Raw genomic sequence first — 44,776 nt, forward strand, 5'->3', positions numbered from 1 at the left:
CTGACGGCCAGTTCGCGGAAGATGTAGTCCAGGATCGAGGTGGCGGACTTGATGGAGTCGTTGCCGGTCACGCGGCCCGCCGGCTCGAAGCGGGTGAAGACAAAGGCGTCCACGAACTCGTCCAGCGGCACGCCGTATTGCAGGCCGATGGAGATGGCGATGGCGAAATTGTTCATCAGGCTGCGGAAGGCGGCACCTTCCTTGTGCATGTCGATGAAGATTTCGCCCAGTTCGCCGTCGTCGTATTCGCCGGTGTGGATGTAGACCTTGTGGCCGCCCACGGCGGCCTTCTGGATGTAGCCCTTGCGGCGGTCGGGCAGCTTGCGCCGGGTGCGATCGCGTTCGACTACCTTTTCCACCACGCGCTCGGATACGGGGCGCTCTGCGGTTTCCGACGAGAGTGTTCGTCCGGATGTTTCGACCGGGGGCAGATCCAGCAGGTCTCCCGGGGGAGCAGGGGACGCCATGAGCCGGATGGCGCGCGCCCCGGCCAGCGCCCGGCGGGACACGGCGCGCATGGCCTGCTCGCTGGTGGCGTCCCAGTCCAGACGCTCGGGTACAAGGTCAGGCACATCGCTGAACCGAGACATGGCGGCGGCCACCGCAGCCGGATCGATCCCCAGGACAGCGCGAAGCGCGGGCGACGCAGCGTCCCAGTCGCTCAGATCAGGGCGGCCGAAAGCGTAGGCCGCGGCGCGGGCCCGGTCGTCGTCGCTCACGCCCAGATGGACGAACAGATCGAAGCCGGGTGTTTCACGATCCTGCGCGGTGACGCCCAGAACGTCGTGCAGGAAGCCTGCGTCGAGAACCGGCAGAAAGGCGTCGTCCAGCCGCTGGACCGTCGCGAGGGCGGTTTCGACAGCCTGGAGTTCCACGTCCGTGAAGCCGAACGCCCTCAGGGCGGCGTGGTCCAGTCCCGGCGCCTCGACCAGGGTGCGGCGCCCCAGCAGGTGGCGCTCGGCCGCTTCCACGTCTTCCCCCAGCGCAACGATGGCTCTGGCCGCATGAGGGGACAGTGCGGGGGTCGTGTCGCCTTCGGCGGTCTCTATGAGAATACGGTGTGGCGCCGAGCCGTCCAGGCGCGCGCCGAGACGAAGCGCCAGTTCAGCATCGTCAGAGAAAAGGCCGATGAGCGCATGACGAAGACCATGCTTCCGCGCGGCCTTCAACGCCTGATCATACAGCGCCCCGGCGCGAACGCCTTCCGGGCCGAGCCCGGAGACGGCGTCGGCGCGAGCTGCCACAACGGCCAGCGTCTCCTCGGCGTGATCCGGCCAGTCGGGGCAGGCCCGCACCCGGGCCGCCATGTCCGCCGATGCGGCCGTGGCCGTGGCGTGAATCAAGGCAGCGCGTCCGGCGATCCAGGCCTGACCGGCATCGCTTTCGGCCGCCAGCCCCTGGGCCATGACAGCTTCGCCGACTCCCGTCAGGGCCAGGGTGATCTGGCGCACGCCGAAGCGCCAGGCGGCATCTGCGGCTGTGCGGGAATAGCCGCAGGCGGCCTCGATCTCCAGCGCCGTGGTGACGAGACGCGCGACAACCTCCAGATTCTTGATGTCGTCGATGGCCGCCAGATTCAGTGCGGCGGAGGGGGCCGCCGCTGCTCCGGCCAGCGCGGCGGCGTCGCGGGGGGCGAACGCCAGGGTTACCCCGCCCGTGGCCAGGGCTGCGTCCACCGCAGGGCGGGTGACGGGCGCCCCGGATGCGGCGAGGGCCCGTTCCGCCAGCGCGACCACCACACCATGACGCTTCGTCTGGAGACTGCCGATCTCCGGCGTACGTCCGCGAGCAGCCAGAAGAATGTCGGCGTCGCGTGCGCCTGCGGCCCGGGCGGCGTGAGCGGCCCGCGCCAGCGCAGGATTGCGTCGGGGGTCGGCGCAGTCGCTCTCGGGCCCTTCGCAGCGGTCGACGGCGGCCGATACCGCGAGCAACCTGTCGTGAAGGGCGCGTACGGCGTCTTCACCCAACCGACCGGCCTGCACCTGAGCCGCATACTGCTTCAGCCTCGCCGGGGCGGCGGGATCGGACAGGTCGATCACATCACGATCCGCCGGCTCCATGCCCCCATCGTCTGCGACGGGATGGACGCGATGCCCGCCGGCCGCGGTCGCGCCCGGCGCCGCGAGTCCGAGCAAGACGACGCTGATCAACTCCTCGGCGAAAGTCCGCGCGACCACCGCACTTTCGAACAAGCCAAGGGCGTGCCCCCACGCGGCCAGCCGAACAGCCCAGCGTCCGGGCCCGCCGCCGAGCAGTTCGGGCTGCAGGGGCGCGGTCAGGGCTTCAGGGGCGAGGTTGGGCAGGTCGCCCGGCAGATCATCAGCCCAGTCCAGCCAGGCTTCGATGCGGGCGGAGGGCCAGCCGGCGGGCGCGAGGACGGTCTGGATGCGGTCCGGCCGCTCCACGGCGCGCGGCTCAAGGGCCACGGCGGCGGCGGAATCGGTGAACCGGGATGAAAAGCGCATCGATGTCTCCGCGGTCATCGGGAAAGTTTAGGGGGAACAACACAAGGCGACAATAAATGTGGGCGCCCAGGCTCGCTTACCCACAAGATATTGCGAATTCGGGCGATGATCGGAATGCTGGACGCAGGGCGGCGCGGTTTCTATATTCGCGACCGTTCAAGGGCGCGTGGTCGCCCTGATTCTCATCACGAAAGCGTCCGAAGTGCTGAACCTGCTGGCCAAGATTTTCACCTGGTGGAACGGGGCGACCATCGGCACCCTTTTCACTGTCGCCAAACGCGGCGAGCTGGTGGGCACGGACGAGTTCGGCAACCGCTATTACCAGTCGCGGGACACCTCCAGCTACGATGGGCGCAAGCGCCGCTGGGTGATCTACGACGGTTATGCGGAGGCCACCAAGGTGGCGCCCGACTGGCACGGCTGGCTGCGCTACACCTTTGACGAGCCGCCGTCAGAGGGCGGCATGGCGCGCCGATCCTGGGAGCTGCCCCATCTGCCCAACCTGACCGGTACGCCCATGGCCTGGCGTCCCAAGGGCTCGCTGGCCGCCGAAGGCCGTCGTCCGGCCGCCACCGGCGACTATCAGGCCTGGACACCCGAGGGATGAGCCGTCGCGGCAGACTTCTGGCGGGCGTGGTGGCGGCGGGTGTGGTCGCCGCCGGAATGGTCGTCGCCCAGACCGAGCAGGAAGCGCAGGACGCCCAGCCCGCGCCGCAAGCACAGCCTGCTGATCCTGTTGCTGAAATTCTGAACCGTCAGGAGCAGCAGGACGCCGCCCGGCGCGCCACCGAGGCGTTGAACCGATCCCCGCCAGGAACCATGATCCAGGTACCGCCGAGACCTGAACCCGCCGAACCGGTTCAGGAAGAGCGCGAAGCTGTCGTTGAAGAGGTCGCGACGGCCGCGACAGAGACGCCTGCGACCCTGGAGGAGCCGGCCGAGCCGCCCGCCCGCGAGCGCCGCCCCGTCGCCATCATACAGGCCCTGGACAAGACCACGGCCGAGACCATGCGTTTTGAAGTGCGCGTGGGGGGGCCTCCTGTGCGCTTCCGCAACAGCCTGATTTTCACCGCCCGCGCCTGCGAGGTCAGCGCCTCGGATGATCCCCAGGAAGAAGCAGCGGCCTATCTGGAGATCCGCTCACAGCCCAGCGGCGCCAATCAGCCGACGCAGGCGCGTCAAGTGTTCCGGGGCTGGATGTTCGCCTCGGCCCCGGCGGTGAATCCGCTGGAGCACCCGAACTATGACGCCTGGGTGGTGGGCTGCCGCGCGTAAAGCGTTGCCTGGGCCCCGCTCATCGGAGCCATGAAAGCGGCGAGGTCGGGCGTGACGTTCAGGATACCCTTGAGGGCGCACAGATAGTCGGCCTGGGATGTCTCCAGAAATCCGAACTGCGACAGGTGGCCGGTCATGAACTGGGCGTCCAGCAACCGCCAGCCGCCTTTCCTCATCCGCGCGACCAGATGCACCAGGGAGACCTTTGAGGCGTCGGTCGCCCGGCTGAACATGCTTTCGCCGAAAAACGCCCCGCCCAGGGTCACGCCGTAAAGTCCCCCCACCAGCTCGCCGCCTTGGCGGCACTCTACGCTGTGGGCCGCTCCGCGCGCGTGCAGAGCCAGATAGAGCTCGCGGATCGCGGCGTTGATCCAGGTGTCCTCGCGACCCGGCGCGGCCGCGGCGCAGGCGTCCAGCACCCCCTCGAAATCGGTGCTGACGCTGACAGTGAAGCGGTCCTGCCGCACTGTGCGCGCCAGCCGCGACGACAGACGAAAACGGTCAGGCGGCAGGACGGCCCGCATCTGCGGTTCGACCAGATAGATCTCCGGGTCGTCGCGGCTGTCCGCCATGGGGAAGACGCCCGCAGCATAGGCACCCAGAAGTTCTTCCGGCCCGAACGGGGGCATGGCCCCGATCAGCCCTCGCCCTTCTGGCGCTTCGCCCAATTCTCCAGCCAGTGAATGTCGTAGTCGCCGGACAGGATGTCGGGCTCGTTCAACAGCTTCTGGAACAGGGGAATTGTGGTGTCGACGCCGCCAACGACCATCTCGTTCAGGCTGCGCTTGAGGCGGGCGACGCACTCGGCGCGGTCGCGTCCGTGAACGATCAGCTTGCCGATCAGGCTGTCGTAATAGGGCGGGATCGAATAGCCGGTGTAGATGGCGCTATCCAGCCGCACGCCCAGGCCGCCAGGGGCGTGGAAGTCGTTCACCAGACCCGGCGAGGGGGTGAAGGTCTCGGAATTCTCGGCGTTGATGCGGACCTCGATGGCGTGGCCTTTGAAGGTGACCTCGTCCTGGGTGAAGCTGAGCGGCTCGCCCGCCGCGATGCGGATCTGTTCGCGCACCAGATCGACGCCGGTGATCATCTCGGTGACCGGGTGCTCGACCTGCAGACGGGTGTTCATCTCGATGAAGAAGAACTCGCCGTCCTCCCACAGGAACTCGATGGTGCCGACGCCCAGGTAGCCGATCTTGCCGATGGCCTTGTTGACCGTCTCGCCGATGGCGGCGCGCTCCTTGGCGGTCAGGGCCGGGGAGGGGGCCTCCTCCAGCACCTTCTGGTGGCGGCGCTGCAGCGAGCAGTCGCGTTCGCCCAGATGGACCACGTTGCCGTGGCTGTCGGCGATGACCTGGATCTCGATGTGGCGGGGCTTCTGGAGATAGCGCTCCATGTAGACCGCGCCGTTGCCGAAGGCGGCCAAGGCCTCGGACTGGGCGGTCTGGACAGCCTCGACCAGATCGTCGGCGGTCAGGGCCACCTTCATGCCGCGTCCGCCGCCGCCCGCCGCCGCCTTGACGATCAGGGGGAAGCCGATGGCCTTTGACGCCTCGATGGCGGCTTCGACCGTCTCCACCTCGCCGTCCGAGCCGGGAACGCAGGGGATGCCCGCCTCCAGCACCGTCTGCTTGGCGGTGATCTTGTCGCCCATGATGCGGATGTGTTCGGGGCGTGGCCCGATGAAGGTCATGCCGTGGGCTTCGACGATCTCGGCGAAGCGGGCGTTTTCGGACAGAAAGCCATAGCCGGGGTGGATGGCCTGGGCTCCGGTGATCTCGGCCGCGGCGATGATCGAGGGGATGTTCAGATAGGATCTGGCCGCGGGGGCCGGCCCGATGCAGACGCTCTCGTCGGCCAGACGCACCCACATGGCGCCCCGGTCAGCCTCGGAGTGCACCGCCACGGTGGAGATTCCCATCTCCTTGCAGGCGCGATGGATGCGCAGGGCGATCTCGCCCCGGTTCGCGATCAGGACCTTGGTGAACATGACCTACTCCTCGAGCAGGACGAGGGCTTCGCCGAATTCCACCGGCTGGGCGTCGCCGACCATGATGTCGACCACCACGCCGTCGCGGGGCGCGGCGATGGGGTTCATGGTCTTCATGGCCTCGACGATCAGCAGGGTCTGGCCCTTCTTGACCTTGTCGCCCGCCTGCACGAAGGGCGGCGCTTCCGGCGAGGGCTTCAGATAGGCGGTGCCCACCATGGGCGACTTCACCTCTTCGCCCTTGCGCGAGACGATGGTGGCCGGGTCCGACGGCATGGAGGCGGGCGCAGCAGCCGGGGCCGCGGGCGGGGCGGCCTGAACCGGGGCGGCGGCGTACTGGACCGGGGCGGCGGCCACGGTCAGTTCGCGGGCCACGCGGATCTTCAGATCGCCGCGCTCAACCTCGATCTCGGTCAGCTCGGTGTCATTGAGGATGTCGGCCAGCTGGCGCACCAACGCCGTGTCGATTTCGCCCGCCGGGTCGTTCGGCAATTTCTTGTCGGTCTTGCTGTCAGCCATGAGGTCGATAAGCCTTCGTGTGAGTCTTTAAGAACGAGCCGAACCGCCGGCGCGTTCCTGCGCCAGCTGCAGGGCGGCCCTGACCGCCAGCTCGTAGCCGTGCGGGCCGAGGCCCGAAATGACGCCGGTCGCAGCCAGCGAGACATAGGAATGGCGCCGGAATTCCTCCCGCGCCGCCGGATTGCTCAGATGGCACTCAATGACCGGAATGTCCAAGGTCTTGAGCGCATCCAGCAGGGCAACGGAGGTATGGGTGAAGGCCGCAGGGTTGATGACGAGCGCCGAAGCCTGGTCGCGCGCCTCGTGAATCCAGTCCACCAGTTCGCCCTCGTGGTTGGACTGGCGGAAGACGATCTGGGCGTCCGGCGCGGCGGCCCGGCACAGGGTCTCGATGTCGGAAAGGGTCTGACGCCCATAGATTTCCGGCTCGCGCTGCCCAAGCAGGTTGAGGTTGGGCCCGTTCAGCACATAGATGATGTCAGATCGGGCCATGGGCTCCGCCGCTCGCGATTCCGGGCGGCCTTTTAGCTGAACGCGCGGGCGGGGCAAAGTCCGACCGCAGAAGAGGTTGACCTAGCGTCATGCGTATCGAAGTCAACGGCGAACCCCGCGAGGTTGAGGCCGGCACCATCCTCGACCTGGTCGAGACCCTGGGCCTGAACCCGAAGAAGGTGGCCGTGGAGCGCAATCTGGAGATCGTGCCCCGGTCCCTGCACGGGGAGACGCCGCTGGCGGACGGCGACCGGATCGAGATCGTGCAACTGGTCGGCGGGGGCTGACCCCCCGCCTTGTCAACCAAGAGTGATCATCAGAACCGGAAGCTCGCACGCAGCAGCAGGGCGTAGCGGACATAGTCATCCAGGAACTCGGCGTCCGCCTCGACGGCCAGCATGCCCAGGTCGTTGCCGATGTTCAGGCGCAGGCCGACGATGGGACCGCCGCCTTCAAGGCTGTCAGCCGCCAGGTCGAAGGGCGAACCGCCGCTGAGGAAGCGAGCCGTGGTGACGCCGCCGTCGTGGGAGATGATCTGACGCCAGCCGACCCGAATTTCGGGCCGTATCCACTGGTTCTCGCCGAAGCCCATGCCGAAGTTTACGGCGGCGGTGGACGAGAAGATGTGGCCCTCACGGTCCCCGATGGCGAGGTCGAAGCCGTCGCCGCCCCCGCTCTCCTCGAAGCCGTCCTCATTGAGACTGAAGTACTCGACGAGTAATTCGGGACGGAGGCTATAGCGACCGTAGCTGCGTTCGTAGGACGCGCCCGCGGCGGCCGCGATCGTATAGCCATTCCAGTCTGCGTCGGCGCGTCTCAGGATGCCTTCGCCGACGAACTGTCGCACGGATTCGAAGCTGGCGTAGCCGCCTGCGGCCCTGGCCCAGGTGGTCCAGTTGCCGCCCTGTGCGCGCCAGTAGAGGCCCAGTTCGATCAGGCTGGCGGAGAGGCGTTCTTCCGCCGCTGCGCCCGGTTCTTCAAGGTCAGAGGACGTGAAGGCCGTGGAGACGCCGATCGCTCCAAAGGCGGTGCCCCGCTCGACGCCGCCGGCGAAGCCGAAGCCCTCGGACTTGAAGCCGTAGGCGTCGCCCGTTTCCTTGTCGGCGTAGAAGTTGATCTCCTGCAGCCAGGCGCTGGTCTCGCCGCGCGCGGCGCTGTTGTTGCGGCCGGAAAGGGCGCGTGTCACGGCGTCCACGCCAGTGGCCAGGGAAATCAGGGAGCCTCCCGAATGGTCGGGCAGCATCTGTTCATAGGCGGCCAGCAGGCCTTCCCTGTCATTCTGGTTCAGGAAGGCGTTACGCAACTCTTCGTTGGCGTTCAGCGCATCGTAGACGGCGTTATAAGCCGCCGCCTCGGACCGGATCATGCCGATCTCCTCGGAGGTGCGCCGGCGCACATCCAGATAGACCTGGCCGGCAGCTTCATCCGCTCCGGCCTCGACCACAAAGAGGAACGGCGAATTCTCTTCAAGGGAGGTTTCGTCGATGGCTCCGAAATTCAGATCGCCAGCCTCGATCACCACATAACGGGCAGGATCGTCCACCAAAGAGGTGAAGCGCGCCCCCAACCCCGCCCCGTCCGCGAAACTGGCTGTCCCTGACACATTGAACCCGCCCGATGTGTTCGCCGCGGGATCGATGGTAATGATCAGATCCCCGTCGGCGCCGATAGACAGGCTGCTGATGTCGAGGGCTGTCGCCTGTCGGGCGTCCAGAAGACCGCCAGACACGTCGATCGAGAGGAGACCGCCTGTGGCCGACAAGGCGCCGCGAACCTCGGCGTCGCCACTGATCAGCAGCGTGTCGGCGCCGGACCCGAAGTCGATGTCGCCGAAGACGAATCCATCACGGATATCGACCCTGTCCGCCCCGGAACCGAGCAGAATGTCGCCGCTGATTACCGGAGACGTGATGCCGTTGGCCGGAGGGTTTTCCGGATCTGTAACCAGAACCAGCTGTGTCAGGTTTACACCGGTGGTGTTTGCCCTGACGTCGATAGCGATACGATCGCCGGTCGGTTGTTGAGCTTCCCCGTCCTCATTCGTGACACCGATCGTGAGGGCTTGAATGACCCCGATATTTTCGATGGTGCTGAGAGACCCGCTGAGATCGCGGATGCCGACGGCGTCGCCGGTCACGCCTGTCAGGCCAGCCTGGATACGACCGGAATTGTAGAGAGACGGCAACTGGGCGCCGGCCTCAATGAGCAACACCGTGGCTTCATGAGCGCCGTCGCTGATGCTCGTGCTGGTGAGGGTGCCAGAATTATAGAATTCAGGTGTCTGGGCCCCGTCGGCGAATCGGATCGCCGTTGAACTGGCCTCGCGGGATCGCGCCTCGACGCCCCCTTCATTGCGGAAGCCGCCCTCTATCGTGACGCCCTGTCCCCCGGCAACGCCGACCAGAACGCCGGTAGCTTCGAAACCATCGTAAACGCCATTGGCGACGATTCCACCACGATTGATGAAGCCGTATGCGCTGTCGTCTGCCCCGATCAGGCCCAAGGTTATGCCGCGCTCAGTTGAGCCGATTTCAAGCGCGGGCGACGATCCGAAACTGGTGATGGTGGCGGTCGTCTGCTCGGCGTCGGGAACGCCGTCCCCGTCGGTATCGGGGTTCTCGTCATCATCATCATCGTCATCTTCAACCGGCGGGGCGACAGTCGCCAGCAGAACCCCTCCAGCGATATCGCTGGCGATGCGAACCGCCGGTCCCCCAATCAAAAGATCATCAGCGTCCAGTGCGTCCAGAGCCGTCTGATTGGCTGACCGGGTTGTGTAACGGAAGCCGGTCGCCGCGATATTTCCATCAATGCGAAGGGCGCCGTCGACATCGCCCTCAACAGAAAGGCCGACGGAGTTCTCTCCCTGAACGGTGATACTGCCGCCGATCCACATATCGCCCGCAACGTCTCCGGTGCTACGGACGCCGTATGACCCGTCTCCCGTGACCGATATCGAGCCACGCGAAACCAGGTCTCCGGTCAGCCCGGTTTCGTTGGAAATTCCGTAGGAATTGTTTCCCTCCACGCGGATGGCGCCCTGGCGGCCGAGCGTGAGGTCGCCTGTAATTACCTCAGTTCCGGCGAGACGAATGCCGTAGCGATTCTCGCCGAGGGCGAAGGGACCATCAAGATCGCCGTCCTCGTCATCGTCCTTGGGCGTATAGTCTTCCGAAACTTCGATCAGCCCGTTGACAGTTATGGAGCCTGCGCGTCCCCCCTGGGCCAGGATCGCTGTCGCGCCGTTGGCGGCGTTTTCCATCACGATGGATCCACCCTGGTTGACCGTGATGTCGTGGTCAGAGTTCATCGTCGCCGCCACGCCGGACGAAACACGAATGGATCCGCCGTTCGCGATGATCACATTATCCGCTGCGCCATTGTTGGCGTTCGCAGTCAGGATCGGGGTCGTGCGCGAATTGGAGATGGTTGTGTCGGCGTGGGCGGCGCCGGCGGCGATGGCGAGAGGTGCGAGCGCGACGGCGGTCGCGAGCAATTTACGCATGGATTAAGAACCTCTTGGTGACGCGCGCCCGATACAGTCTGGCCCCGAGTACGGGACCGAACGGTATGCCCCAAGTTTCTCGAATTTGAGGCGATTGCAAGGCCGACATCCCTCATAGCGGTGATGAGGCTGACGTGCAAAGCGGCAGCGTCCAGAAAGCTTGACCATCGTCCGCGTCAGGCGCACGCATCCATCATTCACGCTTTGCGTTGAGCCTCGTCGTGAAGGCGGAGCAGGAAATGATCGACGTCCAGGAAAGCGAAGTCCAACTAATTCCCGGTCGGGACGAGAAGGTCGCGAATACCTTCAGCACGGTGAAGGGCGCCTCCTCCGATCCCGGAATCCGCATGGTCGACACCACCATGTTGTATGCGCCCCGTTCGGGAGGGGTGAAGCGGTATCTGCTGGCCAAAAAAAGCTGGCTTGAAGCGAATCGTCCCGAGGTGGCGCACACCTTGATTGTGCCAGGCGCCCGATACCACGCCAGGCCGGGCCTGCTCACATTGCAGGCGCCGAAACTGCCTTTCGGAGACGGCTATCGATGGCCCTCGTCCATCAAGCGCTGGAGCGCCTGGGTCGCGGCGACGCGGCCACATCTCATTGAGGCCGGAGATCCCTATACACCCGGTCAGGCGGCCCTGGAGGCCGGTCAAAGGGCGGGCTGCCCCGTGATCGGCTTCTGTCACTCGGATCCGGCGGCCCTTGCGGCGCTGCATTTCGGGGAGTGGGCGAAAAAGCCGGTGGAGAAGCGCTGGTCAAAGCTGTTCTCACAGTTCGATCGGGTGGTGTCGCCCAGCCGCTACATCGCCCGCCGGCTGGAAGAGGCGAAGGTGCCCAACATCGTGGTCCAGCCCCTGGGGGTGGAGGTCGACACCTTCCGTCCGGACCGGGCGGACCGGGCCGGGCTCCTGAAGCAACTGGGCCTGAAGTCCGATGCCCGGTTGCTGGTGTTCGCCGGTCGACCGGCGCGTGAGAAGAACATCGACGTCCTGATCGGGGCTGTGCAGAAGCTTGGCGCGCCCTATCATCTGGTGCTTGTGGGCGCGGGCATGGGCCTGCCTCGCGAGGATCGGGTGATCTCGCTCCCCTACGAATCCGATCCGAAGGCCGTGGCCCGGATCGTGGCCAGCTGTGACGCCTTCGTGCACGCCAACGACCGCGAGCCCTTCGGGCTGATCGTGCTGGAGGCCATGGCTTGCGGCAGGGCGGTCGTGGGGGTGAACTCCGGCGGCGTCGCGGAGACTGTTGACCGGGAGGTGGGGGAATTGGCTGACGCGGCCGAACCCGGCGCCTTTGCGGCCGCCGTTGAGGCCCTGTTCCAACGGGACGTGGAGGCCATCGGCCAGGCGGCCCGGGTGCGGGCGGTGGAGCGATTCGCCTGGGGCCGGGTCTTCGAGGACCTGTGCATGACCTACGGCGACGTCAGCGGCCAGGCCGCGTTCGTTCAGCCGGACGAAGGCTATCCGGTTCACTGACGGCTGCTGGACAATTGCCCTTGTCTTGCGGTGTCCACCCGTCGCCGCGCCGCAAGGCGGGGACTGATCCTGAAGGGAATTGAAAAGCGCCATTCCTTCGAAAGAAGGAATGGCGCGAGTGACGGGGCTCGAACCCGCGACCTCCGGCGTGACAGGCCGGCACTCTAACCAACTGAGCTACACCCGCGTATTCCTCCGCCGCGATGCGAAGCAGTGCGTCGCGGCGAGGGGCGTCGTTTAGGCGGCGCCCCTCGCGCCGTCAAGCGGCTGAGCGACGAAATTACCGCGCTTCGGACTCCGGCGCGGCCGGCCCCACCGGATTGACCACCTGGGAGGCCTCAGCCGGGGTGGGGATATCGTAGTGCACGCCGACTCCGGGGCCCAGCGGCAGGGCCATGGCGGCCCAGGCGCCGGTCATCAGGGTGCCGAAGATCATGAAGACGAGGGAGTAGGGGACCATCAGCGCCATCAGGCTGCCCAGACCGAAATCCTTGTCCCACCGCTGGCAGAAGGCCAGCACCAGCGGGAAATAGACCATCAGGGGCGTGACGATATTGGTGACCGAATCGCCCATGCGATAGGCGGCGGTGGTCATCTCCGGGCTGATTCCCAGCAGCATCAGCATGGGGACCAGCACCGGGGCGAGCATGGCCCACTTTGCGGCCGCCGAGCCCACGAACAGGTTGATGAAGCCGCTGACCAGAACCAGGGCTACCAGCAGGCCGAAGGTGTTCAGGCCGGACTGGCTGATGACCTCGGCGCCGCCGATGGCCATGATCGCCCCGAGGTTGGACCAGTTGAACATGGCCACGAAGTGGGCCGCCACGAAGGCCAACACCACATATGGGGCCATGTCGGCCATGGCCTGGGAGGTCATGCGGACGATGTCGCGGTGGGTCTTCACCGTGCCCGCGGCGACGCCGTAGGCCGCGCCGGTGGCGATGAACAGGGTGAAGAAGGCTGCGACGAGGGAATTGAAGAAGGGGGCCATGCGGGCGGCGGGATCCGCGCCTTCAGGGTCGTAAAGGGGCGCGCCAGGGGCCAGCAGCATGGCGGCCCAGGCGCCGATCACCAGAAGCAGGATCAGGCCCGCCCAGATCAGGCCCTTGCGCTCGCGCGGGCCCAGTTCGCCTTCCTCAAGCTTGATGGGTGCATCGGCGGAGGGCGTCCACTTGCCCAGACGGGGTTCGATGATCTTGTCCGTCACCCACCAGCCCAGCGGAACGAACATGAAGGTCATGGCGACGATGAAGAACCAGTTCCCGGCCGGGTTCATCTGCCAGGAGGGATCGATCAGGTGTGCGGCGGTCTCGGTGATACCCAGAAGCAGTACATCCAGCTGCCCGGGGACGATATTGGACGAGAACGCTGCGGAGACCCCGGCGAAGGCGGCGGAAATGCCGACGATGGGGTGACGGCCCGCTGCCGCGTAGAGAACACCGGCCAGTGGTACGAGGACCACATAGCCCGCATCCACCGCGTGGCTGCTGAGTATAGCGATGAAAATGACGATGGGGGTAAGAAGGGAGGTCGGCGCCCGGCGCACTCCCGCGCGCATGGCGGCGGAGAAGAGGCCGGTTCGTTCGGCCACGCCGGCGCCGAGCATGACGACCAGCACATAACCCAGAGGGGCGAAGCCGGTCAGGGTGCGCGGCATCTCCACCAGCAGCCGACGGAGATTTTCCGACGACAGCAAATTTTCAGCGATGATGGGTTCGGCGGTGATGGGGTTCACCGCAGCCCAACCGGACCAGGCGGCGAAGACGCTGACGCCCATAAGGATGGCGATCAGCCAGACGAAAATGAACACCGGGTCGGGCAGCTTGTTGCCCGCCTTCTCGATGCCGTTCAGCAGCCAGTTGCCAATGCCCATACGCCCGTTTTCCCGATCTTCGGCCATTGAAGCCTGTTCCGGCCAAAGGGAGAGGCGTTAAGGTGAAAAATCAACCCTCAAGGTTGCGAACCATTCTCAATGAATTCCTTGCGCGACATGGGTTTGAACCATTGGCGTCTTGGGTCTAGAAGACGCGCGAATCCGCCGCCTCCCCCGGCGAACCAGGCGTGGTCTCGATGAACGAATTTTTGCTGGAATATCTGCCGATCGTGGTCTTCTTCGGGATCGCGACGGTGCTTGGCCTCGGCTTCATGCTCGCCGCCTGGGTGCTGGCGCCCAAGAATCCCGACACCGAGAAGCTGTCCGCCTACGAATGCGGCTTCAACGCCTTCGACGATGCGCGGATGAAGTTCGATGTGCGGTTCTATCTGGTGTCGATCCTGTTCATCATCTTCGATCTGGAAATCGCCTTCCTGTTCCCTTGGGCGGTGGCGATGATGGGCATGCCGGGCGAGCACATGGTGTTCGCCTTCTGGTCGATGATGGTGTTCCTGGGCGTGCTGACCATCGGGTTCCTTTACGAATGGAAGAAGGGGGCTCTGGAATGGCAGTGACCGCCAAGACGGCCTCGGGTCTGGTTGTGCCGCCTGCATACGGCGCCGGCGCGCGCTCCACGGTCGAGGGATATGACCCCGCCAAGCACGACCGGTTCTTCGAACAGGTCAGCGACGAGCTGGACCAGCGCGGCTTCATCACCGCGCCGCTGGACGACGTCATCACCTGGGCCCGCACCGGCAGCCTGATGTGGATGACGTTCGGCCTGGCGTGCTGCGCCGTGGAGATGATGCAGGCGTCCATGCCGCGCTACGACATGGAGCGCTTCGGCATGGCTCCGCGCGCCAGTCCGCGTCAGTCGGACTTGATGATCGTGGCCGGCACCCTGACCAACAAGATGGCTCCGGCTTTGCGCAAGGTTTACGACCAGATGCCGGACCCGCGTTACGTGCTGTCCATGGGTTCCTGCGCCAACGGCGGCGGGTATTATCACTATAGTTACAGTGTTGTTCGCGGCTGTGACCGCGTTGTGCCTGTGGACGTCTATGTGCCGGGGTGCCCGCCGACGGCGGAGGCGCTGCTGTACGGGCTTCTGCAGCTGCAGAAGAAGATCCGCCGCACCGGGACGATCGACCGATGACCGATGTGATGACCAAGGCCGACAAGGCGCTCGGGACGCTGGGCCGCGCCATCGTCAAGGCGGGCGGCAAGGCCGTGACCGGCTGGAGCGTGGCGTTCGGTGAACTGACCATCGAAGCCCGCCGCGACGACATCGTGGCGCTGATGACGAAGCTGCGCGACCAGTTCGAGTTCCAGCAGCTGACCGATCTGGCGGGCGTGGATTATCCCGAGCGGGCCGAGCGGTTCGATGTGGTCTATCACCTGCTGTCGCTGACGAAGAACCTGCGCGTGCGCGTGCGGGTCATGACCGACGAGCGGGCGCCCGTGCCCAGCATCACCGGTGTCTATCCGGCGGCGGACTGGTTCGAGCGCGAGGCGTTCGACATGTACGGCATGCTGTTCTCGGGCCACCCGGACCTGCGCCGGCTGCTGACCGACTACGGCTTCCAGGGCTATCCCCTGCGCAAGGACTTCCCCATGACCGGCTATGTGGAAGTCCGCTACGACGAGGCGCAGAAGCGGGTGGTCTATGAACCCGTCAAGCTGGCCCAGGAATTCCGGAACTTCGATTTCCTCTCGCCGTGGGAAGGCGCCGAGTACGCCGCGCCGGTTCTGCCGGGCGACGAGAAGGCGATCGGCTCGGCCGGCAAGCCCAGCGGAGGCAAGGCGTGATGGCGGACGGTCACGACACCCAGGCTCTGAAGGTCGACGCCCGCGACGAAGCGGCGCTGGAGACCGGCGCCGTCGCGTTCGACACGCCGGTGAAAGCGGACATGGACGACCGCAAGTTCACCATCAATTTCGGGCCCCAGCACCCGGCGGCGCACGGGGTGCTGCGTCTGGTGCTGGATCTGGACGGCGAGGTCGTGACGCGGGTGGACCCGCACATCGGCCTGCTGCACCGGGGCACGGAAAAGCTGATGGAGGCGCGGACCTACCTTCAGAACATCCCGTATTTCGACCGCCTCGACTATGTGGCGCCGATGAACCAGGAGCACGCCTTCTGCCTGGCCATCGAGAAGCTGGTGGATATCGAGGTGCCGTACCGCGCCCAGCTGATCCGCGTGCTGTATTCGGAAATCGGCCGGATCCTGAGCCACCTGCTGAACATCACCACCCAGGCCATGGACGTGGGCGCCCTGACCCCGCCGCTGTGGGGCTTCGAGCAGCGCGAACAGCTGATGGTGTTCTATGAGCGGGCTTCGGGCTCGCGCCTGCACGCCAACTATTTCCGTCCCGGCGGCGTCCATCAGGACCTGCCCGACGACCTGATCAACGACATCTCGACCTGGTGCGAGGCCTTCCCGGCGGCCCTGAAGGACATCGAGAGCCTGGTCACCGAGAACCGCATCTTCAAGCAGCGCAACGTGGACATCGGCGTGGTGTCCAAGGACGAGGCCCTGGCCTGGGGCTTCTCGGGCGTGCTGCTGCGCGGCTCGGACATTCCGTGGGATCTGCGGAAATCACAGCCGTACGAATGCTACGCCGAGATGGAATTCGACATCGTCGTGGGCAAGAACGGCGACTGCTGGGACCGTTACCTCTGCCGCATCGAGGAGATGAAGCAGTCGGTGCGGATCATGGAACAATGCATCCACAAGCTGCGCAATTTCCGCGGCCCGGTGATGACCGAGAACAACAAGGTCGTGCCGCCGCGCCGGGGTGAGATGAAGCGCTCGATGGAAGCCCTGATCCATCACTTCAAGCTGTACACCGAGGGCTTCCATACGCCGGCCGGCGAGGTCTATGCGGCGGTCGAGGCGCCCAAGGGCGAGTTCGCCGTCTATCTGGTGTCCGACGGCACCAACAAGCCGTACCGCTGCAAGATCGTGGCGCCCGGCTTCAAGCACCTGCAGGCCATGGACTGGATGAACCGCGGCCACATGCTGGCCGACGTGTCCGCCATCCTCGGCTCGCTCGACATCGTGTTCGGAGAGGTGGACCGATGAGCGTCCGACGTCTGGCAAAAGAACAACCGGCCTCGTTCGCCTTTTCGAAGGGCACGAAAAAAAAGGCCGACTGGTGGATCGCCAAATATCCGGCGGAGCGGAAGGCTTCGGCGGTGATCCCGATCCTGTGGCTGGTTCAGAAGCAGGAAGGCTGGGTCTCCGAGCCCGCCATCCGCGCCATCGCCGAGATGCTGGCCATGCCCTACATCCGGGTGCTGGAGGTGGCGACCTTCTACACCATGTTCCAGCTGGAGCCCGTAGGCCGGACCGCCCTAATCCAGGTGTGCGGCACCACGCCGTGCATGCTGCGCGGGGCCAATGAGCTGATGGCGACCTGCCGCGAGAAGATCGGGGCCAAGGACCATCTGTCCGCCGACGGCCGGTTCACATGGCAGGAAGTGGAATGCCTGGGCGCCTGCGCCAATGCGCCCATGGCCCAGATCAACGACTACTATTTCGAAGACCTGACGCCCGAGACCCTGGCCCAGATCATCGACGATTTCGCCGCGGGCAAGTCGCCCAAGGCGGGCTCCTATGTGGGCCGTACGTCGTCTGAGCCCGAGGGCGGGGCCACGACCCTGAACGATCCGAAGCTGTATGACGGCTCGGCGGCCAGGCCGATCAAGAAGCTGCCCAACAGCGAACCGGCGAAGGAGCCGGCGTGATGGAAATTGGGAACGACCCGAAAGTCATCTCTGCTTACCTGGATGGGTTGAGTGGAAATGAACAGGCACAGGCGAGAGCCCAGTTCTGGGCCTGGGTTCGAGAGGGCGCCAAGGTCGGAGGCTCTTGGAAGACGTTAGGATCAAGCGCCATCATTGCAGGGCTTTTTGTAGCGTTTCTGACGGCCTTCCCGGACAGGGGCTTGGCGCCTTGGGGCTATGTTGGGGCGGTCATCCTTGCGGTTGCAGGGGCTTGGGTGTTCGCCAAAGGCGGCAGGCGTGAAAAAGAGTGGCGCGCGGCCAATCCTTTCAAGGTGGTCCTATGAGCGCCCCTGATCTGGACAACGCCGAGGGCCGCAAGGCCTATCGCAATGAGCTGAACGGGGTGGCGCGGCCGTATCGCTGGGCCGGGCTGGTGTTCATCGTCATCGGCGCCTTCGTGCTGTGGGGCTCCACGCGCGGCTGGGCCGGTCTGACCGAGAGCGCCCAGGTCTGGGGCTACGGCGCCCTGGCCATCGGCTGGGTTCTGTTTCTGACCGCGACGTTCCTTCGGACGCGCCACCACAAGCGCCGCATGGCGCAGGGACTGTAGGACATGGTCGGCATTCTCGAAGACAAGGACCGCATCTTCACCAATCTGTACGGCTTCCATGACTGGACGCTGGAGGGGGCGAAGAAACGCGGGGCGTGGAACGCGACGGCGGACATGCTGGCGCTGGGCCGCGACTGGGTCATCACCAACGTCAAGAACTCCGGCCTGCGCGGCCGGGGCGGCGCCGGTTTCCCGACCGGGCTGAAGTGGTCCTTCATGCCCAAGGAGGTGAAGGATCGGCCGCACTATCTGGTGGTCAACGCCGACGAATCCGAACCGGGCACCTGCAAGGACCGGGAGATCATGCGCCACGATCCGCATCTGCTGATCGAAGGGTGCCTGATCGCCAGCTTCGCCATGCAGGCGCACGCCTGCTACATCTATCTGCGCGGCGAATACGTGCTGGAGCGCGAGCGCATGGAGGCGGCGGTCAAGCAGGCCTATGACGCCCGCCTGATCGGCAAGAACAACATCCATGGTTGGGACTTCGACGTCTACATCCACCACGGCGCCGGCGCCTATATCTGCGGCGAGGAGACGGCTCTGCTGGAGTCGCTGGAGGGCAAGAAGGGCCAGCCGCGGCTGAAGCCGCCGTTCCCGGCGGGCGCGGGCCTGTATGGCTGCCCCACCACGGTGAACAATGTGGAATCCATCGCGGTCACGGGCACGATCCTGCGCCGCGGGGCCGAATGGTTCGCGGGCTTCGGCCGCCCGAACAACACCGGCACCAAGATCATGTCGATCTCGGGCCACGTGAACCGCCCGTGCAATGTGGAAGAGGCCATGTCCATTCCGCTGCGCCAGCTGATCGAGGATCACTGCGGCGGCGTGCGGGGCGGCTGGGACAATCTGAAGGCCATCATCCCCGGCGGATCGTCGGTGCCGATGATCACCCGCGAGATGGCGGAGTCCGCGCTGATGGACTTCGACTCCCTGCGCGACATGCGCTCGGGTCTGGGCACGGCGGCGGTCATCGTGATGGACCAGTCCACCGATCTGGTGAAGGCCATCGCCCGCATCAGCTATTTCTACAAGCATGAGAGCTGCGGCCAGTGCACGCCGTGCCGCGAGGGCACCGGCTGGATGTGGCGGGTGCTGGAGCGCATGGCCGTGGGCGATGCGGATCCGTCGGAAATTGACCTGCTGCTGGACGTGGCCGGTCAGGTGGAGGGGCACACCATCTGCGCCCTGGGCGACGCCGCGGCGTGGCCGGTGCAGGGCATGATCCGGCACTTCCGCCACGAGATCGAGGACCGCATCACCAGTTATCGCAACGCGCGCGGCGCCTTCGCCGGCCACGCGATCGCGGCGGAGTAGGGCGGATGAACAGCACCGATGGCGCGCTGGGCGGCGTTCAAACCCTGCTTTCGCTCGGGTTCCAGTTCGGCTGGCTGCATCTGATCGGCCTGGTCGCAGGGTGGGAACGTATGGGATCGAAGTACGACGGCGGGCAGGGGCTGGCTGCCTTCACATTCGTCGCTCAGATGGCGCCGGTTCTGATGATGGCCCTGTTCTTTCCCATTGCGCTATTCGAAGTCGCTTTCAATGAGCCTACACCCGGACCCATCGTGATGATTCTCGCGTGGGGAGCTTTGGGTGTGGGACCGGCGATGCTGTTGGCGCTCGTCCTGAACAAAGCCCCGTTGAAAGCCGTACCCGAGATGGCGCTATGAGAGTCAGTGTCTCGATCATTCTGGCGATGACGCTCTCCGCCTGTGGTCAGGCGGACGAGCCCGCCTCGGCGCCGGAGACGGCGGCCGAGCCCGCCGCGGTGACCCAGGCCTCGCCCGAGGCGCTGGATCAGGCGGGGCTACGCGACGTCTGCCGGGCGGCCATCGCCACGGTGAACGAACTGCCGGTGGCCCTGATCGATTTGGATGGCGTCGAGACGCTGGACGAAGGCGAGGCGGTGAACCTGTCCTGGCGCGCGCCGGTGGACGGGGGCCGCGCCCAGGCCCAGTGCCGCGTCGAGGGCGATGTGGTGGTGTGGCGTCTGACCGGCCTGCCGGACCCCGAGGCCCAGGTGTGGCGCACCGGCCCGACCGATCCGATCGTCCGCTACGTGCGCGAGACCGACCGGATCACGATTATCCAGACCCTCCCGGATGGGACGAGTTCGCAGACTCAAGTGTCTGTGAATGTTGAAGAAGAGGCCCGCTGATGCCCGTCGCCAAGGTCAACGGCGTAGAAGTCGAGTTCGAGCCCGGCATGACCGTGCTCCAGGTCGCCGAGAAGGCGGGGCAGGAGATTCCGCGCTTCTGCTATCACGAGCGGCTGTCCATCGCCGGCAACTGCCGCATGTGTCTGGTCGAGGTGAAGCCCGGGCCGCCCAAGCCCCAGGCCTCGTGCGCCCTGCCGGCCGCCGACGGGCAGGAGATCTTCACCAACACCCCCATGGTCGAGAAGGCCCGCAAGGGGGTGATGGAATTCCTGCTGATCAACCACCCTCTGGATTGCCCGATCTGCGATCAGGGCGGGGAATGCGACCTGCAGGACCAGTCGATGTATTTCGGCCGGGACGCCTCGCGCTATGCCGAGAACAAGCGCGCGGTCGAAGAAAAGCACATGGGCCCGACCATCAAGACCTTCATGACGCGCTGCATCCAGTGCACGCGCTGTGTGCGGTTCATCACCGAGGTGGCGGGGGTGCCGGACATCGGCATGATCTCGCGCGGCGAGAGCGCCGAGATCACCACCTATCTGGAAAAGTCGGTGGACTCCGAGCTGTCGGGCAACGTCAACGACCTGTGCCCGGTGGGCGCCCTGACGCACCGGCCGTGGCAGTATCATTACCGCCCTTGGGAGTTGAAGAAGACCGAGACCATCGACGTGATGGACGCGCTGGGCTCCAACATCCGCGCCGACAGCCGCGGCGCCGAGGTCATGCGCGTGCTGCCGCGGGTGCACGAGGGCATCAATGAGGAATGGCTGTCGGACCGCAGCCGCTATGTGGTGGACGGGCTGACGAAGCGCCGTCTGGACCGCCCGTGGGTGCGTGAGGGCGGCAAGCTGCGCCCCGCAACATGGGACGAGGCGCTGGGCGTCGTGGCCGGCAAGCTGAAGGCCGCGAAGCCGGAAAAGATCGGCGCCATCGCCGGCGACCTGCAGGACGCGGAGTCCATGAAGGCGACGCTTGACCTGTTCCGGGCGCTGGGATCGGCCAACACCGACTGCCGACAGGACGGCGCTGCGATCGGCGGGGCCGAGCGCGAGGGCTGGCTGTTCAACAGCGGTCTGGCGGGCATCGAGAACGCGGACGCCATCCTGATGGTGGGCGTCAATCCGCGCGTTGAGGCGCCGTTGCTGAACGCCCGCATCCGCAAGGGCTGGCTGGCGGGCCGCACCGAGGTGATGGTGATCGGCGAGCAGGCCGAGTTGACCTATGGCTACCAGTATCTGGGCTCCGGGACGAAGACGGTCGGCAAGCTGCCCAAGGCGGCCATGGACCTGCTGACCCGGGCCGAGCGTCCGGCGATCATCGTCGGCTCCGCCGCCCTGACCGGCGAGACCGGTCCGGCGGTTCTGGGCGCGCTGGGCAAGCTGGCGGCCAAGGTCGGCGTGGTTGGCGCCAAAGACTCTGGCGACTGGAACGGCTTCAACGTGCTGCACAATGCGGCGGCGCGGGTGGGCGGTCTGGATATGGGCTTCACGCCGGGGCAGGGCGGTCTGTCGGCGGTGGAGATGGTTCAGAAGGGCGCGCTGGATGTGCTGTTCCTGCTGGGCGCTGACGAGATCGATACGTCGAAGTCGAAGGCCTTCAAGATCTATCTGGGCAGCCACGGGGACGCGGGCGCCCACGGGGCGGACGTGATCCTGCCGGGCGCGGCCTATACCGAGAAGTCGGGCCTGTATGTGAACACCGAGGGCCGGGTGCAGATGACCGAGCGGGTCGTGTTCCCCAAGGGCGAGGCCAAGGAAGACTGGGCCATCCTGCGGGCCCTGTCGGAGCGCGTGGGCCACACCCTGCCGTACGACAGCCTGAACCAGCTGCGGGCTGTGCTGATGGCCGATCATCCGACCTTCGGCCGGGTGGACTATCTGGCCCCGGCGCGGGTGTTTGGCGTCGACAGGCTGGGCGCCAAGGGCGAGCTGGGCGACGTGGTGTTCGCCCCGGCCCTGAAGGACCCATATCTGACCAACCCGATCGCGCGCGCGTCCGAGACAATGGCCGAACTGTCGGCCCAGCGTTCGGCGCCCCAGCTGATGGCGGCGGAGTAAGTGATGGAAGCGACCACGACATCTTTCTGGAGCACGCCGGTGGGCTGGACCCTGATGACCGCGGGCGGAATCTTGCTGGTCACCGTCGGCATCCTGATCTCGCTGGCGTTCCTGCTGCTGGCCGACCGGAAGATCTGGGCGGGCGTGCAGATGCGCAAGGGCCCCAATGTGGTGGGGCCGTTCGGCCTGCTGCAGTCGTTCGCGGACTTCTTCAAATTCGTGCTGAAGGAGATCGTGGTCCCGGCGGGCGCGGACAAGATCGTGTTCCTGCTGGCGCCGCTGCTGACCTTCGTGCTGGCCTTCATCGCCTGGGCCGTGATCCCGTTCGCCCCCGGATGGGTGGTCTCGGACCTGAACGTGGGCGTGCTGTACCTGTTCGCCGTTTCGTCGCTGGGCGTCTACGGCATCATCATGGGCGGCTGGGCCTCCAACTCGAAATACCCGTTCCTCGGCTCGCTGCGGTCGGCGGCCCAGATGGTGAGCTATGAGGTGTCGCTGGGCCTGATCATCGTCACGGTGATCCTGCTGGCCGGCAGCATGAACCTGACCACCATCGTGGACAATCAGGCGGGCTGGATCTGGAACTGGCACGCCTTCGGCGGCGGCCTCGGCAATCTGCCGCTGCTGATCCTCATGTTCCCCATGTCGATCGTGTTCTTCATCTCGGCCCTGGCCGAGACGAACCGCCCGCCGTTCGACCTGCCCGAGGCGGAGTCCGAACTGGTGGCCGGGTATCAGGTGGAATACTCGTCCACGCCGTACCTGCTGTTCATGATCGGCGAGTACGCCAACATCGTTCTGATGTGCGCCATGATCACCCTGCTGTTCTTCGGCGGGTGGAACCCGGGCTTCCCGACGCCCTTCCTGGACGGCGCGCCGCAGTTCGTGGCCAACCTGTTCTATCTGGGCGTCTTCCTGTTCAAGACGGTGTTCTGGTTCGCCATGATCGCCATGGTGAAGGCCTTCGTGCCCCGCTACCGCTACGATCAGCTGATGCGTCTGGGCTGGAAGGTGTTCCTGCCCTATTCGCTGGCAGCCGTGGTGCTGGTGGCGGCGTGGCGGGTGTTCGGGGGCGCGATCTGATGCGGAGCGGTCTGCCCGTGACTGTCGTCTGCGCGGTGCTGTTGAGCGCTTGCGGGCCCGTGGTGTTTGGCCCCCTGTCGACGCCCGCGCCTGTCCCCGCCGAGGTCGCCCTGGAGCGTCAGGAAGCGCGCGCCGATGCCGAAGCGGAACGCCTGCGCCGCTGCCAGATGGGCGAGACCGGCGTGCGCCGGGACGACCGCCGCTGCCGTGAAGGGGTGCCGAAATGATCGCCGCGGCTTCAAAGACCGCCCTGTCCCTCGCAACCGTAGCCGGGCTGTGCGCCGCATGTGCTCGTGCGGAACCTGAAACGCTGATGCCCCAGCGACAGGAAGCGCTGGACCGGTACGAGGAATGTCAGCGGACCGCGATCGGCAATCCGGACCATGAGCGTGATTGCAGGGATGCGGTAGCGCTATGAAGACCATCGGAATCCTGAACTTTGCGGCCGTGATGCTGGCGTCCTGCGCCCCCTATGAGGCCGATCCGACGTCCGTCTACCAGTGGGAGCGCCGCCAGGAGGGCATCGAGCGCACCCACGCCCAGCGCGTGGAGCGTTGCCGCGCCATGAACCGAGACAGCGAGCGCTTCGCCCGTGAGTGCGCCGACCTGAGAGAGATCGACTGATGTTGAACCGTATCGGACAGGCCGTGAAGGGCGCGCTGCTGATCGACGTGATCGGCGCCGTCGGCCTGTCGCTCAAGTACATGATGAGGCCCAAGGCGACGGTGAACTATCCGTTCGAGCGCGGGCCGCAGTCGCCGCGCTTCCGGGGCGAGCACGCCCTGCGCCGCTATCCCAACGGCGAGGAGCGCTGCATCGCGTGCAAGCTGTGCGAGGCCATCTGCCCGGCCCAGGCCATCACCATCGAGTCCGAGCCGCGCTCGGACGGCAGCCGCCGCACGACCCGCTACGACATCGACATGGTGAAGTGCATCTACTGCGGTCTGTGCCAGGAGGCCTGCCCGGTGGACGCCATCGTCGAGGGACCGAACAGCGAATACGCCACCGAGACGCGCGAAGAGCTGTATTTCGACAAGGACCGCCTGCTGGCCAACGGGGATCGTTGGGAGCGGGTGATCGCGAAGAATCTGGAACTGGACGCCCCCTACCGATAAGAGGGGCGCCGATTCCGCATACGCGTTCTGCCGCGTCGCCGTCGGGGGCGGGCAGGGGATTTCACAAGGGCTTCGGGGGCGTCCCGGACTCCGTACGGTTTTTGAGAGGGGCTAGGTCCCGCCGATGATACAGGCGATCGCCTTCTATCTGCTGGCCACGGTGAGCGTGGTGTCCGCGTTGCTGGTCGTGACGGCCAAAAACCCGGTGCACTCCGTGCTGTGGCTGATCACCACCTTCTTCTCGGCCGCCGGGCTGTTCGTCATGCTGGGCGCCGAGTTCCTGGCCATGCTGCTGGTCGTGGTCTACGTGGGCGCCGTGGCGGTGCTGTTCCTGTTTGTCGTCATGATGCTGGACGTGGACTTCGTGCAGCTGCGCGAGGGCTACGCGAAATATTTCCCGCTGGCGGCCATCGTGGGCCTGATACTGCTGGCGGAGATGATCGTGGTGGCGGTGGCGGCGGCCCAGGGCGGGGCGGCGCGCGGCGCGGAACTGATCCCGGCCACGGGCGTGTCCAACGTCGAGGCGATCGGGCGGGTGCTCTACACCGAGTACGTCTACATCTTCCAGGCGGCGGGTCTGGTGCTGTTGACGGCCATGATCGGCGCCATCGTCCTGACCCTGCGCTACAAGCCCAACATCAAGCGTCAGGACATCGGCCGCCAGGTGAACCGGCGCCAGTCCGACGCCTACGCCAACGTCCAGGCCGAGAGCGGCAAGGGCGTGACCCTGGAGGATCTGAAATGATCGGTCTGCCACACTATCTGGCGGTCGCCGCGATCCTGTTCACCATCGGGGTGTTCGGCATCTTCGTGAACCGCAAGAACATCATCATCATCCTGATGTCGATCGAGCTGATCCTGCTGTCGGTGAACATCAATTTCGTCGCCTTCTCGGCCTATCTGAATGACATCTCCGGGCAGATCATGGCCATGTTCATCCTGACCGTCGCCGCCGCCGAGGCGGCAATCGGCCTGGCCATCCTGGTGACCTTCTTCCGCAACCGCGGCGACATCGCGGTTGATGATGCTTCGATGATGAAGGGCTGACGCGCGTGACCATCGAGACCCTCGTCACAATCGGCGTCTTCGCCCCGCTGCTGGGCGCGATGATCGCCGGCTTCTTCGGCCGACGGATCGGCAACATCGCCTCGCAGGCGGTGACCACCGGCCTGCTGTTCCTGTCGTGCATCATCGCGTGGGTGGTGTTCGGCCAGCACACCTGGGGGAACATGCAGGCCTTCACGGTCGAGCTGTTCCCCTTCATCAATGTGGGCGACTTCCAGTCGACCTGGTCGGTGCGGGTGGACGCCCTGTCGGCGGTGATGCTGGTGGTGGTGACGAGCGTGTCGTCGCTGGTGCACCTGTATTCCTGGGGCTACATGGCCGTGGACGACTCCCGGCCGCGCTTCTTCGCCTATCTGTCCCTGTTCACCTTCATGATGCTGGCGCTGGTGACGGCCGCCGACTTCATGCAGCTGTTCTTCGGCTGGGAAGGCGTGGGGCTTGCGTCCTATCTGCTGATCGGATTCTGGTACAAGAAGCCCACCGCCAGCGCCGCCGCCATCAAGGCCTTCGTGGTCAACCGGGTGGGCGACTTCGGCTTCGTGCTGGGCATCATCACCGTGTTCTGGATGTTCGGCACCATCAAGTTCGCCGAGCTGTTCCCGCTGATCGCCGCCCAGTCGGGCGCGGGCTGGGACTTCATCGGCCAGCGCTGGTCGGCGCTGGATCTGGCGGCGTTCCTGCTGTTCATCGGCGCGATGGGCAAGTCGGCCCAGTTCTTCCTGCACACCTGGCTGCCTGACGCCATGGAAGGCCCGACGCCCGTGTCGGCGCTGATCCACGCGGCCACCATGGTGACGGCCGGCGTCTATATGGTCTGCCTGCTGTCGCCGATCTATGAATATGCGCCGACGGCGTCGCTGATCGTGGCCATCATCGGCGGCATCACCGCCCTGTTCGCCGCCACCGTCGGCCTGGCCCAGAACGACATCAAGCGGGTCATCGCCTATTCGACCTGCTCGCAGCTGGGCTACATGTTCTTCGCGGCGGGCGTCGGCGCCTATCAGGCGGCCATGTTCCACCTGTTCACCCACGCCTTCTTCAAGGCCCTGCTGTTCCTGGGCGCCGGCTCGGTGATCCACGGCATGCACCACGAGCAGGACATGCGGAACATGGGCGGGCTGGCGAAACTGCTGCCCATCACCTACGGCGCGATGATGATCGGCACCATCGCCATCACCGGCCTTGGCATTCCCGAGCTGAAGTGGGGCTTCGCCGGCTTCTATTCCAAGGATTCGATCCTGGAGAGCGCCTTCGCCTCTGCGGACTACAGCCCGGCGGGCCTGTTCGTGTTCTTCATCGGCCTGTTCGCGGCCGGGCTGACGGCCTACTATTCGTGGCGTCTGATCTTCATGACCTTCCACAACAAGCCTGTGTGGAAGGAGGCGCACGCGCCGGTCGAGCATCATCATGATGACCACGCTACGGACGCCCAGAAGGAAACCCACACCGAGCCGCTAATGGACGACGCCGTGGCCGCGCATACGGATGCGCACCATGACGCCCATCACGACGACCACGGTCATCACGGCCCGCTTAAGCCGCACGAGAGCCCGTGGACCATGCTGATCCCGCTGATCGTGCTGTCGATCGGCGCGGTGGCGGCGGGCTTTGTCTTCTACGATAACTTCGTCGGCTATCACGAGGCCGAGTTCTGGCGCGGGGCGATCTTCACGTCCGAGGCCAACCACGTCCTGCACGACAGCCACAATGTGCCGCGCTGGGTGCTGTGGGCGCCCGTGGTGCTGACCCTGCTGGGCACCTTCGTGGCGTTCTGGATCTATGTGCTCAAGGAAGGCATGGCCCGACGCATGGCCGAGCGGGGCAACATCCTGCACACCTTCTTCTACAACAAGTGGTTCTTCGACGAGCTGTACGACGTGATCTTCGTCAAGAGCGCCCGGGCCATCGGGGACTTCTTCTGGAAGGTCGGCGACGTCCGGATCATCGACGGTCTCGGCCCGAACGGCGCCGCCTGGGCCTCGCTGAAATCGGCTGCGCGGCTGGCCAGGGTCCAGTCCGGCTATGTCTATCACTATGCGTTCGTGATGCTGCTGGGTGTGGCGGGTCTTCTCGCCTTCGCCATCGCGACGTGGGGAGCCTGAGCCCGTGCCCTACATCCTGAGCATCGTCACCTTCCTGCCGCTGGTCGGCGCCCTGGCCGTGCTGATCGCGCGCGTCATGGCCAAGTCCGAGGAAGCCGCCGCCGGTCCGGCCCGCTGGATCGCCCTGATCGCCAGCATGGTCGTGCTGGCCGTCTCGGTCGTGCTGGTGGCCGGGTTTGATCCGTCGAACCCCGCCTATCAGTTCGTGGAGATGGTCCCCTGGTTCGCCGGGGCCAGCTATCACCTGGGCGTGGACGGGATCTCGATCCTGTTCGTGCTGCTGAGCGCGTTCCTGCTGCCCATCTGCATCATCGCCAGCTGGTCCTCCATCAAGGAGCGGGTGGCGGAGTACATGATCGCCTTCCTGATCCTGGAGACGCTGCTGATCGGCGTGTTCACGGCGCTGGACCTGTTCCTGTTCTACATCTTCTTCGAAGGCACCCTGGTGCCGATGTTCATCATCATCGGGGTGTGGGGCGGGGCGAACCGCATCTATGCGGCCTACAAGCTGTTCCTCTACACCCTGCTGGGCTCGGTGCTGATGCTGGCGGCCATGCTGTACATGGCGACCACGGCGGGGACCTCCAGCATTCCTGAACTGACCGCCTATGACTGGCCGGTGGGGGTGCAGACCGTCCTGTGGCTGGCCTTCTTCGCCTCCTTCGCGGTCAAGATGCCCATGTGGCCGGTGCACACCTGGCTGCCCGACGCCCACGTGCAGGCGCCGACGGCGGGGTCGGTGATCCTGGCGGGCATCCTGCTGAAGCTGGGCGGCTACGGCTTCATCCGCTTCAACCTGCCCATGTTCCCGGACGCGTCGGAGTACTTCACCCCGCTGGTGATGGTGCTGTCGGTGATCGCCATCATCTACACCTCGCTGGTGGCGTTCCGTCAGACGGACATCAAGAAGCTGATCGCCTATTCGTCGGTGGCCCACATGGGGTTCGTCACCATGGGCATCTTCGCCGGCAATGATCAGGGCGTGCAGGGGGCGGTGTTCCAGATGATCAGCCACGGGCTGATCTCGTCGGCGCTCTTCCTGTGTGTGGGCGTGGTCTATGACCGCATGCACACCCGCGAGATCGCCTTCTACGGCGGGCTGACATCGCGCATGCCGTGGTTTGCGGCCATCTTCCTCATGTTCACCATGGCCAATGTGGGCCTGCCGGGCACCTCGGGTTTCATCGGCGAGGTGCTGACCATGGTCGGCGCCTATCAGGTCTCCACCTGGGCGGTGTTCTTTGCGGCCTCGGGCGTGATCCTGTCGGCGGTCTATGCGCTGACCCTGTACCGCAACGTCATGTTCGGCGAGATCACCAACCCGGCGCTGAAGGCCATCACCGACATCGACCGGCGCGAGCTGCTGGTCTTTGTGCCCCTCATCATCGGCACGATCTGGCTGGGCGTTTATCCCGCCGCCGTGCTGGACATCACCCAGGCTTCGGTCAGCGCGGTGACGACCGCCTATCAGACCGCGATCGGCGGATAAGACGACCATGTTCGACATCAATCTCGCCCTTCACATCGCCGCTCCTGAGGCCCTTCTGGCCGTCGGGTCGATGATCCTGCTGATGCTCGGCGCCTATGGCGGCGAAAAGCTGGGCCGCGTGGTCAGCCTGCTGGCCGTCGCGCTGCTGATCGGGGCCGCCGGCGTCGCCGCCAATGCGCCGCTGGGCATGGTCTTCAACGGGGCGTTCGTCTCGGATCCCATGTCCGTCTACGCCAAGGTGGCCATCTATCTGGCCAGCGCCCTGGCCGTGGTGCTGGGCGACGGCTGGACGCGCCGCAACGGCATCGCCCGGTTCGAGTACCCGGTGCTGATCGTGCTGGCCGCCGTCGGCATGGGCATGATGGCCTCGGCGGGCGACCTGATGGCGCTGTATGTGGGCGTCGAACTGCAGTCGCTGGCCCTGTACGTGCTGGCCGCCTTCCACCGGGACGACGGCCGGGCGTCGGAAGCGGGCCTGAAGTATTTCGTGCTGGGCGCCTTGTCGTCGGGTCTGCTGCTGTACGGCTCCAGCCTGATCTACGGCTTCACCGGCTCCATGCGCTTCGACGAGATCGCTGCGGTGGCGGCGGGCGGGGCCGAGCCCGGTCTGATTTTCGGTCTGGTGTTCCTGATCTGCGGCCTGGCCTTCAAGGTGTCGGCCGCGCCGTTCCACATGTGGACGCCTGACGTGTACGAGGGCGCGCCGACTCCGGTCGTGGCGTTCTTCGCCACCGCGCCCAAGTTCGCGGCCATGGTGCTGTTTGCGCGTGCCCTCAGCGAGGGTTTCGGCGGCGCTCACGACCAGTGGGCCCAGGTGCTGGTGATCATCTCGCTGATCTCGTTTGCGGTCGGCGCCTTCGGCGGCCTCGCACAGCGGGACATCCCGCGGCTGCTGGCCTATTCGTCCATCGCCAACATCGGTTATGCGCTGCTGGCCATCACGGCGGGGACGCAGGCGGGGCTGCAGGCCCTGCTGCTGTTCATGACCTTCTACATGATCGACACGCTGGGCTTCTTCGCCCTGCTGCTGGCCCTGTCGCGCGGCGGTCGGCCGATCCGGCGCATCGCCGATCTGGCGGGTCTGCGCAAGGACAAGCCCGTCACCACCATCGCCATTACGGTGCTGTCCCTGTCGGTGCTGGGCATGCCGCCCTTCGCCGGGTTCTGGGGCAAGTTCTATGTGTTCGGCGCGGCGCTGCAGGCGGGCTACTGGATCGTGGCGGCGCTGGGTCTGGTCGCGTCGGTCGTGGCGGCCTTCTACTATCTGCGCATCATCAAGGTGATGTGGTTCGACGCGCCGCCGGAAGGCGAGGGCGCGGTGGACCCGTCGCCGAAGGACGCCCAGTGGATCGGATGGGCGGCTGCGGCCTTCTCGTTCCCGCTGGTGCTGATCGCCCTGACCTGGCTGGAGCCGCTGGCCAGCAACGCCGCCACCAGCTTCGGGGCGGGCTGATTGGCCGAGGCCGCCCCGCGCCTGATCCTCGACGAAGCGGACTCCACCAACGCCGAGGCGCGGCGCATGGCCGAGCGCGGCGAGACCGGACCGCTGTGGATCGTGGCGCGGCGCCAGTCGGCGGGACGGGGACGGCGCGGCCGGACATGGTCCAGCGAGACCGGCAATCTGGCCGCGACCCTGCTGACCGTGGTCCGCCGGCCGCCGGCCGAGGCGGCGCAGCTGACCTTCGTGGCGGCGCTGGCCGTGGCGGACCTGCTGGACGCGTGGGCGCCGCCGGCGCTGGTCAGCATCAAATGGCCCAATGACGTGATGCTGGACAGCAAAAAGGCCAGCGGCATCCTGCTGGAATCCGGCGCCCATGACAGCGGCGGCCTGTGGCTGGGGGTGGGAATCGGGGTCAATCTGGCCCACGCGCCGACCGAGACCGAGCGTCCGGCGACCGCTCTGGCCGACCATCTGCGGGCCGACGCGGCGGCGCCTCCGTCCATCGAGCAGGCGGCCGACCATCTGGCTGGGACTTTCGCCGTATGGATGGAGCGCTGGATGACCCTGGGGTTCCAGCCGGTGCTGGACGCCTGGACCGCGCGGACGCCGGGGCTGGACGGTCCCTGCACGGCGCGGCTGGGGCATGAGACGCTCAGCGGCCGGGCCGAAGGCGTGGAGGCGGACGGGGCGCTGCGCCTGCGCTTGCCCTCGGGCGAACTGCGGCGCATTTCGGCGGGCGACGTGTTCTTCGGGGAGGCGGCCTGATGCTTCTGGCCATCGAGCAAGGCAACACCAACACCCTGTTCGCGGTGCATGACGGGACTGACTGGATCGCTCAGTGGCGCACGGCCACGGAATCCAGCCGCACCGCCGACGAATACGCCGTGTGGCTGAGCCAGCTGCTGTCCATGCGGGACATCAGGATGGCGGCGCTGGACGGCTGCATCATCTCCAGCGTGGTGCCCCAGTCGATTTTCAATCTGAAGAACCTGTCGCGGCGCTATCTGAACGTGGAGCCGCTGGTGATCGGGGACAATGTGGACCTGGGCATACCGGTCCGCATCACCAAGCCCAGCGAGGCGGGCGCCGACCGGCTGGTCAACGCCATCGGGGCCCATCTGAAGTATTCCGGCGACCTGATCGTCATCGACTCCGGCACGGCCACCACCTTCGACGTCATCGCCGCAGACGGCGCCTTCGAGGGCGGGGTGATCGCGCCGGGGATCAACCTCAGCCTTCAGGCCCTGCACGAGGCGGCGGCCATGCTGCCGCGCATCGCCATCCAGAAGCCCGACCGGGTCATCGGCAAGGACACCGTGTCCAACATGCAGTCCGGTGTTTTCTGGGGCTATGTCTCGCTGATCGAGGGCATGGTGGCGCGCATGAAGGCGGAATGGGCGAAACCCATGACCGTCATCGGAACCGGCGGCGTGGCCAGCCTGTTCGAAGGCGCAACCGAAAGCATCGATCACTTCGACGCGGATCTGACCATTCGCGGCCTTCTGGAAATCTGGCGACGCAACGCCCATCTGAAAACAACATGAAAAAATCAAATCAAGACGAACTGGTCTTCCTGCCGCTCGGCGGTTCCGGAGAGATCGGCATGAACCTGAACGCCTACGGCTTCGGCCCGGCGCACGACCGCAAATGGATCATCGTCGACGTGGGCGTCACCTTCGGCGACCTGTCGACGCCCGGCGTCGACATCATCGTGCCCGATCCCGAGGCCCTCAAGGGCGAGAAGATCCTCGGCATCCTGCTGACCCACGCCCACGAGGACCATATCGGCGCCCTGGGCTGGCTGTGGCCGCGCATCCAGGCGCCGCTTTACGCCACGCCGTTCACGGCCTATCTGATCCGCGACAAGCTGCGCGAGCAGAACCTGCTGCAGGAGGCGAAACTTCACGAGGTGCCGCTGGGCGGCACGGTCAATCTGGGCCCGTTCGAATGCGAGTTCGTCACCATGACGCACTCCATCGCCGAGCCGAACGGCATCGCCATCAAGACCCCGCTGGGCACGGTGATGCACACCGGCGACTGGAAGATCGACGACACGCCCGTGGTCGGATCGCGCACGGACGCCAAGGCCCTGACCCGACTGGGTGATGAGGGCGTGCTGGCCATGGTGGGGGATTCCACCAATGTGTTCGTGGATGGCGTCGCCGGTTCAGAAGGCGATGTGGCCGGCGCCCTGGTGGACCTCATCAAGCCCCTGCGCGGTCGCGTGGCCGTGGGCTGTTTCGCGTCCAATGTGGCGCGGGTCCACAGCGTGGCTCTGGCGGCCAAGGCGGCGGGGCGACGCGTGGCGCTGGCCGGGCGGTCGATGCACCGCATCACGGCGGCGGCAAAACATGTGGGGCTGCTCGGCGATCTGCCGCCCTTCCTCACGGATGAAGAAGCTCGCGTCTGGGCGTCCGATGAGGTGCTTTATCTGTGCACCGGCAGCCAAGGCGAGGCCCGTGCGGCCCTGTCGCGTGTGGCGGACGGCACCCACCCCGTGGTCAAGCTGGGGTCGGGCGACCACTGCATCTTCTCGTCGCGGGTCATTCCAGGAAACGAACTGGCCATCGGCGATCTGCAGGACCGCCTCGCGGACCGGGGCGTGCGTCTCTACACCGAGAAGGATCACCCCGGCATCCACGTTTCAGGCCACCCGTGCCGGGACGAACTGAGGCAGATGTACGACTGGGTGCGTCCGCGCATCGCGGTGCCTACCCACGGCATGAGGCGCCATCTGATGGAGCACGCCAATCTGGCCAGGGACATGGGGGTTCCCGAGACGGTCACGCCCCGCAACGGCGATCTGGTGCGTCTGGCTCCCGGGCCGGCGCAGATCATCGACGAGGTCCCCTCCGGCCGCCTGTACGTGGACGGCGGCATGCTGGTGACGGAGGCGGGCGAGGCGATCCGCGAACGTCGCCACGCGGCCGGCAACGGCGTGCTGGTGGTCAGCTTCGCGCTCGACAAACGCGGCCGCATCGTCAGCGACATCGACGTGCGCGGGATCGGCCTGCCCGGCGACGAGGGCACACCGCTGGGCGACGCCCTGGACGGCCTCGCCGAACGAGTCGAGGACGTGGTGCGCGGCCTGAAGGGCGAGGCGCTTGAGGATGAACTGGTGGTCGAGCAGGCCGTTGCGCGCGCGCTGAAGAAGGCCAGTCAGCAGATCTGGGACCGCCGTCCCATCGTGGAAACAATTATTCTGCGGCTGTAGGCTTCGCTGAGCCTAAGCGGAGCGCTCCATGCCGGACTTTCGCCAGATCTCTGTTCGCTGTCGTGAGCAGGGCCGGCGCGCGCTGGAGCGGGTGCGCCACGCCCGTCATCCCTTGCATGGGTGGCGGCGCTGGGCGGTCATTGCGGTCCAGGCGGCGGTTGGGCTGTTCCTGCTGTTCGCCTTCGTGAACCTTGCGCTGTGGTTTTCCATCGACCGCTCCGGCGGGCCGATTCGTCAGGCGCTTTGGGAGGTCGAGGCGCTGGCTCGAAGCCCGCTGGACGGCGCGCAGGCTCCGGACAGGGCCTTCACGGCCCTGTACGGCGACGTTCTGGGGGGCGATCCTGACGCGACCGCGATCCACACCTATTTGGAAGCTCAAGCGCGGCGCGAGCAGTTCGTGCTCGAGCACGTGATGGTTCAGCGGATGCTGACCGTCAACGGCGGGCTGGACGCGAGGGTGTTTCCAACCGGTGTCTACGTGGGACTGCGCGCCATAGGACCGGACGAGGCACCCATGGTCTATGTCACCCGACATCTCGCACACTTCATGTTCTTTCCCCGGCACGCCTACATTCTGGTGGTGCCCGAGCACGGTGAGGCCAGGGCCTTTTCGGCCAGCGTCAATGACAAGCTGGGAGACGACGTCGACAATCCCGATCACCTGCGTGCGACGCTTCAGGCCTACGATGTGGACGCCTATGATTTCCCGGCTTCAGGGCAGGCCATCCATCTGATGATCCGCATCTCCGATGAGGTGGCGAGTAATGCTCTGGAGCGTCTGGAGGCGGCGGTGGAGCGGCTCGAGGAGGCTCAGGTCACCTATGGCGTGCTGGCGCCGAACTCCAACACGGTCATCGGATGTTTGCTGGAGGACGCGGACGTCATGACCCGCGCGGAACGGTCTGGCGCGCTTCTCGCCCTGAGGGCGCCCGGGCTCGGCGCCGACTGCGTTTGACGGTGGACAGGGGCGGGGTTTGCGCCCAGCCTGAGCCTGGACAGGGAGATCATCATGAGCGCCAGGCTTCGCATCGCGGTTCTTGCCGGGTTTCTGGCCGTCGCCGCCTGTGACCGGCCCGAACGGATCGAGGCCAACGAGGCCGTCCCCGCCGCCGAGCCTGTCCCGGCAGCCGCGCCGGAGGCCCTGACGCCCGAAGGTCTGGTGCAGGCCCTGTACATGGAGCCGGCCATCCCCACCGCCGCGCCCCACGTGCGCCTCTACTTCGCCGAAGCGCTGGTGGACGGGCTGTCGGGCGAGGAAGGGATCGACTTCGACTATCGTCATGACGCACAGGACGGCGCCATCACCGGTCTGGTAGTGGAGGAAGTCGCATCGGGCCCTGACGGTTCGGCCATCGTGGCGCGCTTCAACAGGGCGGGACGACCGATCTCCATGGCCTATGATCTGTGTCGCCGAGAGAACGGGGAGTGGCGGATCACAGATGTGCGCAGCGTTCAGAACGATTGGAACCTGCGCGATCTGACGGGCGCCGATGCGGGCGGGGATGCGTCGTCGCAGGCCGTGTGCTGAGCCTCGCCCCGCCGCCTCAAACCCGCTAAGCAGCACCATGATCGGACGACTGAACCATGTGGGGGTAGCCACGCCCTCCATTGAGGCCTCCGTGGCCATGTACCGGGACATGCTGGGCGCAACGGAGGCGAGCGAACCCTTCGACCTGCCGGCGCAGGGGGTGCGGGTCTGTTTTATCGATCTCCCCAATAGCCAGATCGAACTGATCGAACCGCTGGGCGAGGGGTCGCCTGTTCACGCCTTTCTGGCCAGAAACCCGAAGGGCGGCCAGCACCACGTCTGCTACGAGGTCGATGACATCCTGAAAGCCAGAGACGCCCTTCGCGCCAAAGGGGCGACCATTCTGGGAACAGGCGAGCCGCGCATCGGCGCTCACGGAACCCCTATCGTCTTCGTGCATCCGAAAGACATGGGCGGCGTGCTGGTGGAACTGATGGAATCGCCGAAGGAGCCTCACCCATGATCGGACCGATCACAGCCGTCGCCATCTTCCTGACCGTCTGGTGGACCGTGCTGTTCGCCGTCCTGCCGCTGGGCATGAACCAGGGGCCCCGCGAGCGGCAGACGGACGGCGGCGACTGGGGCGCGCCCGAAACGCCCAATCTGAAGAAGAAGTTCATCACCACTACATGGATCGCGGCTATCGTCTGGGTTGTGATAATGGTGATCATCTTCACGGGCATCCTGCCGCTCCCGGAGATGCCGGGAACGCGTTGATGTTCGCAAGGATGGAACGGAGTCGACTTTGATTGCCTATTCCGGGGCGTCCCGGCTAAAGGCGTAGGCTCAGTTTCAAACGGATTCCCGATGCGTCTTTCGCGCTACTTCCTGCCCACCCTCAAGGAAACGCCGTCCGAGGCGCAGATCGTTTCGCACAGGCTGATGCTGCGCGCCGGCCTGATCCGTCAGGAGGCGGCGGGAATCTACGCCTGGCTGCCTCTGGGCCTGCGCGTGCTCAAGAAGATCGAGCAAATCGTGGGCGAGGAGCAGGAACGGGCGGGCGCCGTCGAAATCCTGATGCCGACGATCCAGCTGGCCGACCTGTGGCGCGAGTCCGGGCGCTATGACGCCTATGGCCCCGAGATGCTGCGTATCGTGGACCGTCACAAGCGCGACATGCTGTACGGCCCCACGGCCGAGGAAGTGGTCACCGACATCTTCCGCGGCTTCGTGAAGAGCTACCGGGACCTGCCGCTGAATCTCTTCAACATCCAGTGGAAGTTCCGCGACGAGCAGCGGCCCCGGTTCGGCGTCATGCGCGGGCGCGAGTTCCTCATGAAGGACGCCTATTCCTTCGACGTTGACGAGGCTGCCGCGCGCAAGTCCTACAACCGCATGTTCGTGGCCTATCTTAACACCTTCTCGCGACTGGGCCTGAAGGCCGTGCCCATGCGCGCCGACACCGGGCCCATCGGCGGCGACCTGAGCCATGAGTTCATCATCCTGGCCGACACTGGCGAGAGCCAGGTGTTCTGCGACCGCCGTCTGGTGGACATGCCTGCGCCCGGTCCGGACGTGGACTGGAACGATCTTCAATCAATTGTTGATCAACGAACGGCGCTTTACGCTGCGACCGACGAGATGCACGAGGCGGAGCGCTTCGACGCCGAGGTGACCGAGAGCGACCGCCTGACTGCACGCGGTATCGAGGTGGGCCACATCTTCTATTTCGGGACCAAATACTCCAAGCCCATGAAGGCTATCGTCGCCGGACCGGACGGCAAGGACGTCCCGGTGCACATGGGCAGTTACGGCGTCGGAGTCTCGCGCCTGATCGGGGCGATCATCGAGGCCAGCCATGACGACGCCGGCATCATCTGGCCCGATGCTGTAGCCCCGTTCGACGTGGGGGTCATCAACCTGCGTCCCACCGACGAGGCGGTTTCCGCCGCCTGCGAGGACGCCTGGGCGAAGCTGAAGGCGGCGGGCAAGGCGGTGCTTTACGACGACCGCGACGACCGGCCGGGCGGCAAGTTCGCCACCGCCGATCTGATCGGCCTGCCATGGCAGCTTATCATCGGGCCCAAGGGCCTGGCCGACGGGGTGGTGGAGCTGAAGCGCCGCGCCACCGGCGAGCGCGAGACCCTGCCGCTGGATGCGGCCCTTCAGAAGCTCACCGCATGACCGACGCCACCGCCGGGAAGGCCGCAAAACCCGCCGGGGCGTTCAGCGCCTGGGAAATCGGCCTGGCCCTTCGTTACCTGCGCGCCAAGCGCAAGGAGGGCGGCGTCGCCCTGATCGCGGTGATCAGCTTCATCGGCATCATGCTGGCCGTGGCGGTGCTGATCAGCGTCATGAGCATCATGTCCGGGTTCCGCACAGAGCTGTTGAACCGGATGCTGTCGTTCAACGGGCACATGTACGTGCACGGCCAGGTGCTGCAGGCGCCGGATCGCAATGAGGCCATCGACCGCATCCGCGCCGTACCCGGGGTGGTCAGCGTCACGCCCCTGACCGAGTCGCCGGCCATGTTCACCGCCCACGGCCGCACGACCGGCGGGGTGGTGCGGGGCATCTCGGCCGCCAATCTCGACTCCATGAGCTTCGTCTATCAGAGCCTCGACGAGGAGGCCCGGGCCCGGTTCGGCCAGGGCGCCTACGGCGGCGACAACATCCTGATCGGCAAGGCGCTGGCGGACCAGATGGGCCTGAGGGTCGGGGATCTGATGACCCTGATCTCGCCTCAGGGCGGCGCCACGGCTTTCGGCGACCTGGGCACCTCCAAGACCTATGTGGTGGGCGGCATCTTCCAGTCCGGCGCCGCAGACTATGACCGCGCCTTCGTATTCATGCCGCTGGAGCAGGCGCAGTTGTTCTTCGGCAAGGAAGGCCTGTGGGACGTGATCGAGCTGAAGGTGGACCAGCCTGATCAGGTGGCCCGCTATGTCCAGCCGGTGGCCGAGGCGGCGGGGCAGGGGGCGCTGGTCAGCGACTGGCGCAACACCATGGCCGCCTTCTGGAGCGCCCTGAGGATCGAACGCGTGGCCATGGGCATCATCCTGGGCCTCGTGGTGGCCATCGCCGCCATGAACATCATCTCCGGCATCGTCATGCTGGTGAAGAACAAGGGGCGCGACATCGCCATCCTGCGCACAATTGGGGCCAGTCCCTCGTCGATCCTGCGCATCTTCTTCATGGCCGGAGCCACCATCGGCGTGGCGGGCACGCTGGCGGGCCTGGTCCTGGGCCTCCTGTTCTGCTGGAACATCGGCGCTATCCAGAGCTTCCTGGAATTGATCCTTCAGGTGCAACTGTTCCCGGCCGACGTCTACATGCTGGACGGGGTGCCGGCGCTGGTGGACCCGGCAGACGTGTTCTGGGTCACGGTCTGGTCGCTCCTGATGTCCTGTGTGGCCAGCCTGCCGCCGTCATGGAACGCCTCGCGCATCGATCCGGTGGAGGCCCTTCGCTATGAGTAGCCCCGTGCTGTCCCTGCGGGGCGTGACGCGCACCTATGACACCGCCCTTGGCGGGCTGCAGGTGCTGAAAGGCGTCGATCTGGACGTGTTTCCGGGCGAGGTGGTCGGGCTGATCGGGCCGTCCGGCTCGGGCAAGTCGTCGCTGCTGCACGCCGCGGGCCTGCTGGAGCGTCCCACCGACGGTCAGGTGATGATCGACGGACAGGACGTGGGCGCCCTGCCGGAGCGGGCGCGCACACGCATCCGTCTGGCCAAGGTGGGCTTCGTCTATCAGTTCCACCACCTGCTGCCCGAGTTCGACGCCGGCGACAACGTGGCCCTGCCCATGCGCATCAACGGCGTGTCGCACGCCGCCGCACGGGCGCGGGCGTCAGAGCTTCTGACCGCCCTGGGGTTGGGCGAGCGTCTGACCCACCAGCCGGCCCAGCTGTCGGGCGGCGAGCAGCAGCGGGTCGCCGTGGCCCGGGCGCTGGCCAACCAGCCGCGCCTGCTGCTGGCCGACGAGCCAACGGGCAATCTGGACCCGGCCACCAGCCAGGCGGTGTTCGAATCCCTGCGCGAACTGGCCAAGACCACGGGCGTCGCCGCCCTGATCGCCACCCACAACATGGAGTTGGCCGGCCATATGGACCGGGTCTTCGCCCTGCGCGACGGGCATCTGGAAGAGCGCCCGGCCGAGAGCCACGCCTACTGACGCAGCGCGTTTGGGCGCTACTTCTTGCCGGGCGGCGTGGTGAAGGGCGAGGCGCCCACCGTGATCGGGGGCTTGGTCTTTTCCGCCTTGGGTTTGCGGATTTCCTTGGTGCTGCGTTTCTGACCCTTGGCCATGGCAGGCTCTCCGGGCGCCGGGGACCGCCGGAAGGGCGGGGAAGGGCGTTGGCGGCAGTATACAGCAGGCGGTTCACGCCGTTCAGTTAAATCCTATGCCCGCTACTGCGGACCTTTCCGATTCTTAACGCCCAAAAGGCGCGGTCATCGCCTAGTCATGGCGCACGACGAATCCGGAGGGGCCCCATCATGAAACGAGTTTTTGTCGCCGCAGCCGCCGCCGTGCTGGCATGCACGGCGGCCTTCGGCGCCCTTGCCGAAGAGTTCCAGCCGTGCGCCGACTCTATTGAATCGGCGGAACTGGCGGGATCGCTGTGCGTGGTCGTCACGACCCCTCTGGATCATGGAGGCGACGCAGGCGACAGCATCGAACTGTTCGTGCGGAAGTTCCCGGCGGTTGGACAGTCCAACGGCCAAGTCTGGCTGATCGCCGGAGGGCCTGGGGAGTCGGGCGCGTCCTTCTATCCATTTCTTGAAACCTTGCGTCGGGCCTTTCCTGACATGGACCTGATGGCGCCGGACCATAGGGGCACCGGCTATTCGTCGAAGCTCTGCCCTGAGCAGGAGTCGCCGGAAAGCGAGGAGGGGATCGCCCTGGCAGGTTCGGAATGGGGGCCCTGCATCGGGTTCATCTATCAGGACCGGGGGCGGGCGCACGCCTTCTCCATCACCAACGCAGCGCATGACCTGTCTACCCTGATCGCGACTCATCGAGGGGACGGGGAGGTTCATGTCTACGCTGTCTCTTACGGCACACAATTGGCGCTGCGCATGATGCACGTCGCGCCGGTGGAACTGGACGGGCTGATCCTTGACGGCCTGGTCCCGCCCGAGAGCACAACACGCTGGGATCTCAGCCGCCGCAGCGAACTGGTCGATCAGGTGGGGCGCAGCCTGCTGTCTCCAATGGAGGTGGCGACCTACGAAAGCGTTCTGGCGGCGGACCCGTCCCCTTGGGCGGACGTCGTTCCCGGAGGCGATCTGAAACAGTTCATGGGCAGCCTGCTGAACTTTCCGGACCTGCGGGCGCGCATTCCCGACATCATCACCGCATTGTCGAACAACGACGCCAGCCCCCTTCGACGCGCGATCGAAGACCGACAGGCGGCGTTTGCGGCCCTGACGGGATTCGCTCAGTCCGCTTCATCGGCCCCACTGGTCATTCTCATCAGCGCCTCCGAAAACAATGCGCGCCCGGACATCACGCAAGAGGTCGTGCGGGCAGAGGCGAGTGAGGCCCTGTTCACCAGTCCGCTGCCGGCGTTTCTGGCGAGCGACGTCCTTCCCACTTACGAACGCGACTCCGCCTTCGGCCAGATACCGGCAGCGTTGCCGCGCACTCTGGTTGTTCAGGGAACGATGGACCCCAACACTGCCTATGAAGGCGCGCTTGAGCATGCGGCGCTGCTGCGCGAGGCCGGTCCCCTCAGTGTGGCGACAGTTGAGGGCGGCGCTCATCTGCTTCTGTTCGCTGCGCCGGATTGCTTCGTTGGGGCGGTGCGCCCCTTCATGAACGGAGAGACGGCGCCTTCGGCGTGCACCGCCCCTTGACGTGAACGAAGGCGGAACATAGAACATTCCCGGAACATCACTTCTGGGGATAAGGCATGACGCGTCTGGTTCGGGAATCGCTGTCTCTGGCATCGTGCGCAGGGGTCGTCTGGGTGGTCTGGCAGGTCGCTTTTCTGGTGACGTGACGCCGCCCCGGCCCATGAGTTTCGGAGCAAGGCGTGGCGCACGAAGCCGGTAACGGGTTCATTCATCTTCGGGTCAAGTCGGCCTACTCGCTGCTGGAAGGCGCGATCAAGGCGGGCAAGGTGGGCCAGCTGGCGGCCGGGCAGGGCATGCCCGCCGTGGGCGTCGCGGACCGCGCCAATCTGTTCGGGGCGCTGGAGTTCAGCCAGGCGGCGCGCGACGCCGGGGTTCAGCCCATCATCGCCTGCGCTCTTCCGGTGCTGGAGATCGGCGGACGGATGAGCCAGCGGTGGGCCAAGACGCCCACGGTCGTTCTGATCGCCCAGAATGACGCCGGCTGGCTGAACCTGTGCGCCCTGTCGTCGGCGGCCTATCTGGGCTCCATGGAGCTGGCCGAGCCGGGCGTGCCGTGGTCGCTGGTCGAAAAGCACGCAGAGGGCCTGATCCTGCTGTCTGGCGGGCCGGACGGACCGGTGGATTGTCTGTTCGCCGGGGGCAAGACCGCTGAGGCGCGGGCTGCGCTGGACGTCATGAAGGCCGCTTTCGGCGACCGGTTTTATGTGGAGCTGCAACGCCACGGGCTGGACGCCGAAAAGGCCGCGGAGCCGGGGCTGGTGCGCTGGGCCTATGACAACGATGTGCCGTTGGTCGCCACCAACGACGTCCATTACGCCGAGGCGCGACAGGCGAAGTCCCACGACGCCCTGATGTGCATCGCTGACGGCGCCTTTGTCGGCCAGGACGACCGCCGTCGGGTCACCGGACAGCACTGGTTCAAGCCCGCCAGCGACATGCGCGCCCTGTTCGCCGACCTGCCGGAAGCCTGCGACAACACCATCGAGATCGCCCGTCGCTGTGCGTTCCTGGTGCAGACCCGCGCGCCCATCCTGCCCCGGTTCGACACCGGCGCAGGCCGCAACGAGGCCGACGAATTGGCCCACCAGGCACGCGAGGGCCTGAAAGCCCGGCTGGACGGCCTGATGCTGGCGGCGCCGGAAGAGGAATACTGGACACGGCTGGAGTGGGAGGTGTCCATCATCCAGCAGATGGGCTTCCCCGGCTATTTTCTGATCGTGTCGGACTTCATCAAATGGGCCAAGGCGCACGGCATTCCCGTGGGCCCGGGCCGGGGCTCGGGCGCCGGCTCGCTGGTGGCCTGGTCCCTGACCATCACCGACCTGGACCCCATCCGCTTCGGCCTGCTGTTCGAGCGGTTCCTGAACCCCGAACGGGTGTCCATGCCCGACTTCGACATCGACTTCTGTCAGGAGCGGCGCGAGGAGGTCATCACCTACGTCCAGCAGCACTACGGCGCGGATCGGGTGGCCCAGATCATCACCTTCGGCACCCTGCAGGCGCGGGCCGTGCTGCGCGACGTGGGCCGGGTGCTGCAGATGCCGCTGGGGCAGGTGGACCGACTGGCCAAGATGGTGCCGGCCAACCCCGCCAATCCGGTGACCCTGGCCCAGGCCATCGAGATCGAGCCGCGGCTGAAGGAGGCCCGGGCCGCCGAAGCTTCGGTCCGCCATCTGCTGGACACGGCGCTGGAGCTCGAAGGTCTGTATCGCAACGCCTCGACCCACGCCGCTGGCGTGGTGATCGGGGACCGGCCGCTGACCCAGCTGGTGCCGCTGTATCAGGATCCGCGGTCGGACATTCCGGCCACCCAGTTCAACATGAAGTGGGTGGAGCCGGCGGGTCTGGTGAAGTTCGACTTCCTCGGCCTGAAGACCCTGACGGTGCTGGACCGGGCGCGGGGGTATCTCGAGCGGCGCGGCGCGGCGCAGGACTGGAGCCGGCTGCCGCTGGATGACGCGCGCACCTATGAGCTGATGGCCTCGGGCCAGACGGTGGGGGTGTTCCAGCTGGAATCCCAGGGCATGCGCGACACCCTGCGCAAGATGCGCTGTGGCTCCATCGAGGAGATCACGGCGCTGATCTCGCTGTATCGGCCGGGCCCGATGGAGATGATCGACACCTATATCGACCGCAAATTCGAGCGGGCCGAGGTGGACTATCTGCATCCCAGCCTGAAGGAGACCCTGTCCGAGACCTACGGCGTCATCATCTACCAGGAGCAGGTGATGAAAATCGCCCAGATCCTGGCGGGGTACAGCCTCGGCGAGGCTGACCTGCTGCGCCGGGCCATGGGCAAGAAAAAGAAGGAAGAGATGGACTTCCAGCGGGCGCGCTTCGCGAAGGGCGCGTCGGAAAAGGGAGTGCCGGAGGAGCAGTCCGGCGGCATCTTCGATCTCGTGGCCAAGTTCGCCGGTTACGGCTTCAACAAGTCCCACGCCGCCGCCTATGCGATGATCTCGTTCCAGACCGGCTGGCTGAAGGCCAACCATCCGGTGGAGTTCTTCGCGGCGTCCATGAGCCTGGATATCTCGAACACCGACAAGCTGGCGGTGTTCTATCAGGACGCCCGCCGCTTCGAGGTGCCGATCCGTTCGCCGGACATCAACGCCTCCTCGGCCGACTTCGACGTGGCCTTTGACGACGAGGGCAAGGGGGCGGTGCTCTATGCGCTGGGCGCCATCCGCAATGTGGGGCTGGAGGCCATGCGCCATGTCCAGGCCGTGCGGGACGAAGGCGGGCCCTTCAACGACATCTTCGACTTCCTGGAGCGGGTGGATCCGCGCAGCGTCAACAAGCGGGCGCTGGAGAACCTGGCCAGATCGGGGGCCTTCGACAGCATCCATCCGAACCGGCGGCAGCTGTTCGATCAGGCCGACAAACTGATGGCCTACTGCCAGAGCGTGGCGGCCGAGCGCGCCTCGTCGCAGGTCAGCCTGTTCGGCGGGGATCAGGCGGGCGCCGCGCGGCCGCGGCTGGCGGCGGTGGAGCCCTGGGTGGGTCCGGAGAAGCTGGACGAGGAACTGTCGGCGGTCGGCTTCTATCTTTCCGGCCACCCGCTGGAGGACATGGCGGACGTTTTGAAGCGCCGCAAGCGCGTGACCTTCGTGGCCGAGGCCCTGGGTCTGGCCGAGGCGGGGCACGAGGCGTTCAACATGGCCGGGGTGGTGCGGCGTCGTCAGGAACGGGCCAGCGCCCGGACGGGGGAGAAATTCGCCTTCGTCACCTTCTCGGACCCCACCGGCGAGTTCGAATGCCTGTTCCCGCCCGAGCAATTGCGCAACTGCCGCGAGGTGCTGGAGCCCGGCGCCGCGGTGCTGGTGCGGGTGCGGGCCAAGGCGGCGGACGGAGAGGTGCGTTTCTTCGGCGATTCCGCCAGCCCCATCGACACGGCCATGGAGCAGGCGGTCGTGGGCCTGCGCATCCATGTGTCGCCGCGCGCCGCCGAGCTGGAGGCCCTGCGCTCCCGGCTGGATCGCGCCGTCAGTGACCGGGGCGGGGAGGTGGTTCTGGTCGCCTCGCTGGAAGGCCGCACCGAGGTGGATATGAAGCTGCCCGGGCGCTACCGGCTGGACGCGTCCCTGCGCGGGGCGCTGAAGTCCGCGCCGGGGGTGGTGATGCTGGAGGATGCGTAGGTACAATCCTCCCCCACCGGGGGAGGGGGACCGCGAAGCGGTGGAGGGGGTAGGTCCGCTTCACCAATCCTGACGAACCTACGCGCCAGCCGGTCCGCGCACTACTCGACAAAAAAGGGGATGCGGATGCACCCCCTCCACCATCCGCGGATGG

General features: G+C 66.1%; 44 protein-coding genes and 1 tRNA gene (1 of these 45 only partly in view). 36 read left to right on the top strand and 9 right to left on the bottom strand.

The window, feature by feature from the left end:
* Positions 1-2,465: the 5' portion of a TSCPD domain-containing protein gene (locus ACK4FB_RS11245; RefSeq protein WP_409752051.1), read on the bottom strand. It extends 319 nt beyond the left edge of the window; the window shows 2,465 of its 2,784 coding nt (coding positions 1-2,465); the start codon lies at positions 2,463-2,465; the stop codon falls past the left edge of the window.
* A gap of 211 nt (positions 2,466-2,676) precedes the next feature.
* Between ACK4FB_RS11245 and ACK4FB_RS11250 the strand changes: the two genes are divergently transcribed.
* Positions 2,677-3,072, top strand: a complete 396-nt coding sequence (locus ACK4FB_RS11250) for an NADH:ubiquinone oxidoreductase subunit NDUFA12 (RefSeq protein ID WP_409752171.1) — start codon at positions 2,677-2,679, stop codon at positions 3,070-3,072.
* Complete coding sequence (locus ACK4FB_RS11255; protein WP_409752054.1) at positions 3,069-3,740, top strand: DUF2155 domain-containing protein; 672 nt, start codon at positions 3,069-3,071, stop codon at positions 3,738-3,740. The genes ACK4FB_RS11250 and ACK4FB_RS11255 overlap by 4 nt, the downstream gene beginning before the upstream one ends.
* Here ACK4FB_RS11255 and aat read toward each other — a convergent pair.
* From aat to aroQ, 4 genes are read right to left on the bottom strand one after another with little or no spacing between them, the layout of a single operon-like run.
* Positions 3,707-4,369, bottom strand: a complete 663-nt coding sequence (aat, locus tag ACK4FB_RS11260; protein ID WP_409752057.1) for a leucyl/phenylalanyl-tRNA--protein transferase — start codon at positions 4,367-4,369, stop codon at positions 3,707-3,709. The two genes, ACK4FB_RS11255 and aat, sit on opposite strands and share 34 nt — an antisense overlap.
* Positions 4,370-4,377: 8 nt before the next feature.
* Positions 4,378-5,730: an acetyl-CoA carboxylase biotin carboxylase subunit gene (accC, locus tag ACK4FB_RS11265; RefSeq protein WP_409752060.1), complete on the bottom strand. Its 1,353-nt coding sequence runs from the start codon at positions 5,728-5,730 to the stop codon at positions 4,378-4,380.
* Between the two features lie 3 nt (positions 5,731-5,733).
* Entirely contained in the window at positions 5,734-6,249 is a 516-nt protein-coding gene (accB, locus tag ACK4FB_RS11270) for an acetyl-CoA carboxylase biotin carboxyl carrier protein (RefSeq protein ID WP_409752063.1), read from the bottom strand.
* A 27-nt stretch (positions 6,250-6,276) separates the two neighbouring features.
* Positions 6,277-6,741, bottom strand: a complete 465-nt coding sequence (gene aroQ / locus ACK4FB_RS11275; protein WP_409752066.1) for a type II 3-dehydroquinate dehydratase — start codon at positions 6,739-6,741, stop codon at positions 6,277-6,279.
* A gap of 89 nt (positions 6,742-6,830) precedes the next feature.
* Between aroQ and thiS the strand changes: the two genes are divergently transcribed.
* Entirely contained in the window at positions 6,831-7,028 is a 198-nt protein-coding gene (thiS, locus tag ACK4FB_RS11280; protein ID WP_409752069.1) for a sulfur carrier protein ThiS, read from the top strand.
* A gap of 29 nt (positions 7,029-7,057) precedes the next feature.
* On the opposite strand, the gene ACK4FB_RS11285 is transcribed toward thiS, so the two are convergent.
* Entirely contained in the window at positions 7,058-10,246 is a 3,189-nt protein-coding gene (locus ACK4FB_RS11285) for an autotransporter domain-containing protein (RefSeq protein WP_409752072.1), read from the bottom strand.
* Between the two features lie 239 nt (positions 10,247-10,485).
* Between ACK4FB_RS11285 and ACK4FB_RS11290 the strand changes: the two genes are divergently transcribed.
* Positions 10,486-11,721: a glycosyltransferase gene (locus tag ACK4FB_RS11290; protein WP_409752074.1), complete on the top strand. Its 1,236-nt coding sequence runs from the start codon at positions 10,486-10,488 to the stop codon at positions 11,719-11,721.
* A gap of 110 nt (positions 11,722-11,831) precedes the next feature.
* Here ACK4FB_RS11290 and ACK4FB_RS11295 read toward each other — a convergent pair.
* Positions 11,832-11,908, bottom strand: a tRNA-Asp gene (locus ACK4FB_RS11295).
* 93 nt (positions 11,909-12,001) lie between these two features.
* Entirely contained in the window at positions 12,002-13,621 is a 1,620-nt protein-coding gene (locus ACK4FB_RS11300; protein ID WP_409752077.1) for an AbgT family transporter, read from the bottom strand.
* Between the two features lie 170 nt (positions 13,622-13,791).
* On the opposite strand from ACK4FB_RS11300, the gene ACK4FB_RS11305 reads away from it, so the two are divergent.
* The 30 genes from ACK4FB_RS11305 to ACK4FB_RS11450 all read left to right on the top strand — a co-directional run bounded on the left by ACK4FB_RS11305 (position 13,792) and on the right by ACK4FB_RS11450 (position 39,302).
* Positions 13,792-14,169 (top strand): NADH-quinone oxidoreductase subunit A, encoded by a 378-nt coding sequence (locus ACK4FB_RS11305; RefSeq protein WP_292103200.1) that lies wholly within the window; start codon positions 13,792-13,794, stop codon positions 14,167-14,169.
* Positions 14,139-14,750 (top strand): NuoB/complex I 20 kDa subunit family protein, encoded by a 612-nt coding sequence (locus tag ACK4FB_RS11310; protein WP_409752081.1) that lies wholly within the window; start codon positions 14,139-14,141, stop codon positions 14,748-14,750. Before ACK4FB_RS11305 ends, ACK4FB_RS11310 begins: the two co-directional genes overlap by 31 nt.
* Positions 14,747-15,403, top strand: coding sequence for an NADH-quinone oxidoreductase subunit C (locus ACK4FB_RS11315; RefSeq protein WP_409752084.1), 657 nt, complete (start codon positions 14,747-14,749; stop codon positions 15,401-15,403). Before ACK4FB_RS11310 ends, ACK4FB_RS11315 begins: the two co-directional genes overlap by 4 nt.
* A 101-nt stretch (positions 15,404-15,504) precedes the next feature.
* The gene (locus ACK4FB_RS11320; RefSeq protein WP_409752174.1) at positions 15,505-16,680 is read left to right on the top strand and encodes an NADH-quinone oxidoreductase subunit D; all 1,176 of its coding nucleotides are present in this window, start codon (positions 15,505-15,507) and stop codon (positions 16,678-16,680) included.
* On the top strand, positions 16,677-17,345 hold the full coding sequence (nuoE, locus tag ACK4FB_RS11325; RefSeq protein ID WP_409752087.1) for an NADH-quinone oxidoreductase subunit NuoE: 669 nt from the start codon (positions 16,677-16,679) through the stop codon (positions 17,343-17,345). Before ACK4FB_RS11320 ends, nuoE begins: the two co-directional genes overlap by 4 nt.
* Positions 17,345-17,668: a hypothetical protein gene (locus ACK4FB_RS11330; RefSeq protein ID WP_409752090.1), complete on the top strand. Its 324-nt coding sequence runs from the start codon at positions 17,345-17,347 to the stop codon at positions 17,666-17,668. Before nuoE ends, ACK4FB_RS11330 begins: the two co-directional genes overlap by 1 nt.
* Positions 17,665-17,934 carry a hypothetical protein gene (locus tag ACK4FB_RS11335; RefSeq protein WP_409752093.1) on the top strand — a complete coding sequence of 90 codons (270 nt, stop codon included), beginning with the start codon at positions 17,665-17,667 and terminating at the stop codon, positions 17,932-17,934. Before ACK4FB_RS11330 ends, ACK4FB_RS11335 begins: the two co-directional genes overlap by 4 nt.
* A 3-nt stretch (positions 17,935-17,937) precedes the next feature.
* On the top strand, positions 17,938-19,251 hold the full coding sequence (nuoF, locus tag ACK4FB_RS11340) for an NADH-quinone oxidoreductase subunit NuoF (protein WP_409752096.1): 1,314 nt from the start codon (positions 17,938-17,940) through the stop codon (positions 19,249-19,251).
* A gap of 5 nt (positions 19,252-19,256) precedes the next feature.
* Positions 19,257-19,607 carry a hypothetical protein gene (locus ACK4FB_RS11345; protein ID WP_409752099.1) on the top strand — a complete coding sequence of 117 codons (351 nt, stop codon included), beginning with the start codon at positions 19,257-19,259 and terminating at the stop codon, positions 19,605-19,607.
* Positions 19,604-20,095: a hypothetical protein gene (locus ACK4FB_RS11350; RefSeq protein WP_409752102.1), complete on the top strand. Its 492-nt coding sequence runs from the start codon at positions 19,604-19,606 to the stop codon at positions 20,093-20,095. Before ACK4FB_RS11345 ends, ACK4FB_RS11350 begins: the two co-directional genes overlap by 4 nt.
* On the top strand, positions 20,095-22,152 hold the full coding sequence (gene nuoG, locus ACK4FB_RS11355) for an NADH-quinone oxidoreductase subunit NuoG (protein WP_409752104.1): 2,058 nt from the start codon (positions 20,095-20,097) through the stop codon (positions 22,150-22,152). Before ACK4FB_RS11350 ends, nuoG begins: the two co-directional genes overlap by 1 nt.
* Before the next feature lie 3 nt (positions 22,153-22,155).
* Positions 22,156-23,235: an NADH-quinone oxidoreductase subunit NuoH gene (nuoH, locus tag ACK4FB_RS11360; protein WP_409752107.1), complete on the top strand. Its 1,080-nt coding sequence runs from the start codon at positions 22,156-22,158 to the stop codon at positions 23,233-23,235.
* A 17-nt stretch (positions 23,236-23,252) separates the two neighbouring features.
* Positions 23,253-23,462, top strand: coding sequence for a hypothetical protein (locus ACK4FB_RS11365; RefSeq protein WP_409752110.1), 210 nt, complete (start codon positions 23,253-23,255; stop codon positions 23,460-23,462).
* A 187-nt stretch (positions 23,463-23,649) separates the two neighbouring features.
* Positions 23,650-23,859, top strand: a complete 210-nt coding sequence (locus tag ACK4FB_RS11370) for a hypothetical protein (protein ID WP_409752113.1) — start codon at positions 23,650-23,652, stop codon at positions 23,857-23,859.
* Positions 23,859-24,350 carry an NADH-quinone oxidoreductase subunit NuoI gene (nuoI, locus tag ACK4FB_RS11375; protein WP_409752116.1) on the top strand — a complete coding sequence of 164 codons (492 nt, stop codon included), beginning with the start codon at positions 23,859-23,861 and terminating at the stop codon, positions 24,348-24,350. Before ACK4FB_RS11370 ends, nuoI begins: the two co-directional genes overlap by 1 nt.
* Positions 24,351-24,474: 124 nt before the next feature.
* On the top strand, positions 24,475-25,095 hold the full coding sequence (locus ACK4FB_RS11380) for an NADH-quinone oxidoreductase subunit J (RefSeq protein ID WP_409752118.1): 621 nt from the start codon (positions 24,475-24,477) through the stop codon (positions 25,093-25,095).
* Positions 25,092-25,397 (top strand): NADH-quinone oxidoreductase subunit NuoK, encoded by a 306-nt coding sequence (nuoK, locus tag ACK4FB_RS11385; RefSeq protein ID WP_292103229.1) that lies wholly within the window; start codon positions 25,092-25,094, stop codon positions 25,395-25,397. The genes ACK4FB_RS11380 and nuoK overlap by 4 nt, the downstream gene beginning before the upstream one ends.
* An 11-nt stretch (positions 25,398-25,408) precedes the next feature.
* Positions 25,409-27,517, top strand: a complete 2,109-nt coding sequence (gene nuoL / locus ACK4FB_RS11390; RefSeq protein ID WP_409752177.1) for an NADH-quinone oxidoreductase subunit L — start codon at positions 25,409-25,411, stop codon at positions 27,515-27,517.
* 4 nt (positions 27,518-27,521) lie between these two features.
* A complete protein-coding gene (locus tag ACK4FB_RS11395; protein ID WP_409752121.1) occupies positions 27,522-29,006 on the top strand; it encodes an NADH-quinone oxidoreductase subunit M in 1,485 nt (494 codons plus the stop codon).
* A 7-nt stretch (positions 29,007-29,013) separates the two neighbouring features.
* Complete coding sequence (nuoN, locus tag ACK4FB_RS11400) at positions 29,014-30,459, top strand: NADH-quinone oxidoreductase subunit NuoN (protein ID WP_409752124.1); 1,446 nt, start codon at positions 29,014-29,016, stop codon at positions 30,457-30,459.
* Positions 30,460-31,212 carry a biotin--[acetyl-CoA-carboxylase] ligase gene (locus ACK4FB_RS11405; protein ID WP_409752127.1) on the top strand — a complete coding sequence of 251 codons (753 nt, stop codon included), beginning with the start codon at positions 30,460-30,462 and terminating at the stop codon, positions 31,210-31,212.
* Positions 31,209-31,991 (top strand): type III pantothenate kinase, encoded by a 783-nt coding sequence (locus ACK4FB_RS11410; protein WP_409752180.1) that lies wholly within the window; start codon positions 31,209-31,211, stop codon positions 31,989-31,991. Before ACK4FB_RS11405 ends, ACK4FB_RS11410 begins: the two co-directional genes overlap by 4 nt.
* Positions 31,988-33,661 carry a ribonuclease J gene (locus ACK4FB_RS11415; RefSeq protein ID WP_409752130.1) on the top strand — a complete coding sequence of 558 codons (1,674 nt, stop codon included), beginning with the start codon at positions 31,988-31,990 and terminating at the stop codon, positions 33,659-33,661. Before ACK4FB_RS11410 ends, ACK4FB_RS11415 begins: the two co-directional genes overlap by 4 nt.
* Before the next feature lie 28 nt (positions 33,662-33,689).
* On the top strand, positions 33,690-34,616 hold the full coding sequence (locus tag ACK4FB_RS11420) for a hypothetical protein (RefSeq protein ID WP_409752133.1): 927 nt from the start codon (positions 33,690-33,692) through the stop codon (positions 34,614-34,616).
* Positions 34,617-34,670: 54 nt separating this feature from the next.
* Positions 34,671-35,189: a hypothetical protein gene (locus tag ACK4FB_RS11425; protein ID WP_409752135.1), complete on the top strand. Its 519-nt coding sequence runs from the start codon at positions 34,671-34,673 to the stop codon at positions 35,187-35,189.
* 37 nt (positions 35,190-35,226) lie between these two features.
* Positions 35,227-35,652 (top strand): methylmalonyl-CoA epimerase, encoded by a 426-nt coding sequence (mce, locus tag ACK4FB_RS11430; protein WP_409752138.1) that lies wholly within the window; start codon positions 35,227-35,229, stop codon positions 35,650-35,652.
* On the top strand, positions 35,649-35,906 hold the full coding sequence (locus ACK4FB_RS11435; RefSeq protein WP_409752141.1) for a DUF1467 family protein: 258 nt from the start codon (positions 35,649-35,651) through the stop codon (positions 35,904-35,906). Before mce ends, ACK4FB_RS11435 begins: the two co-directional genes overlap by 4 nt.
* Positions 35,907-35,996: 90 nt before the next feature.
* Positions 35,997-37,313: a proline--tRNA ligase gene (proS, locus tag ACK4FB_RS11440; RefSeq protein ID WP_409752144.1), complete on the top strand. Its 1,317-nt coding sequence runs from the start codon at positions 35,997-35,999 to the stop codon at positions 37,311-37,313.
* A complete protein-coding gene (locus ACK4FB_RS11445) occupies positions 37,310-38,608 on the top strand; it encodes a lipoprotein-releasing ABC transporter permease subunit (RefSeq protein ID WP_409752147.1) in 1,299 nt (432 codons plus the stop codon). The genes proS and ACK4FB_RS11445 overlap by 4 nt, the downstream gene beginning before the upstream one ends.
* Entirely contained in the window at positions 38,601-39,302 is a 702-nt protein-coding gene (locus tag ACK4FB_RS11450) for an ABC transporter ATP-binding protein (RefSeq protein WP_409752150.1), read from the top strand. The genes ACK4FB_RS11445 and ACK4FB_RS11450 overlap by 8 nt, the downstream gene beginning before the upstream one ends.
* A gap of 17 nt (positions 39,303-39,319) precedes the next feature.
* Here the strand turns inward: ACK4FB_RS11450 and ACK4FB_RS11455 are convergent, their stop codons facing one another.
* Positions 39,320-39,436 carry a hypothetical protein gene (locus ACK4FB_RS11455; protein WP_409690375.1) on the bottom strand — a complete coding sequence of 39 codons (117 nt, stop codon included), beginning with the start codon at positions 39,434-39,436 and terminating at the stop codon, positions 39,320-39,322.
* Positions 39,437-39,658: 222 nt separating this feature from the next.
* On the opposite strand from ACK4FB_RS11455, the gene ACK4FB_RS11460 reads away from it, so the two are divergent.
* Together ACK4FB_RS11460 and dnaE are read left to right on the top strand one after the other, a co-directional pair.
* A complete protein-coding gene (locus tag ACK4FB_RS11460; RefSeq protein WP_409752153.1) occupies positions 39,659-40,987 on the top strand; it encodes an alpha/beta fold hydrolase in 1,329 nt (442 codons plus the stop codon).
* Between the two features lie 179 nt (positions 40,988-41,166).
* The gene (gene dnaE / locus ACK4FB_RS11465) at positions 41,167-44,622 is read left to right on the top strand and encodes a DNA polymerase III subunit alpha (RefSeq protein ID WP_409752156.1); all 3,456 of its coding nucleotides are present in this window, start codon (positions 41,167-41,169) and stop codon (positions 44,620-44,622) included.
* The last annotated feature ends 154 nt before the right edge of the window (positions 44,623-44,776 follow it).

This window comes from Brevundimonas sp., from assembly GCF_046299535.1.
Lineage (GTDB): Bacteria > Pseudomonadota > Alphaproteobacteria > Caulobacterales > Caulobacteraceae > Brevundimonas.

Coding starts and splice junctions, on each gene's coding strand:
- ACK4FB_RS11255 (WP_409752054.1), top strand. CDS start 3,069: ATGAGCCGTCGCGGCAGACTTCTGGCGGGCGTGGTGGCGGCGGGTGTG.
- aat (WP_409752057.1), bottom strand. CDS start 4,369: ATGCCCCCGTTCGGGCCGGAAGAACTTCTGGGTGCCTATGCTGCGGGC.
- accC (WP_409752060.1), bottom strand. CDS start 5,730: ATGTTCACCAAGGTCCTGATCGCGAACCGGGGCGAGATCGCCCTGCGC.
- accB (WP_409752063.1), bottom strand. CDS start 6,249: ATGGCTGACAGCAAGACCGACAAGAAATTGCCGAACGACCCGGCGGGC.
- aroQ (WP_409752066.1), bottom strand. CDS start 6,741: ATGGCCCGATCTGACATCATCTATGTGCTGAACGGGCCCAACCTCAAC.
- thiS (WP_409752069.1), top strand. CDS start 6,831: ATGCGTATCGAAGTCAACGGCGAACCCCGCGAGGTTGAGGCCGGCACC.
- ACK4FB_RS11285 (WP_409752072.1), bottom strand. CDS start 10,246: ATGCGTAAATTGCTCGCGACCGCCGTCGCGCTCGCACCTCTCGCCATC.
- ACK4FB_RS11290 (WP_409752074.1), top strand. CDS start 10,486: ATGATCGACGTCCAGGAAAGCGAAGTCCAACTAATTCCCGGTCGGGAC.
- ACK4FB_RS11300 (WP_409752077.1), bottom strand. CDS start 13,621: ATGGCCGAAGATCGGGAAAACGGGCGTATGGGCATTGGCAACTGGCTG.
- ACK4FB_RS11305 (WP_292103200.1), top strand. CDS start 13,792: ATGAACGAATTTTTGCTGGAATATCTGCCGATCGTGGTCTTCTTCGGG.
- ACK4FB_RS11310 (WP_409752081.1), top strand. CDS start 14,139: ATGGAAGAAGGGGGCTCTGGAATGGCAGTGACCGCCAAGACGGCCTCG.
- ACK4FB_RS11315 (WP_409752084.1), top strand. CDS start 14,747: ATGACCGATGTGATGACCAAGGCCGACAAGGCGCTCGGGACGCTGGGC.
- ACK4FB_RS11320 (WP_409752174.1), top strand. CDS start 15,505: ATGGACGACCGCAAGTTCACCATCAATTTCGGGCCCCAGCACCCGGCG.
- nuoE (WP_409752087.1), top strand. CDS start 16,677: ATGAGCGTCCGACGTCTGGCAAAAGAACAACCGGCCTCGTTCGCCTTT.
- ACK4FB_RS11330 (WP_409752090.1), top strand. CDS start 17,345: ATGGAAATTGGGAACGACCCGAAAGTCATCTCTGCTTACCTGGATGGG.
- ACK4FB_RS11335 (WP_409752093.1), top strand. CDS start 17,665: ATGAGCGCCCCTGATCTGGACAACGCCGAGGGCCGCAAGGCCTATCGC.
- nuoF (WP_409752096.1), top strand. CDS start 17,938: ATGGTCGGCATTCTCGAAGACAAGGACCGCATCTTCACCAATCTGTAC.
- ACK4FB_RS11345 (WP_409752099.1), top strand. CDS start 19,257: ATGAACAGCACCGATGGCGCGCTGGGCGGCGTTCAAACCCTGCTTTCG.
- ACK4FB_RS11350 (WP_409752102.1), top strand. CDS start 19,604: ATGAGAGTCAGTGTCTCGATCATTCTGGCGATGACGCTCTCCGCCTGT.
- nuoG (WP_409752104.1), top strand. CDS start 20,095: ATGCCCGTCGCCAAGGTCAACGGCGTAGAAGTCGAGTTCGAGCCCGGC.
- nuoH (WP_409752107.1), top strand. CDS start 22,156: ATGGAAGCGACCACGACATCTTTCTGGAGCACGCCGGTGGGCTGGACC.
- ACK4FB_RS11370 (WP_409752113.1), top strand. CDS start 23,650: ATGAAGACCATCGGAATCCTGAACTTTGCGGCCGTGATGCTGGCGTCC.
- nuoI (WP_409752116.1), top strand. CDS start 23,859: ATGTTGAACCGTATCGGACAGGCCGTGAAGGGCGCGCTGCTGATCGAC.
- ACK4FB_RS11380 (WP_409752118.1), top strand. CDS start 24,475: ATGATACAGGCGATCGCCTTCTATCTGCTGGCCACGGTGAGCGTGGTG.
- nuoK (WP_292103229.1), top strand. CDS start 25,092: ATGATCGGTCTGCCACACTATCTGGCGGTCGCCGCGATCCTGTTCACC.
- nuoN (WP_409752124.1), top strand. CDS start 29,014: ATGTTCGACATCAATCTCGCCCTTCACATCGCCGCTCCTGAGGCCCTT.
- ACK4FB_RS11415 (WP_409752130.1), top strand. CDS start 31,988: ATGAAAAAATCAAATCAAGACGAACTGGTCTTCCTGCCGCTCGGCGGT.
- ACK4FB_RS11420 (WP_409752133.1), top strand. CDS start 33,690: ATGCCGGACTTTCGCCAGATCTCTGTTCGCTGTCGTGAGCAGGGCCGG.
- ACK4FB_RS11425 (WP_409752135.1), top strand. CDS start 34,671: ATGAGCGCCAGGCTTCGCATCGCGGTTCTTGCCGGGTTTCTGGCCGTC.
- mce (WP_409752138.1), top strand. CDS start 35,227: ATGATCGGACGACTGAACCATGTGGGGGTAGCCACGCCCTCCATTGAG.
- ACK4FB_RS11435 (WP_409752141.1), top strand. CDS start 35,649: ATGATCGGACCGATCACAGCCGTCGCCATCTTCCTGACCGTCTGGTGG.
- proS (WP_409752144.1), top strand. CDS start 35,997: ATGCGTCTTTCGCGCTACTTCCTGCCCACCCTCAAGGAAACGCCGTCC.
- ACK4FB_RS11445 (WP_409752147.1), top strand. CDS start 37,310: ATGACCGACGCCACCGCCGGGAAGGCCGCAAAACCCGCCGGGGCGTTC.
- ACK4FB_RS11450 (WP_409752150.1), top strand. CDS start 38,601: ATGAGTAGCCCCGTGCTGTCCCTGCGGGGCGTGACGCGCACCTATGAC.
- ACK4FB_RS11455 (WP_409690375.1), bottom strand. CDS start 39,436: ATGGCCAAGGGTCAGAAACGCAGCACCAAGGAAATCCGCAAACCCAAG.